This is a genomic window from Pseudomonas sp. Sample_22, from assembly GCF_004307635.1.
Taxonomy (GTDB): Bacteria; Pseudomonadota; Gammaproteobacteria; order Pseudomonadales; family Pseudomonadaceae; genus Aquipseudomonas.
Genome location: NZ_RCNY01000015.1, coordinates 1 through 57671 on the forward strand (window position 1 = coordinate 1; position 57671 = coordinate 57671).

General features: G+C 61.0%; 51 protein-coding genes (1 of these 51 running past the window's edge). 28 read left to right on the forward strand and 23 right to left on the reverse strand.

From position 1 onward, the window contains the following. The first annotated feature begins 340 nt into the window (after nt 1–340). From D8U73_RS02545 to D8U73_RS02555, 3 genes are all read left to right on the forward strand, one after another. Nucleotides 341–811, forward strand: a complete 471-nt coding sequence (locus D8U73_RS02545) for an arsenate reductase ArsC (protein WP_130903644.1) — start codon at nt 341–343, stop codon at nt 809–811. A gap of 12 nt (nt 812–823) precedes the next feature. Then, nucleotides 824–1525: an arsenical resistance protein ArsH gene (arsH, locus tag D8U73_RS02550; RefSeq protein ID WP_056853728.1), complete on the forward strand. Its 702-nt coding sequence runs from the start codon at nt 824–826 to the stop codon at nt 1523–1525. 156 nt (nt 1526–1681) lie between these two features. Next, a complete protein-coding gene (locus D8U73_RS02555; RefSeq protein WP_241668494.1) occupies nt 1682–1927 on the forward strand; it encodes a hypothetical protein in 246 nt (81 codons plus the stop codon). A 157-nt stretch (nt 1928–2084) separates the two neighbouring features. On the opposite strand, the gene D8U73_RS02560 is transcribed toward D8U73_RS02555, so the two are convergent. From D8U73_RS02560 to D8U73_RS02570, 3 genes are all read right to left on the reverse strand, one after another. Beyond that, nucleotides 2085–3944: an ABC transporter ATP-binding protein gene (locus D8U73_RS02560; RefSeq protein ID WP_056853730.1), complete on the reverse strand. Its 1860-nt coding sequence runs from the start codon at nt 3942–3944 to the stop codon at nt 2085–2087. A gap of 148 nt (nt 3945–4092) precedes the next feature. Further along, entirely contained in the window at nt 4093–4527 is a 435-nt protein-coding gene (locus D8U73_RS02565) for a GFA family protein (RefSeq protein WP_056853731.1), read from the reverse strand. A gap of 71 nt (nt 4528–4598) precedes the next feature. Continuing rightward, nucleotides 4599–5540 carry a carbon-nitrogen hydrolase family protein gene (locus tag D8U73_RS02570; RefSeq protein ID WP_130903645.1) on the reverse strand — a complete coding sequence of 314 codons (942 nt, stop codon included), beginning with the start codon at nt 5538–5540 and terminating at the stop codon, nt 4599–4601. 104 nt (nt 5541–5644) lie between these two features. Between D8U73_RS02570 and D8U73_RS02575 the strand changes: the two genes are divergently transcribed. Beyond that, nucleotides 5645–6346, forward strand: a complete 702-nt coding sequence (locus D8U73_RS02575) for a helix-turn-helix domain-containing protein (protein ID WP_056853733.1) — start codon at nt 5645–5647, stop codon at nt 6344–6346. 106 nt (nt 6347–6452) lie between these two features. On the opposite strand, the gene D8U73_RS02580 is transcribed toward D8U73_RS02575, so the two are convergent. Beyond that, a complete protein-coding gene (locus D8U73_RS02580; RefSeq protein WP_056853734.1) occupies nt 6453–7217 on the reverse strand; it encodes an SDR family oxidoreductase in 765 nt (254 codons plus the stop codon). A 233-nt stretch (nt 7218–7450) separates the two neighbouring features. Here D8U73_RS02580 and D8U73_RS02585 point away from each other — a divergent pair, with 233 nt between their 5' ends. Beyond that, nucleotides 7451–8395, forward strand: coding sequence for an AraC family transcriptional regulator (locus D8U73_RS02585; RefSeq protein WP_130903646.1), 945 nt, complete (start codon nt 7451–7453; stop codon nt 8393–8395). 20 nt (nt 8396–8415) lie between these two features. Here D8U73_RS02585 and D8U73_RS02590 read toward each other — a convergent pair whose 3' ends face one another. Next, nucleotides 8416–9324 (reverse strand): LysR family transcriptional regulator, encoded by a 909-nt coding sequence (locus tag D8U73_RS02590; RefSeq protein ID WP_130903647.1) that lies wholly within the window; start codon nt 9322–9324, stop codon nt 8416–8418. 134 nt (nt 9325–9458) lie between these two features. On the opposite strand from D8U73_RS02590, the gene D8U73_RS02595 reads away from it, so the two are divergent. The 3 genes from D8U73_RS02595 (at nt 9459) to D8U73_RS02605 (ending at nt 11774) form a co-directional block, all read left to right on the forward strand. Continuing rightward, on the forward strand, nt 9459–10028 hold the full coding sequence (locus tag D8U73_RS02595; protein ID WP_130903648.1) for an NAD(P)H-dependent oxidoreductase: 570 nt from the start codon (nt 9459–9461) through the stop codon (nt 10026–10028). A gap of 216 nt (nt 10029–10244) precedes the next feature. Next, entirely contained in the window at nt 10245–10808 is a 564-nt protein-coding gene (locus tag D8U73_RS02600; protein ID WP_056853738.1) for a GNAT family N-acetyltransferase, read from the forward strand. A gap of 54 nt (nt 10809–10862) precedes the next feature. Then, nucleotides 10863–11774, forward strand: coding sequence for a universal stress protein (locus D8U73_RS02605; protein ID WP_056853739.1), 912 nt, complete (start codon nt 10863–10865; stop codon nt 11772–11774). A 34-nt stretch (nt 11775–11808) separates the two neighbouring features. Here D8U73_RS02605 and D8U73_RS02610 read toward each other — a convergent pair whose 3' ends face one another. Both D8U73_RS02610 and D8U73_RS02615 read right to left on the reverse strand, forming a co-directional pair. Next, nucleotides 11809–12213 carry a DUF488 family protein gene (locus tag D8U73_RS02610; protein ID WP_130903649.1) on the reverse strand — a complete coding sequence of 135 codons (405 nt, stop codon included), beginning with the start codon at nt 12211–12213 and terminating at the stop codon, nt 11809–11811. Then, nucleotides 12210–13031, reverse strand: coding sequence for an AraC family transcriptional regulator (locus D8U73_RS02615; RefSeq protein WP_056853741.1), 822 nt, complete (start codon nt 13029–13031; stop codon nt 12210–12212). The genes D8U73_RS02610 and D8U73_RS02615 overlap by 4 nt, the downstream gene beginning before the upstream one ends. 131 nt (nt 13032–13162) lie before the next feature. Here D8U73_RS02615 and D8U73_RS02620 point away from each other — a divergent pair, with 131 nt between their 5' ends. Both D8U73_RS02620 and grxC read left to right on the forward strand, forming a co-directional pair. Continuing rightward, complete coding sequence (locus D8U73_RS02620) at nt 13163–13681, forward strand: carboxymuconolactone decarboxylase family protein (protein ID WP_056853742.1); 519 nt, start codon at nt 13163–13165, stop codon at nt 13679–13681. A gap of 25 nt (nt 13682–13706) precedes the next feature. Then, nucleotides 13707–13958, forward strand: a complete 252-nt coding sequence (grxC, locus tag D8U73_RS02625) for a glutaredoxin 3 (RefSeq protein WP_056853743.1) — start codon at nt 13707–13709, stop codon at nt 13956–13958. 126 nt (nt 13959–14084) lie between these two features. Here grxC and D8U73_RS02630 read toward each other — a convergent pair whose 3' ends face one another. After that, nucleotides 14085–15173, reverse strand: coding sequence for a polyamine ABC transporter substrate-binding protein (locus D8U73_RS02630; protein WP_130903650.1), 1089 nt, complete (start codon nt 15171–15173; stop codon nt 14085–14087). A 52-nt stretch (nt 15174–15225) separates the two neighbouring features. Then, the gene (locus tag D8U73_RS02635) at nt 15226–16527 is read right to left on the reverse strand and encodes an FAD-binding oxidoreductase (RefSeq protein WP_130903651.1); all 1302 of its coding nucleotides are present in this window, start codon (nt 16525–16527) and stop codon (nt 15226–15228) included. 156 nt (nt 16528–16683) lie between these two features. On the opposite strand from D8U73_RS02635, the gene D8U73_RS02640 reads away from it, so the two are divergent. Next, on the forward strand, nt 16684–17559 hold the full coding sequence (locus tag D8U73_RS02640; RefSeq protein ID WP_130903652.1) for a LysR substrate-binding domain-containing protein: 876 nt from the start codon (nt 16684–16686) through the stop codon (nt 17557–17559). A 93-nt stretch (nt 17560–17652) separates the two neighbouring features. Here the strand turns inward: D8U73_RS02640 and D8U73_RS02645 are convergent, their stop codons facing one another. From D8U73_RS02645 to D8U73_RS02655, 3 genes are read right to left on the reverse strand one after another with little or no spacing between them, the layout of a single operon-like run. Beyond that, the gene (locus D8U73_RS02645) at nt 17653–19161 is read right to left on the reverse strand and encodes a tripartite tricarboxylate transporter permease (RefSeq protein ID WP_056853744.1); all 1509 of its coding nucleotides are present in this window, start codon (nt 19159–19161) and stop codon (nt 17653–17655) included. A 24-nt stretch (nt 19162–19185) separates the two neighbouring features. Further along, nucleotides 19186–19668 (reverse strand): tripartite tricarboxylate transporter TctB family protein, encoded by a 483-nt coding sequence (locus D8U73_RS02650; RefSeq protein ID WP_130903653.1) that lies wholly within the window; start codon nt 19666–19668, stop codon nt 19186–19188. Between the two features lies 1 nt (nt 19669). Beyond that, complete coding sequence (locus tag D8U73_RS02655; RefSeq protein ID WP_130903654.1) at nt 19670–20635, reverse strand: tripartite tricarboxylate transporter substrate-binding protein; 966 nt, start codon at nt 20633–20635, stop codon at nt 19670–19672. A 204-nt stretch (nt 20636–20839) separates the two neighbouring features. Here D8U73_RS02655 and D8U73_RS02660 point away from each other — a divergent pair, with 204 nt between their 5' ends. The 3 genes from D8U73_RS02660 to D8U73_RS02670 all read left to right on the forward strand — a co-directional run bounded on the left by D8U73_RS02660 (nt 20840) and on the right by D8U73_RS02670 (nt 24164). Then, nucleotides 20840–21190 (forward strand): DUF6152 family protein, encoded by a 351-nt coding sequence (locus D8U73_RS02660; protein WP_130903655.1) that lies wholly within the window; start codon nt 20840–20842, stop codon nt 21188–21190. Continuing rightward, nucleotides 21190–21678, forward strand: coding sequence for a DUF6644 family protein (locus tag D8U73_RS02665; RefSeq protein WP_130903656.1), 489 nt, complete (start codon nt 21190–21192; stop codon nt 21676–21678). Before D8U73_RS02660 ends, D8U73_RS02665 begins: the two co-directional genes overlap by 1 nt. Nucleotides 21679–21782: 104 nt before the next feature. Then, nucleotides 21783–24164 (forward strand): DUF3772 domain-containing protein, encoded by a 2382-nt coding sequence (locus D8U73_RS02670; protein WP_130903657.1) that lies wholly within the window; start codon nt 21783–21785, stop codon nt 24162–24164. A 30-nt stretch (nt 24165–24194) separates the two neighbouring features. Here the strand turns inward: D8U73_RS02670 and D8U73_RS02675 are convergent, their stop codons facing one another. Together D8U73_RS02675 and D8U73_RS02680 are read right to left on the reverse strand one after the other, a co-directional pair. Next, entirely contained in the window at nt 24195–25685 is a 1491-nt protein-coding gene (locus tag D8U73_RS02675; RefSeq protein ID WP_130903658.1) for an aldehyde dehydrogenase family protein, read from the reverse strand. A 48-nt stretch (nt 25686–25733) separates the two neighbouring features. Then, on the reverse strand, nt 25734–26123 hold the full coding sequence (locus D8U73_RS02680; RefSeq protein WP_056853751.1) for a c-type cytochrome: 390 nt from the start codon (nt 26121–26123) through the stop codon (nt 25734–25736). A gap of 282 nt (nt 26124–26405) precedes the next feature. On the opposite strand from D8U73_RS02680, the gene D8U73_RS02685 reads away from it, so the two are divergent. Together D8U73_RS02685 and D8U73_RS02690 are read left to right on the forward strand one after the other, a co-directional pair. Then, nucleotides 26406–27728, forward strand: coding sequence for a hypothetical protein (locus D8U73_RS02685; protein WP_130903659.1), 1323 nt, complete (start codon nt 26406–26408; stop codon nt 27726–27728). A 166-nt stretch (nt 27729–27894) separates the two neighbouring features. After that, nucleotides 27895–30021 carry a methyl-accepting chemotaxis protein gene (locus D8U73_RS02690; protein WP_130903660.1) on the forward strand — a complete coding sequence of 709 codons (2127 nt, stop codon included), beginning with the start codon at nt 27895–27897 and terminating at the stop codon, nt 30019–30021. 247 nt (nt 30022–30268) lie between these two features. Here D8U73_RS02690 and D8U73_RS02695 read toward each other — a convergent pair whose 3' ends face one another. Continuing rightward, nucleotides 30269–31336, reverse strand: a complete 1068-nt coding sequence (locus D8U73_RS02695) for a sigma-54 dependent transcriptional regulator (protein WP_130903661.1) — start codon at nt 31334–31336, stop codon at nt 30269–30271. 407 nt (nt 31337–31743) lie between these two features. Here D8U73_RS02695 and D8U73_RS02705 point away from each other — a divergent pair, with 407 nt between their 5' ends. The 6 genes from D8U73_RS02705 to D8U73_RS02730 all read left to right on the forward strand — a co-directional run bounded on the left by D8U73_RS02705 (nt 31744) and on the right by D8U73_RS02730 (nt 40722). After that, a complete protein-coding gene (locus D8U73_RS02705; protein ID WP_130903662.1) occupies nt 31744–32817 on the forward strand; it encodes a PhnD/SsuA/transferrin family substrate-binding protein in 1074 nt (357 codons plus the stop codon). 14 nt (nt 32818–32831) lie between these two features. After that, entirely contained in the window at nt 32832–34055 is a 1224-nt protein-coding gene (locus tag D8U73_RS02710) for a lipase family protein (protein WP_130903663.1), read from the forward strand. Between the two features lie 15 nt (nt 34056–34070). After that, the gene (locus tag D8U73_RS02715) at nt 34071–35279 is read left to right on the forward strand and encodes an LLM class flavin-dependent oxidoreductase (protein WP_130903664.1); all 1209 of its coding nucleotides are present in this window, start codon (nt 34071–34073) and stop codon (nt 35277–35279) included. A gap of 4 nt (nt 35280–35283) precedes the next feature. Then, on the forward strand, nt 35284–36873 hold the full coding sequence (locus tag D8U73_RS02720) for an ABC transporter substrate-binding protein (RefSeq protein WP_130903665.1): 1590 nt from the start codon (nt 35284–35286) through the stop codon (nt 36871–36873). A gap of 151 nt (nt 36874–37024) precedes the next feature. Further along, entirely contained in the window at nt 37025–39607 is a 2583-nt protein-coding gene (locus D8U73_RS02725) for a TonB-dependent receptor plug domain-containing protein (protein ID WP_130903666.1), read from the forward strand. A 29-nt stretch (nt 39608–39636) separates the two neighbouring features. Then, nucleotides 39637–40722: an LLM class flavin-dependent oxidoreductase gene (locus D8U73_RS02730; RefSeq protein ID WP_130903667.1), complete on the forward strand. Its 1086-nt coding sequence runs from the start codon at nt 39637–39639 to the stop codon at nt 40720–40722. Nucleotides 40723–40857: 135 nt separating this feature from the next. Here the strand turns inward: D8U73_RS02730 and D8U73_RS02735 are convergent, their stop codons facing one another. The 8 genes from D8U73_RS02735 to D8U73_RS29110 form a co-directional block, all read right to left on the reverse strand. Continuing rightward, nucleotides 40858–42672, reverse strand: coding sequence for an ABC transporter ATP-binding protein (locus tag D8U73_RS02735; protein WP_130903668.1), 1815 nt, complete (start codon nt 42670–42672; stop codon nt 40858–40860). Continuing rightward, entirely contained in the window at nt 42669–43514 is an 846-nt protein-coding gene (locus tag D8U73_RS02740; RefSeq protein WP_130903669.1) for an ABC transporter permease, read from the reverse strand. The genes D8U73_RS02735 and D8U73_RS02740 overlap by 4 nt, the downstream gene beginning before the upstream one ends. Before the next feature lie 3 nt (nt 43515–43517). Next, nucleotides 43518–44585 (reverse strand): ABC transporter permease, encoded by a 1068-nt coding sequence (locus D8U73_RS02745; protein ID WP_130903670.1) that lies wholly within the window; start codon nt 44583–44585, stop codon nt 43518–43520. Further along, a complete protein-coding gene (locus tag D8U73_RS02750) occupies nt 44578–46149 on the reverse strand; it encodes an ABC transporter substrate-binding protein (RefSeq protein WP_130903671.1) in 1572 nt (523 codons plus the stop codon). Before D8U73_RS02750 ends, D8U73_RS02745 begins: the two co-directional genes overlap by 8 nt. A gap of 10 nt (nt 46150–46159) precedes the next feature. Then, nucleotides 46160–47359 (reverse strand): LLM class flavin-dependent oxidoreductase, encoded by a 1200-nt coding sequence (locus D8U73_RS02755; RefSeq protein WP_130903672.1) that lies wholly within the window; start codon nt 47357–47359, stop codon nt 46160–46162. 228 nt (nt 47360–47587) lie between these two features. Beyond that, the gene (locus tag D8U73_RS02760; RefSeq protein WP_130903673.1) at nt 47588–48322 is read right to left on the reverse strand and encodes a class II aldolase/adducin family protein; all 735 of its coding nucleotides are present in this window, start codon (nt 48320–48322) and stop codon (nt 47588–47590) included. A 15-nt stretch (nt 48323–48337) separates the two neighbouring features. Further along, a complete protein-coding gene (locus D8U73_RS02765) occupies nt 48338–49393 on the reverse strand; it encodes an ABC transporter substrate-binding protein (protein WP_130903674.1) in 1056 nt (351 codons plus the stop codon). Between the two features lie 98 nt (nt 49394–49491). Next, nucleotides 49492–49644, reverse strand: a complete 153-nt coding sequence (locus D8U73_RS29110; protein ID WP_177435504.1) for a hypothetical protein — start codon at nt 49642–49644, stop codon at nt 49492–49494. Nucleotides 49645–49844: 200 nt separating this feature from the next. Here D8U73_RS29110 and D8U73_RS02770 point away from each other — a divergent pair, with 200 nt between their 5' ends. From D8U73_RS02770 to D8U73_RS02795, 6 genes are all read left to right on the forward strand, one after another. Next, a complete protein-coding gene (locus tag D8U73_RS02770; RefSeq protein WP_130903675.1) occupies nt 49845–51113 on the forward strand; it encodes an acyl-CoA dehydrogenase family protein in 1269 nt (422 codons plus the stop codon). 208 nt (nt 51114–51321) lie between these two features. Continuing rightward, a complete protein-coding gene (locus D8U73_RS02775) occupies nt 51322–53103 on the forward strand; it encodes an ABC transporter ATP-binding protein (protein WP_130903676.1) in 1782 nt (593 codons plus the stop codon). Further along, nucleotides 53096–54964, forward strand: coding sequence for an ABC transporter ATP-binding protein (locus D8U73_RS02780; protein WP_130903677.1), 1869 nt, complete (start codon nt 53096–53098; stop codon nt 54962–54964). Before D8U73_RS02775 ends, D8U73_RS02780 begins: the two co-directional genes overlap by 8 nt. A 315-nt stretch (nt 54965–55279) precedes the next feature. Then, on the forward strand, nt 55280–56440 hold the full coding sequence (locus D8U73_RS02785; RefSeq protein ID WP_130903678.1) for an LLM class flavin-dependent oxidoreductase: 1161 nt from the start codon (nt 55280–55282) through the stop codon (nt 56438–56440). 20 nt (nt 56441–56460) lie between these two features. Then, entirely contained in the window at nt 56461–57513 is a 1053-nt protein-coding gene (locus D8U73_RS02790; RefSeq protein WP_130903679.1) for an ABC transporter substrate-binding protein, read from the forward strand. A gap of 36 nt (nt 57514–57549) precedes the next feature. Continuing rightward, nucleotides 57550–57671 carry the 5' end (the start) of an ABC transporter substrate-binding protein gene (locus D8U73_RS02795; RefSeq protein WP_130903680.1) on the forward strand. The gene runs 937 nt beyond the window's last position, so 122 of the gene's 1059 nt are visible here — the first part of the coding sequence; its start codon is at nt 57550–57552; its stop codon lies off the right edge, out of view.

Genomic DNA, 57671 nt, shown 5'->3' on the forward strand with positions numbered 1-57671 from the left:
ATCACTATCAGCAGACCAAAAACCTGCTGGTGAGCTACGACATCAATCCGCTGGGCTTCTTCTGATCCGGCGCGATATCGCGTAACGGCTATCGCGGGCCAGCCTTGCGTCTACGGGATTGCGCACTACCTGTAGAGCAAGGCTTGCCCGCGATGGCGTCTTCAATACCCTCCGACGCCCATGGATGAGTTGCCCGCACATACGGATATCCGTATATTTGACTTCCCGTATATGTCGGTACGACCTCAAAGTGCTGACACTTGCGATTCTGTTGATTACCCTCTCGGCGCGGACACGGCGCTTGAGCCTTCGATATCCGCAAATGCGGAGGGAGCAATCCATGCGAGTTCTGTTCATGTGCACGGCCAACAGCTGTCGCAGCATCCTTTCAGAAGCCATGTTCAATCACCTGGCACCGCAGGGTTTCGAAGCGGTAAGTTCCGGCAGCTTTCCCAAAGGCAAAGTACTGCCGCGTAGCCTGACCACGCTACAACAGTCCGCCATTTCCATCGAAGGATTGAGCAGCAAGGGCAATGATGCCTTTGAGGATAACCCACCGGATATCGTCATTACCGTTTGCGACAAGGCGGCAGGCGAAAGTTGCCCGGTGTATTTCGGCCCGGCGCTGAAGGCCCATTGGGGCCTGGAAGATCCTTCCGACGTAGTGGGTGACGAAGCGGCGGTGGACGCGGCTTTCCGCGCCACGCTTGCGCACATCGAGCAACGCTGCAGGGCGTTCCTCGCCCTGCCCTTCAATGAACTCAGCCGCGATCAACTCAAACGCGAACTGGACCGAATCGGCGCTCTCTGAGCAGGAAGAAACATGTCTGAGCAACTGCCTAACCTTGACCTCTCCCTGTTCGACGACGCAGGCATCACTTTTCGTCCGGGCGAACCCAAGCCACGCATCCTGTTGTTGTACGGGTCGACCCGCGAGCGCTCGTTCAGCCGTCTGCTGGTCGAAGAGGCCGCACGCCTGCTGGAACACTTTGGTGCGGAAACCCGCATCTTCAATCCTTCCGGTTTGCCGCTTCCCGACGATGCACCTGTGGATCATCCCAAGGTGCAGGAGTTGCGCGATCTGGTGTTGTGGTCGCAAGGTCAGGTCTGGTGTTCGCCGGAGCGGCATGGCGCGATGTCGGCTGTATTCAAGGCACAGATTGACTGGATTCCCCTTGCCCTCGGTGCCATTCGCCCGACTCAGGGCAAAACACTGGCGGTGATGCAAGTCTGCGGTGGTTCGCAGTCCTTCAACGCAGTCAACCAGCTGCGTGTGCTGGGACGCTGGATGCGCATGTTCACCATTCCCAATCAATCCTCGGTGCCGAAGGCTTTTATGGAATTCGACGAAGCCGGCCGAATGAAGCCCTCGGCGTTCTACGACCGCGTGGTCGACGTGATGGAAGAACTGGTGAAATTCACCCTGCTGCTGCGTGACCATCAGGGGTTTCTGGTGGATCGCTACTCCGAACGCAAGGAAAGCGCCGAACAGCTCATGGCCCGCGTGAACCAGCGTTCAATCTGAGGTCGTCAAGTTTATCGGTATCAGAGGCGCGCGCTTCGAACAGACAGGCGGCAATCGGCCGAAGCCGCCCGTGGATGGAGCGATGGTAAATGACGGCTAAGCTACCTTCTAGCGTCGGGTTTACAACTCGGGGGGGAGCCAATGAAACGCTGTGCAATGCTCATCGCGATCTGTTTGCTGGCCACGGCTTGTCAGAGCACAAATAATGGCGTCACCCGACTCGACAATTGTGTCTGCTACAAATCGTCCGAGGCACAACATCTGAAAGCATCGCAAATAGCCTGGAACGACCCAGAAACGCTGCAGGAACAGTTCTCGCACTGCATTTGTCGAGCGTTGATTGACCTGAAGGAGGTCGATGATCCCGGTAAGCTCTTCGTGCCTGGAACCGAAATAAAATGAATGTCGCTCGCCGGTAAGAGGCACCAGGGGCGTTGAGAGACGGGCAAGGCATCGACAGGCAAACACCGGGCATTGCTTCCACCGCTCGTCTTCGCCCTCCTCTGTCTGGCAATCGTCGTGCAGCTCTCCCTCTCGCCCGTTGCCTGCCCCTTCACACTCACGCCTGATCCATTGCCTCGACCACGCCCTTGTCCTCACCCAGGAACCCGCCACTCTGATGCTGCCAGAGCCGCGCATAGATGCCGTTCTTCGCGAGTAACTCGGTGTGGGTGCCCTGCTCGATGATGCGTCCGTCATCCATGACGATCAGGCGGTCCATGGCTGCAATGGTGGACAGCCGATGGGCGATGGCGATCACGGTTTTGCCCTGCATCATTTCATCGAGGCTTTCCTGAATGGCCACTTCGACTTCCGAGTCCAGCGCGCTGGTGGCCTCGTCAAGCAGCAGGATCGGGGCGTTCTTGAGCATCACCCGGGCAATCGCGACGCGTTGACGCTGGCCACCGGACAGCTTGATGCCGCGCTCACCCACCAGGGTGTCGTAGCCGGTATGGCCCTGCCGGTCGCTCAGTTGGCTGATGAACTCATCGGCCTGGGCATTGGCCGCGGCGGCACGGATTTGCGCGTCGGTCGCATCGGGACGACCGTATGCAATGTTGTCGCGAATGGAACGGTGCAGCAGCGAAGTGTCCTGGGTGACCATGCCGATGGAGCTGCGCAGGCTGTCTTGCGTCACGTGTGCAATGTTCTGGCCGTCGATGCGAATCTCCCCGCTGTCGACGTCATAGAAGCGCAGCAGCAAGTTGATAAGCGTGGATTTGCCGGCGCCAGAGCGGCCGACCAGGCCGATTTTTTCACCCGGACGAATGTTCAGGCTCAGGCCATCGAGCACCTGGCGCTCGCCATTGTAGTTGAAGCTCACTTTATCGAAGGTTACCGCGCCGCCTGAGGTTACCAGCACACCCGCATCCGGTGCATCCTTGACCTTGGGACCGCGGGTCAGCGTCGCCATGCCGTCCTGTACCGTGCCGATGCTCTCGAACAGCGAGGTCATTTGCCACATGATCCAGTTCGACATGCCATTGATCCGCAACGCCATTGCAGTGATTGCCGCCACGGCACCTGCGCCGACGTCACCCTGGTGCCACAGCCACAGGGCATAACCGCCGGCGGCCATGATCAGCCCCACCACCAATGCCTGGTTGACGATCTCGAACTGGCTGACCAGGCGCATCTGGCGAAAGCCGGTTTGCTTGAAATCCTCCATTGCCGCTCGAGCGAAGTGCGCTTCACGATTGGAATGAGAGAACAGTTTCACCGTAGTGATGTTCGTGTACGCATCCGAGATACGCCCGGTCATCATTGACCGCGCATTCGCCTGTTCCTGCCCGACTTTCCCCAGGCGAGGCACGAAGTACCACATGGCCAGGCCGAACAGCAGAGCCCAGGCAACGAATGGCAGCATGAGTTTCAGCGCGAAGCCACCGGCCAGTGCGATGATCGCAATGAAATACACCCCGATACCCGGGACGATTTCGATCAGGGTGAAGAGCACGTCTCGTACCGCTAGCGCGGTCTGCATCACCTTGGTGGTGACGCGGCCGGAAAACTCATCGGAAAAAAACGACAGGCTTTGCCGCAACATCAGGCGATGGAAGTCCCAGCGCAGCCGCAACGGCAAGTTAATTGCCAATATCTGGTGCTGCACCATGGTGCGCAACGCCACCAGCCCGACACTGGTGACCATGACAATACCCATGCCCCACAACACCCGACTTTCCTGCGCAGCCGCCTCACCGCCTGCCTGCCAGGTCGAGAGCAGGTCCACGACCTGGCCGAGGAAGGAAAACAGCCACGCTTCGTAAATCGATACACCGGCACCGAGCAGCGCCAGCGCAAGGATGTAACCACGCGCTCCCCGCGTACAGGCCCACAGGAAACGAGCCAGGCCGTCCGGTGGCGGTGGCACCTCGTCAGGCGGAAAGGGATCGAGCCTTCGTTCAAACACACGAAGCATGGTGTTCTCCAAAACAGTCAAGTTAAGGAGATTCTGCCATTGAACGGGCGCCTTGAGGGTTTGCAACGTCAAGGTATGGCGTTGTCGGCAGGTTGCCGCCGATGGCGAAAGGTGGAAATCGCGCGCCGGCACCCCGCCGCTGCCAGCCTCATTCGTCCACGCTGATGCCTGATCCTCCCAATTCACCAGGGACATCCTTAAGCTTCGGCACCCCATCCCTGATGCGCAGCGCGGCCTCTTGGTAGTGGACGTGAACACCTGGCGAAAACGCGAGATCCGGGATGACCGCGGCATACACATCGATGAGGCCCATCCCGGGGTGTTCGGTGAAGAGGTGTCCGCCGCAACGCCTGCACCATTTGCGATAACTCTGCGGTGTCTTGTTGAAGGTGCCAATGTCGTCAGCCCCCCGAGTGACTTGCACCGCCTCGGGTTTCCACAGCGTGAAGGCATTGACCGGCGCGGCTGACCACTGTCGACACGACTCGCAATGGCAATAGCCCATTGCCGCCGGCTCACCGCTGACGGTGAATTCGACAGCGCCGCAAAAACAACTGCCTTTGTAAGACCTTTGAATGCTCATGGAATGACTCCTTCATCAGTTAACGCACGTACAGCCGAAGTCGGGACGGATTGCCTGAGGGTTAGCCAGCTTCACTCGTCGACGAAGCGCACCGCCGTCGTCGGCGTGCGTCGCACTTGCAGATCGAAAATGTCGGGGCGCGCATAGTGCCCGCTGACGTCGAGCGCCCGCCGCGCTGGCGCCACGAGTGAGGTGTCGATGTCCGCATACAGAATGCCCGCCTCCCGGTGCAACGGACCGGCTGTGATCCGGCCTTGAGGGTTGACCACCACCGAGTCACCGTCGTTGATCCACTCATCCGGATCGGGAAACAGTTGCAGGCGACCTGGAAAATCATCGGGAATGTCGTTGCCGCGCAGCAAGCTGCCACTGCCGAGCACCCAGCAACGGCCTTCGAGTGCAATGTGCCGCATCGTGCTGATCCAGCCCTCGCCAGTGTCGTAGGTTGGCGCAACGTAGACTTCCACGCCTTGGGAATACAATGAATAGCGCGCCAGGGGCATGTAGTTTTCCCAGCAGATGAGCGTACCGATGCGACCGACGGGTGTATCGACGGTACGCAACCCTGACGCATCGCCGAAACCATGGACCATGCGCTCGGGGTTCGTTGGCATCAACTTGCGATGACGGTTGAGCACTTCGCCATGGGTTCCGATAACGACTACGCTGTTGTAAAGCGTGCCGCCTCCATTACGGCGTTCGCGTTCATTGATGCCGCATACGATTGTCACGGCGTGAGCAACAGCAGCCTCGCACAGTTCGTTCAGGTCACCGCTCGCGATATCAACCGCGTTGGCCAACAGGCGAGTATGCAACTGCCCCATTAGAGCCCCGTCTTTTCCCGCCGCCAGCCGCCAGATCCACGACGGGTAACCTGGAATGAATGATTCGGGCAAAACAATCAACGAGGCTCCCGACGCTGCAGCTTCGCGGACCGATTGCACGGCCTGGGCGATCGTCGCGCTACGATCGAGCAGCACCGGCGGCCGCTGAATGATGGCTATCTTGGTCATGACGTACTCCTGAAACCGTGGCTTTGGCAGGTTTCAGCGTGCACGTCGGGAAACCGCCCGGCTAGTTCAGAATCTGAAGCGTTGAAGTAGCGGAGGGACAGGCGATGGATGAAAGCTATGGTCAGTTCTGTACGGTCGCACGCGGTGCCGAGGCACTGTGCGAACGCTGGACGCCTTTGGTCGTGCGCGAGTTGCTATGCGGCAGCAAGCGCTTCAATGAACTGCACCGCGGCGTGCCACGCATGTCCACCAGCTTGCTGGCACAGCGGCTGCGCCACCTGGAAGATATCGGTGTCGTGCATCGCACGGCCGCAGGCAACGTCTGGGAATACAGCCTGACCGAGGCCGGCGAGGATTTGCGCCCCATCATCATGGCACTGGGCCATTGGGGGGCGCGCTGGATAGGCAGTCGCCTTCGCGATAACGAACTCGACGCGGGCTTGCTGATGTGGGACATACGTCGTTTTGCGCGCATCGAAATGTTCCCGCCCCGGTCGGTGGTCATTCACTTCCGGTTCCGCGACGCGCGGTCCGGTGAGCAAGCGTGGTGGCTGGTGGTTGAACAGGGTGTGGCAGATTTGTGCCGCGACGATCCGGGACGCGAACTCACGCTCGTCGTGGACTCCAGCGTACGAGCATTGACAGAGGTGTGGACCGGCGACCGCACGCCAAAAGAGGTTCTGCGGTCACAGGAATTGCGGGTAGACGGCGCCGTGCAAGACGCAGAAAACTTGTGGCGCTGGCTTGGCACGAGTGCGTTCGCAGGCACCCGGCGCGCTGCAATCCAGCCTTTGCAACAGCCTTAGAGAAACCACGCGTTTGCAGTTCGCTCCTGGCCGTTCTCAGCCGGACACCACCGGCAGAAAACGGCCCAGAAGCTGCTCTCTTTAACGCAAATGCCCGTTCAGCCGATCAACCAGCGGTGACGGTCATGCCGCCATCCGCCATGACCACCGAGCCAACAATGAAGCTTGCGCGGTCCGAGGCGAGAAATGCCACGACTTCGGCAATTTCTTCCGGCTGCGCGGCACGTCCGATGGGAGCGGCTTCACCGTGCTTGGCCAGGAAGCCAGGACCGTCCTCTACCACGTCGTTAAGAATGTTGGTGACAACGTCGCCGACGCCGATGGCATTGACGCGAATGCCATGCTCGATAGCCTCGAGCGCCAGCGTGCGGGTCAATTGGGCCAATGCGCCTTTGGACGCGGTGTAAGCGGCAATGGTCGGGAAGGCGAAATAGGAGGCATAAGAGGCGATATTGACTATCGCTCCCGATTTGTTGGGCATCATCGCCTTGACTGCTTCGCGGCAATGCAAAAAGGCCGCGGTTGCGTTGACTGCCTGGATGCGCTCCCAGTCTTCGCGGGTCATGTCGATGACCAGCTTGTTGATGATAATCCCGGCGTTGTTGACCAGAATGTCCAGTCGCCCGAACGTCTCGACGGCCAATCCGACGGCGCGCTCGGCAACCCCGTCTTTGCTGATGTCGGCTACCAGCGGCACCAACCCGGGACGAGCGAGTGCTTCGACGGCGGGATTGATGTCTTCAGCAATGACCTTGGCGCCACGCGCATGCAGCATCAGTGCGATAGCCTTGCCGATGCCACTGGCGGCGCCGGTGACCAGCGCGACTTTGCCTTCGACTTCGTTGGGAATACGGTGATTGATCTGAGTCATGGTGCTCTCCTGCTTGCAAGCCGGCGAGATATTCGGCGGCCTGGCGCCCGTGAGGCGCTGTAGTTATCGACGGCCTCACTGTCGCGCAATCGGGAGAATCGGGCTTTCGCAGGCTTGCCGTGGCTGTTGGAGTTTTGCGCCAACATCTGAATTTCTGAGGTAGCTTGCGCAATTGCCGATGGGTACCGAGGTTGCGTTACCCTGTTGATGCCAGCCCCTCAGCGCTTTTTTCAATGGAGCCTCGTGTGCGCCAGCCTGAACATGACGACGTGCCACCGATTGATACCCTTCGCATCGCGGCCGAATCGATGCCGCAGCATCTGCCGGGAACGCCGCAGGTGTTGCCGTTGCTCCCGCAGATGCAGGATGTGATGGTGCAGTTGTTCAGCCATCACAGCACCGTAGAGCCAATACTCGTGCCCGCCGTGGTCGAACCCCTGCTGGTATTGGTCCTGACAGGCTCGGCCAAGGTCGAGGAGCGATCCCTCGGTGGGGCTTGGAAAGCCGTCGAGGTGCAGGCTGGCGACTTTTTTCTTACCAATACAAATGAACCCTATGAGATGCGCTGGCAGACCCTGGGCTGCGACACCTTCGAAGTGATGCATCTTTATCTCGGCCTGCCCATGATTGAACAGGCGGCCCGTGATGTTCTGGGCGAGCACAGCGTTGCAGTGACGTTCCTGGATATCTCCGGTGCCCGGGATGAACGGATAAGTTTCATGCTCAATCAGTTACGCCTCGAGTTGATCGAGCAACGCAAACCCAGCCCGCTGTTCGTACACAGCCTGGCTCAGGCGCTGACCGTTCACCTGATACGGCGTTATCTCGATCCGCACAGTACGACCCGACGCAGCAATGCTCTGCAAGCGTACAAGCTGCGTCGCGTTATCGATGCAATGAACGAGCACCTGGCCGATGACTTCAGTCTTGCGCAATTGGCACGAATCGCTGACTTGAGCGACTACCACTTCAGCCGGATGTTCAAGCGTGCCACGGGGCTGTCGCCGTCGCAGTATTTCATCCGCCTGCGCATGAGTCGCGCGCGACATCTACTGCTCGAGACCGAGCGCAGCATCATTGATGTCGGGCTGGAAGTCGGTTATTCCAGCCCCAGCCATTTTTCCCAGGTTTTTCGTCGCGAAGTCGGCGTCACGCCCAGCGCCTACCGCCAAGCGTGAGGTGCCCTGGTCTTGTGCGATCAGTGGATTTTCAAGTTTGCCGCCAGAAAATCCATGAAGGCTCTGACACGTGTGGGCAACTTCCCTCCTTGCCCGACGTAAACCGCGTGCACTTCCGTCTTTGCGCTGGGCACGAAGTCCTCTAGCACCGAAAGAAGCCGGCCATCCGCCAGATCTTGCTCGACCTGGCAAAACCCAACGCGCGCGAGGCCGAGCCCAAGAATTGCCAGATCGCGAACTGCATTGCCGTCACTGGCCCGTGCATTGCCGGCGACGGCCACCGGAATGGGTTGGCCGTCTGCGCTGACGAAGCCCCACTCCATCATCGGTGGACTGAAGGTGAACCCCAGACAGGTGTGGTCCGCAAGATCGGCTGGCGTTTTCGGTATGCCGCGAGCTGCAAGATAGGCCGGTGATGCCACGACAAGGGCTCTCGTCTCGCCCAAGCGCCTGGCCACGAGATTGGAGCTTTTCAGCGGGCCGCTGCGGATGGCCACGTCAGCCCGTGCGCTGATCAGGTCGACAACCTCGTCACTGAGAAAAACCTCCACCGAGACTCCAGGGTGGAGCCGCAAAAATGTCTGCAACAGGGGCAGCAGATACAAACGCCCGATATCGACGTTGCAGTTGACCCGCACGGTTCCCTGCGGTTCGGAGCTCGCCGCGGCCTCCTGCTCGGCCTCATCGAGCGCCGCCAGGATAGTCACGCTGCGTTCATAGAACGCGGCCCCTTCAGGCGTGAGCAATTGCCGTCTTGTCGAGCGATTGAGCAAACGCGTGCCCAAGCGGTTTTCCAGCCTCGAGACCAGCTTGCTGACCGCTGACGGGGTCATCGCACAATGCTTGGCGGCCGCCGTATAACCGCCATCTTCAACGACCCTGACGAACACGTTCATTTCGGCGAAGCAGTTTATGTCCAACCGTCTCATATGAATTCACGTCACAAATTGTATGCCCCAGTACCGGCTATATCTGCCGCGCTGCCACTCATACTCTAATCCAGAGCCTGAAAGGCGCAGGAGAAATTCAGCAAAGACGTGCGGATTTACAGTGGGAGGTTGAGATGAACAGCGAGATGAAACTGATCGTGATTCATGGCGCCAAGGATGAGGAAGGTCTGGACGCTGCGCTGCTGAAATGGGTTTCTGATGTTTTGGCGCAACGTGCCGAGTTCGAGCCTTGGTTTATGGGACCTGCCGACCTCATGGCCAAACCTGACAAGGTGGCAGCTATACAGCGACAGGAAACTCTTCGCCATTTGGCCGATGCTGATGCATTTCTGTTCATCACATCGCAACTGTCCGATGTTTATCACTCCGGGATTAAAGCATTCATTGATCAGGTGTCGGTTCGCTGGCACGCAAGGCCAGTGGCATTCATTGGCTACGGCGGGGCATCGGGTGGACTTTGTGCGATCGATCACCTTCGCCAGGTGCTGTCCGCGCAGCACGCGGTACCTATCAGCAATTACGTGTCCTTCACTGATCCCTGGTCGCTGATCGATGAGGCCGGGCATGTACGACAGACTGATCAAGCCCGGCTGCCCATGGCTCGAATGCTGGTTCAGCTGAACTGGTGGGCAAGCACCCTGAAGGCTGCGAGGGAACAGATGCCGTATGTACTGGTGAGCTAAGCCCCTAAAAAACCTGAAGAAACGTCACTCGATGAGTGACGTCGCTGGTGACGTGAGTGCCGTCTATGTCGGTGCCTTGACGAAGCGGGAACCTCTACAGCCTTTGATCGAATGTTTGATCCAGATCAAATACCAGGGCAGGCAGCGGCGTAGAAAGGAATGAAACAGGCTTTTGCCGTGCCCGCCCTATAAGAACAACGCTGGAGGATTAACCCCATGCTTACCGTCAAAGACCACAATGACCGCGCCGCAGCCGCTTACGCCGCGGTGGACAGCCAGTACTGGATCGAAGCACTCAGGGATGGTCGCCACGTGCTGATCCGGCCACTGACGGAAAAGGACCGCGACCGCGAATATGCCTTCATCAAACGGCTGTCTCCGGAATCCCGGCACATGCGCTTTCTTGCGCAAATCAGTGAGCCCAGCGCCGCGATGCTCGATCAGTTGATGGACACCGACAACAAACAACGCGTGGCCTACATCGCCATGGTCCACGACAACGGTCGGCTGGTCGAGATCGGCATCAGCCGCTACGCCGCCACCAGCGAACAGGTGTGTGAATGCGCCGTCACGGTCGCCGATGAGTGGACCCACCTGGGGCTGGGCACTTTACTGATGGAACACTTGATCAAGGCCGCACGCCATAACGGCTTTCAGCAGATGTATTCGGTAGACGCCGCCAGCAATGCGCCAATGCGCGACCTGGCCAAGGCGTTGGGATTCGAGACATCCAACGATCCCGACGACAGTCGTCAGGTGATCCACCGACTTTACCTGTAAGAACCTGGAGTCATTTCGGCACACCACTGTTCGATGACCTACCGGAGTACAGTCATGGCTGATCAATCGCGTTTCATGCTGGTCGTCCCACCTCTGATGCACAACAGTCCCGCCTTTGACCGGGCTGCAGCATTGGCCAAAGCGTCGCAAGCAGCATTGCACATCGTGGCGTTCGATTACCTCGAAGGGCTGGCGACTGCCGGGATGGTTAATGAACAAGCGCTGGATCAGATGCGGCTGGGTTATGTCGAGCGTCATCGCCAGTGGCTTGAAGACCAGGCACGCCCCATGCGCAAGATCGGTGTGCACGTCACCACGGAAGTGGTCTGGGTAGAGCGGCCGTTGCAAGAGATCCTGATTCATCTCAAAGAGCAGCCGATGGCCGCCTTGATCAAAGCCCTGGAGCACGAATCGCTGCTGTCGCGCCTGATGTTTACCCCACTGGATATTCACCTGCTGCGCGAATGCCCGGTCCCCCTGCATTTTGTCAGCCATATGCATCACGCATTGCCGCGCAAAATTGTCGCTGCCGTAGACCCTTTTCACAGTGATGACCAATACAAGGGTTTCAACGACAGGATCTTGTGTGAGGCGTCCAAACTGGCCATCACCTGCAATGCGCAGCTCGACGTGGTTTACGCCCATGATCTTTCATCCATCAGTGCAGATGAATTCGGCTTCAGTAATGGCTCGGCGTTTTTTTCTTCGAGCAAAGCCAAGACATTGTTCGACTCACAAGCCGATGCCTTCCGCGAGCTTGCGCAGCGCAACGGTATTGAACCGGAATGTCAGCACATGATCCTGGGCGATCCGGCCAAGGTGCTTTGCAACTATGCGCAGGCCTATGAAACAGACGTGATCGTCATGGGACGCGCCGGTCACCGCGCCATGGAACGCTTGGTGGGCAGCACCATCGAACGCGTGCTGTACAAGATGCCGTGCAGCGTGTGGGTGGTTCAGGAATAAAATCCAGGTTGGATCAGCGGCCAATGCCGACGTCTCAATAACCCGGAAACTCGTCGCGATAGCACACCGGCGAGCTGGCCTCCTGGTATCGATCCAGCTCGTCCTCCAGCCATCGGGCGAGTACGACGGCGTGGTTTTCCAGCAGGTTTTGAGCGGCAAAAACCAGCGTGAGCGTGCCGGTTTGTGCATATCCCAGAAGCGCCCACCAGTGTTCCGGGCGAGCGATCAGTTGCTGGCGATAGGCCGCGCTGAATTGGCCGAAATCCACTTCACCGGCGGTAAATGCCTTGTGCAAATCAATCGAAGGCGCGACGTCGGGCAACCATTGGTCCAGCGGCAACGAATCCCTGGAGCAATGTCGCGGCCACTCTCGATCAACCAATATCCGTCGCCCGTCTTCGCCCCTGGCAGGTTCGCCTGCGCGTTTGCATTGGATCATGGCGTCTCCCCTCTCCATTCCCGGGGGCTGACACCGGTCTTGCGGCGAAACGCCCGGGCCAGTGCCGATGGGCTTTCGTAGCCAACCTCTTCGGCGATCAGGGCAATGGGCTTGCCCTCGCGCAAGCGTTTCTGCGCCAAGCTGATGCGCCAGCTCACCAGATAATCCACCGGAGCCTGGCCGACCACGCGCTTGAAATGTTCGGCGAAGCTGGCTCGCGACATGTTCGCCGCCACCGACAATTCGGCCACGCTCCAGGGCTTGCCCGGAAACTCATGCATAAGGTTCAAGGACCGCGCCAGGCGTGGATCGGCAAGGCCGGCCATCATGCCCGGCTGTTGATTGCGGCTGCTGAGGATGTGGCGCAACAACAGGATCACCACCAGTTCGAACAGTCGATCCATCACCGCTTCCCGACCGCAGGTGCCAGCGAAGGCTTCGTCGAACAACCATTGCAGGGTGCTGGCCAATGTGGGGATTTCATCGAGTTTCAGCACCAGGAAATCCGGCAGCGCGGCGGCCAGGGCATTGCCAGCCCCGCCATCGAAATCCAGGGATGCACACACCAACTGCGTGCCGAACGAATCGGGGGCGAACAAGCGGTGACGATAAGGTCGCGGGAAAAAGATCAGCGTTGGCTCGCGCAGGTGCAGCTCTCGTTCGTCTGCCAGTTTGAGCGATAACTCGCCCGCCTGAAGCAGATGCACATGGCCGCACGCCTGGCTGCCATCGAACGCCGTCGTGCCGCAAAACGTGCCGCTGTGAAAGGTGCCGGCGTTGACGCCGAAATGGTTGAGCAACGTGGAAAGGCGATCCATGGGAAGCTCCCGAAGCTGTTCTGGACGATCTGTCGCATATCGTCGACGATTTGCAGCCAATTGACCAGCATGAATCACTAGCATGGACTACGTACCCAGCGCATGTCGCGCTTCAATCCCGGAGAATCACCATGACTCGTATTGCCTCTGTCAGCCTCGAACAAGCTACCGACGCCACCCGCCCATTGCTGGAAGGCGTACAAAAGAAAATCGGCTTCCTGCCCAACGTCTTCAAGGTGCTGGCCCATGCGCCTGCCGTCCTTGCCTCGTACCTGCAAAACTCGGCGGCGCTGAGCAAAACCTCATTGAGCGCCACGGAAAAGGAAGCGATCTACCTCGCCACCTCGCAGGTCAACGGCTGTGATTATTGCCTGGCGGCGCACACCGTGTTTGCCGGCAAGGCCGGGCTCACCCAACAGGAGATCCGCAGTGCGCGAATCGGTCAGTTGGACGCTTACGCCCTGCTTGCCCAGCAGATTACCGAAAGCCGTGGCCAGCTCACCAGCGAACAGATCGCTTCTGCCAGAGCCGCAGGCATCAATGACGCGAAGATCATCGAAGTGGTCGCCCATGTGGCCTCGCAGACGCTGACCAACTACCTGAACAACGTCGCATTGACCGATATCGACTTTCCGGCCATCGACGCCTGATCAACCCATTGCGGAGATAACCAGCATGAACACCGTGACCCTTTACACCACCGACACCTGCCCATACTGCCGCAGCGCCAAATCACTGCTGGCCGGCAAAGGCGCGACGATGCAAGAGATCAATGTCCAGCGCGAACCGGGAAAGTTTGAAGAAATGCTCAGCCGAAGCGGCCGGCGCAGCGTGCCGCAGATTTTTATCGGCGACACGCACATCGGTGGTTTCGATGACCTGGCCAAGCTGGATCGCCAGGGAGGGTTGATGTCGATGCTGGCATGAACACACCCCCCTGTGGGAGCGAGCCTGCTCGCGATGGACGTTAACGATAATGCGCGCTGTCTGAATAAACGTATTGTCCTTGAGCCCATCGCGAGCAGGCTCGCTCCTACATTGAGCCGGGACCTGTCAGGTATTGGTTTTCAGTTTGGTCCACAGACGCGTGGTCAAACGGGCGATAGATGCCGGCAAATCTTCCACGGTAAATAACTTGTCCATCACCGCTTTGGACGGGTAGATCGCCAGGTCCTGCTTCACCGCCGGCACCACATCGGCGTCTGCTGCGCTGTTGGGGTTGGCGTAATGGATGCTGTTGCTGATGTTGGCGATCACTTGTGGCTGCAACAGGTAATTCATGTAGGTGTAGCCGTTTTTCTCGTGGGGTGCGCTTTTGGGCATCACCACCATGTCGAACCACAACGTGGAGCCTTCATCCGGGATCGAATAGGCAATGTTGATGCCGTTCTTGGCTTCCTTGGCACTCGCCGCCGCCTGGACGATATCGCCATTGAACCCGATCACCGCGCAGACGTTGCCGTTTGCCAGGTCGCTGATGTACTTGGAGGCATGGAAATACTGGACGTACGGACGAATCTTCAGCAACGCCTGTTCAGCTTTCTTGTAATCCGCCGGTTCGTGGCTGTGGGGTGGCAGGCCCAGGTAGTTGAGCGTGATCGGCAACACCTGCGTCGGATTATCGATGATCGCTACGCCACACTCACTGAGTTTCTTGATGTTGGCCTCTTCGAAAAACAGGCTCCAGGAACGGGTAACGTCGGTGTTGCCGAAGATCGCCTTGATCTTCTCGACGTTGTAGCCGATGCCGGCAGTGCCCCACATGTAGGGGTAGCCGTACTGGTTGCCGGGATCGTTGACCTCGAGTTTTTTCATCAACACAGGATCGAGGTTTTGCCAGCCGGGCAATTGGCTCTTGTCGAGCTTCTGGATCGCTCCAGCCTTGATCAGGCGTGACAGAAAATGGTTCGACGGGCTGACCACGTCATAACCGGTGTTGCCGGTCATCAACTTCGATTCCAGCACTTCGTTGCTGTCATGGATATCGTAAGTCGCCTTGATCCCGGTTTCCTTGGTGAAATTGGTCAGGGTGTCATCGGCGATGTAGCCGTTCCAGTTGGAAATGTTCAGGGTTTCGTCAGCGTAAGCGGCTGCACAGAACGTCGAGAGCAGAGCGGCCAGGGACAGTGTTTTGACGCGCATGTTCGATCACCTTGGTGTTGAAGTGCTTTTGTTGAGAGTGAAAGGCGGTGTTCTAGATTTCAGTTCTGGCCCGGGACGCCTCTATGCGCATACGCAGCATGGCACCGATGTCGAGAAATGGTTTGGGCGGCAGCCAGCCGGGCTGGGCACGCTGCATGACCGATTGCAGCAGCGGCGAACTGGCGCCGGACGCCAACTCTGCAAGCAAGCGTCCCCACAGCGTGCCGCGTGCGACACCGGAGCCATTGCACCCGGCCACGGCAAACACGCCCTCCTCGACTTTGGCGAAGTACGGCTGCCCGGAACGTGAAGCGCTGAGGTGGCCCGTCCAGGTGTACTGGATGTCCTGCTCGCCCAACATCGGAAAGCGTCGTTGCAAACCCAGCACATGGTGCTTGCGGCGGGTCGCCAGTTGCGCGAGAGACAAGTCCTGGCTGCGGTATTCCGCGGTGTTGCGGATCATCACGCGCCGATCCGGCGTCAGGCGCACCGTGGCACCCAATGGCCGGGTCGACAGCACGCCCCAAGGCTCCACGGTGCCAAGGGCTTGAAACTCTTCATCGCTGAGCGGCCGGGTGAGGCTGGCACTTAGCTCCATCGCGAAGGTGCCGCTGTCGCTGATGCCTGAACGAGGGATGAAAGCGTTCAGGCAGACCAGCACCTGTTTCGCCTCGACGCAGCCGTTGCTGCCGCTGGCCCGAATACGCCCGCTGCTCAGGCGTTGCAGCCCACTGATTTCGGTGTTTTCGAACAGCGTCACGGTTTCCGGCAAGGCATCGAGTAAACCCTTAACGTACTTCGCCGGTTGCAGCAACGCGTTGCCATTACCGCACCAGATCGCCGCCTGGTAATGCCGGGTTCCCAGCTTCTGAATCAGTTGATCACCGTGCAGAAATTGCGCGCTGGCACCCACGGCACGCAGCGTCTGCAACTTGGCCTCGACATCGGTCAACTTGCGCGGATCGTTGACGGCGAAAAAATAACCTGACTCACGGAAATCGCAGTCGATCGCGTGCCGGGCAATGCGTTTGCGCACCTCGTCGCTGGCGGCGCGGGAAATCGTTGTGTCGACCTGAAAATCGGCGAACCCCGAGTTGCCTTGCAACTCCGCCTTGGCTGGATGTTCGTGGGCCACCACAAACCCCGAGTTTCGCGCCGATGCCCCTTGCGCAGCGCGTTGTCTGTCGACCACCACAATGCGCGCCAGAGGATGCATTTCAGCCAGTGAATGTGCGGCGCACAGGCCGGTGATGCCAGCGCCGATGATCAGCCAGTCGGCGTGTTGCGTGCCATTCAAAGGCTCACGCCGCGGCGAATCCCCCGCTTGCGCAATCCAGCCACATCTATTTTCCATGCGTCACCTCGTTAACTGTCGGCTGCGGACCGTCCTGCACGACTTCATGCCATTAATGCATGAGTTGTTTCAGAAGAAGGTCGCTATGACTAGAATCTAAAGGGACTTGATCGCGACAACCAACGTTATTAAATCATTCAGGTATTCCCTAAACGCATGGATAACATTCGCCACGTTCCTTCGTTGCAAGGCTTGCAGGCTTTGGTTGAAGTCGCCGATTCCGGCAGCTTCACCAGTGCTGCGCAAACGCTGTGCCTGACCCAAAGCGCTGTAAGCCGGAAAATCCAGCAACTGGAAAGCCATTTCGGGGTGCCGATGTTCGTCAGGACCAGCCGCAGCCTTCGATTGACCGCCGAAGGCGAGCAGGTACTGGCTAGCGCCCGGCAAATACTCGAACAGCTCAAGACCCTGGAGGAACGGATCGCACCGCGCAAACGCCCGTTCCGTATCCGCCTGCATGTGTCACTGGCCGTGCGTTGGTTGCTGCCCAGGCTGAGTGATTTCTATCGCCACCATCCAGAGGTATCGCTGGCGATAGAGACCGTGGCCACGGAAGTCGTCGAGCCTGCCAGCGACAGCGACGCGTACATCCTTTACTTGCCCGAGCCGTCTGGCGCCGCGCAATGCCTGGCGCTGTTCGAGGAAGCGCTGGTGCCAGTGTGCGCCCCCGGCCTGGCGCTGAACTCGCAGGAGGATCTTGCGCGCTTCGCGTTGCTGCACCGTTCGAGCGACAAAAATGATTGGCGACTGTGGTTGTCAGCCAATGGCGGAGAGTCACTGGAGGACTTTCGGCATATCCCGTTCAACCTCGACGAACTGGCGCTGGACGCCGCAGCGCGAGGCCTGGGTGTGGCCATGACCGACCTGACCCTGGCGGGCGAATCGATTGAACGCGGCGTGCTGGTCATTCCGTTCGGGGAGCCGCTGAAGACTCGGGGAATCTACGCGCTGTGCCTGCAACCCTCCGCGGCGTCGCACCCAGCGTGCGCGCAGGTGATGCAGTGGTTCGCCGAGCAGACCGCAAAATTGTAGGAGCAAGCCTGCTCGCGATGACGTCGGCACATTCAGTATTGATGTAACTGACACACCGCCATCGCGGGCAAGCCCGCTCCTACATTCACAGCATCAATCGTCTTCGTGCAGCTTGATGCCACGTTTATGCAGCAGGTACGGCACCATCAGCACCAACAATGTCAGGGCCATGAAAAACGCCGAGATCGGCTGGGTGAAAAATATCGTCCAGTCGCCCTCGCTGATGGACAAGGCGTTGCGCAGTTGCTTTTCGGCCATTGGCCCCAGGAGCATGCCGACAATCACTGGCGCCACCGGGAAATCGAAGCGCCGCATCAGCACACCGGCCCAGCCGATAGCCAACATCAGCAGCAAGTCGAAAGACGAATGGCGCATGCCGTACACGCCGATGGTGGCGAAGACCAGAATCCCGGCGTTCAGGTACGGTCGGGGAATCTGCAGCAATTTGACCCACAGCCCCACCAGCGGCAGGTTCAGCACCAGCAGGATGACGTTGCCGATATACAGCGAAGCCACCAGGGTCCAGACCAGGTCGGCGGAGGTTTCAAACAGCATCGGCCCCGGTTGCAGGTTGTAGTTCTGGAACGCCGCCAACAGGATTGCCGCCGTCGCCGACGTGGGAATGCCCAGGGTCAGCAACGGCACCAGCGAGCCCGTGGCACTGGCGTTGTTGGCCGCTTCCGGGCCGGCCACACCTTCGATGGCGCCCTGGCCTTTGTTGGCGGAAAACTCTTTCGGGTACTTGCTGAGTTTGCGTTCGGTGGAATAGGACAGGAACGTCGGAATCTCCGCGCCACCGGCCGGAATCGAGCCGAACGGGAAGCCGATAAACGTGCCTCGCAGCCAGGCAGGCACCGAGCGTTTCCAGTCGGCGCGGGTCATCCACAACGACGTCAGGCGATGCCGCCCTTCTGCCTGTTCCGATTGATAAAGCAGGCTGTACAGGGCCTCGCCGACGGCAAACAAACCGACTGCCACCAGCACCACTTCAATGCCGTCGACCAACTCGGGAACGCCCAGGGTGTAGCGGGCAATACCCGAGGTTGAGTCGAGGCCGATCATGCCGATGGTCAATCCGATCCCCAGCGACGCAAAGCCGCGCAGCATCGACGCGCCGAGCACTGCCGACACCGTGGTGAACGACAGCACCAGGATCGCGAAATACTCGGCCGGGCCAAAATTCAGCGCCAGCCTGGCCACCAGCGGTGCGAACAGCGTCAGCAGGATCGTCGCGATCGTACCCGCGACGAATGAGCCGATCGCCGCGGTGGCCAGGGCCGGTCCCGCACGGCCATTGCGCGCCATGAGGTTGCCCTCCAGCGCCGTGACCATGGACGACGACTCACCGGGGGTATTGAGCAGAATCGAGGTGGTCGACCCGCCGAATTGCGCGCCGTAGTAAATCCCGGCAAACATGATCAGCGCACCGGTCGGATCGACCTTGGCGGTGATCGGCAGCAGCAACGCCACGGTCAGTGCCGGCCCGATCCCCGGCAGAACGCCAATGGCAGTGCCGAGCAAACAACCGACAAACCCCCACATCAGATTGATCGGCGTCAGCGCTGCGGAAAATCCCATGGCCAGGTTTGCAAGAATGTCCACGCGGTCGATCTCCTTTGGCCTGGATCAGATCCAGGCATTGACCAGCGGCGGCAGGGAAACCCCCAGCCCGGCGTTGAACAGCCAATAAATCGGTAGCGTCAGGGCGATGCCGATAGCCAGGTCGCGCAACGGATGACGACTGCCAAAACCCCGGGCCGCGCAGGCAAACAGCAACCCGGCAGCCAGCACGAAGCCGATGAGGTTGATCAGCAGCGCCACGCCCAGGAGTCCTCCGGTCACCCAGGCCGCGCCAAGCTTGCCACCCGCTATGCCGGGATTGCTGCCGTCGAGCTCGCGGAAACCACCGCTGAGCGCCTGATAACTGAGCAAAACGCCCACCGCACACAGAAACCCCGCGACCGCGTAGGGATAGACGTACGCCGGCAGAATGACGAAGCCCATCTCGGGCGGAAACCGAAAGGCCCCCACCGCCAACACGGCGCTGAGGACGATCAGGCCGATGCCGATCGCCAATTGCGTCGGCACGACTGCACGGGACGCGGCCATCTCAGAGCAGCCCGACCTTGACCAGCATCGCACGCAACCGAACGTGCTCTTCGTCGACGAATTTGCCGAAGTCATCACCGGTCAGCACGCTCTCGGTCCAGGCATTGGTGCGAATATTGTCTTGCCAGATTTTGCTTTTGCTGGCGGCCAGCACCGCGTCGGTCACCTCTTTACGCTGTTCGGGCGTGAGGTTCGCCGCGCCGTAGACACCGCGCCAGTTCCCGATGACCACGTCGTAGCCACTTTCCTTGAGGGTGGGCGCATCGATCTCCGGAACACGCTCGGGCGCACCGATGGCGAGCACGCGGATCTGGCCATTCTTGATGTACTGACCCAATTCGGCATAGCCCCCGGTCAGCACCTTGATTTGGCCGCCCAGGGTCTGGGCGACGATCTCACCGCCGCCGCCAGTGGCGATGTAATTCACTTTATTGACCGGAACATCCAGTTTGCCGGCCAGTTCGGCAATGCCGATGTGGTCGATGGAGCCTTTTGAGCCGCCACCCCAGGTCACGCTGGAAGGCTTGGCCTTGAAGTCCTTGATCAGGTCATCCAGGGTTTTGTAAGGCGATTCCTTGCGCACGGCGATCACGTTGTATTCGGTAAACAGCCGGGCAATCGGCGTGACGTCCTTCAAGGTGATCTGCGGTTTGTTCTGTTCGATGCCCGCGACCATGATCGCCCCGACCACCAGCAACGCATTCGGGTCGCCTTTGGTGCTGTTGGCAAACTGCGCCAACCCCAACGTACCGCCCGCGCCGCCCTTGTTCTCGAAGGTGACGGCTTTGGCAGCCTTGGCTTCTATCAGGGCTTTGCCCAGCACTCGGGCCGTCTGGTCATAGCCGCCGCCTACAGAACCTGGGGCCATGAACTTGACGGTATCCAGCGCCAGTGCGGGCGTTGTGAGCGCTACAGCCACAAGGCCCACAGCCAGGCGGTGACCGACGCGACGAAACAAAGCGGACATGGTGTCTCTCCCTTTAGCATTGTTGTTATGGGTGGTATCTGCGGATAAGCGTAGAACATGGTTCCGTCGAAGGCCTGCAGAGCCTGGCGAGCCCTGCGTCACAGCCTGAAACATTCTATTGGTCGGGGTATTCCAGCCACCGAAACAGGCCATCTATCCTGAAAAGCAGCTTCGCAAAACGATCTTCAACAGGAGAACCCTGTCATGCACATCATGCTCAAGGGCTTTAGCGCGTCTTTGCTGTTGGTGGCCACTGCGGCATTTGCCCATCACGGCTGGAGCGAATACGACTCCAGCAAACCCCTGCAACTGAGCGGCACCATTGAAGCGTCCGGTTACTCACACCCCCACGGCTTCGTGAACCTGAAAACCGCAGACAAGACCTGGAACGTGGTGCTGGCGCCGCCCTCGCGCATGGAAAACCGCGGCCTGACGAAAGAAATGCTGGCAGAGGGGAATCAGGCAACGGTCGTCGGTTATCAAAACCGCAACAAGCCCGATGAATTGCGCGCAGAACGCATCACGATCGGCGACAAAACCACCGAGTTGCGCTGATGGAAGCCAACCAGGGCTGGATGGACTGGCTGAATGATTCGTCGCTCGGCTCAGCCATGCGCGGTGACTTGTGGCTGTATCCGCTGGTGGAGGTGGTGCACATCCTCGGCTTCGCAATACTGGTCGGTTCGGTGGTGATGTTCGACCTGCGGGTGCTCGGCGTATCGCGCAACATTCAGGTGACCGCTCTCGCCCGCCATCTGCTGCCATGGTCCGTGGCGGCCCTGCTGTTGATCGTACCGGCTGGTTTGATGATGTTTTCCGCCCACCCTCACGACTTCGCCTCCAATGATATTTTCATCCTCAAGCTGTGCCTGATCGCCACGGCGGGGCTCAACGCCGTGCTGTTCCATGTCGGCGTGTACCGTTCCGTCACGGCGTGGAATACCGTCAACCCTGCGCCGGGCGTGGCCAAACTGCAGGCACTGTTTTCCATCGTTCTTTGGGTCAGCGTGATTCTCTGCGGCCGATTGCTGGCCTACACCTGAACCATCCGCTGCGTTCCAGAGGTGTCTTCGAGCAAAAAAGCCTCGATATCGTGGCTCATGACCTAACCTCATAGGCTGAGTAACACAACCAGTCGAGCACGCCGATGCGCCATGCTGTGAGCTTCGTGATTCTCATCGCTTTATTGTTCGGGTCGAACGTCGGGGTGCTGTCGGCGGCGCAACCGCTCGCGCCTCCTGTTGCCACTTCAACACCTGCGCTCGCCAGCGTCTCTGAAAGTGATCTGGACGCATTGATGGTCCAACTCGGCAACCTCAAACAGCAGGTATCCCTGGCCAGCAATTACAGTCAGCTGGAAGCTCCTCAGGATCTACTTCAGGCCCTTATCCGCGAGATTGATCGGCTCACGGCGCTGTTAATGCCCGAACAGGCCCAGTTGCAGGCGCAACTGGGGGTGTTGGGGCCGACGCCCCTGCCCGGTGCCGGGCTCGAGAAATCCGAAATCGCCAGTCAGAGAGCCGCCCTCACCGAGCAAAAAAATCAGGTCGACGCCCGTCTGAAAACCCTGGAAACCCTAAAAGCCAGCGCCGCCGAACTGTTGACTCAGATCGCCGCCATCCGCCGCAGCTTGCTGGAAACCGAGGTGACCCAGCAGACCCGCAGCGTGCTCAACCCCTGGTTCTGGTCGACATTGCTCAATCCGCCAGCGGAAGATCGGCAAAAGTTCAGCGCGTTCATCCAGCAGATCCGTGCCACGCTTGGCGCCACCTGGCAGCCGGGCGAGCGCCTGTTGACCTGCCTGCTGCTCGCCCTGGCCCTGGTTTTCTGGATCTCCGGTCGTAGGGTCGCCGAACGCGGGCTGACCTGGTTGTGCATTCATCGAATGCCAGAAGGTCGCCTGCGACGAAGCTCGCTGGCGTTGGCCTCGGTAATCGCCACGATCCTCTCTGCCTGGATTGCCCTGCAGTTGCTGTTTTTTACCGTCACCCGAGAGCTGCCCCTGACGCCACAACTCAGCGGGTTTTCCCAGGACTTTGAAAAAATCATCTATACCTGCGTGCTGATCACTGGCCTGAGCCGCGCGCTGCTGTCCACCGAACACCCTTCGTGGCGGCTGCCGGCTTTTGCCGACCCGCTCGCACTGGTGATCAAACCCTTTCCCTTGCGGTTGGCCGGTGCGCTGCTGGTGCTGGTGTCGCTGGCGCAGATCACCAATGCCACCGGCATGAGCTCGCAGGTGGTGATTTCTGTCAGGGGATTTGTTGCGCTGGTCATTTCGTTATTGATCGGTTCGCTGCTGCTGCGTGTCAGCAAAACGCGCCGGGCCATGGTCATGGCTGGCACCGCCCCCGAAGCCGGTCGCACTTTGGCGGGTTTGATCTATGCCTTTGCCAGCATCGCAATCGTGATTTCCTTACTGGCCTTGCTGATCGGCTATATCTCGCTGGCACGTTTCATCACTTACGAACTGGTCTGGTTTTTTATCATTTTCGCTGGCTTCTACTTGCTGATCCAGTTGGTGAAGGACGGCTGCGAGTACCTGTTTTCCCCCCGATACTCCACGGGAAAAGCGATCAAGCAATTACTGGGCATTGGCGATACGCGCCTGGAACAGATTTCCATCATCCTGTCCGGTGCCGGTCGCGCCACGCTCCTGCTGCTGGCGTTGATCACGCTGGTGGTGGGTGGGGTCGGGTCGACGCTCGGCCAACTGGCCACCAACATTCTGGCGATCCTCGGCGGCGACGGCTTGCGCAAACTGAACATCGTCCCTGCCAACCTCTTGCAAGCCCTGCTTGCGCTGATCATCGGCATTTACCTGATCCGTTCGCTGCGGCGCTGGCTGGACAACGAATTCCTGCCGAAAACCGAAATGGACCCCGGCATGTGTGCCTCGCTCAGTACCTTGTTCTCCAACATCGGCTACGCGTTGGTGATTTTGCTGATGTTGTCGTCGCTGGGGGTCAAATGGACCAATCTGGCCTGGATTGTCAGCGCCTTGTCGGTAGGCATTGGCTTCGGCTTGCAGGAGATCGTCAAGAATTTCGTCTCGGGCATCATCCTGCTGACCGAGCGCCCGGTGAAGGTCGGTGATCTGATCAGCATCAGCGGTGTCGAGGGCGACATCCGCCGCATCAACGTGCGGGCCACCGAAATACAGCTGGCCGACCGCTCGATCGTGATCGTGCCGAACTCGCAGTTGATCTCGCAAAACCTGCGCAACGTCACCCTGGGTGGCAGCGCTCAAGGGGTGGCGACCCTCGAACTGATGTTCCCGCTGGACATTGACCCGGAACAGGTACGCAACCTGCTGTATGACACCTACAACCAGCACGAAGCCATTCTGGAGAAACCGGCGCCGGTGGTGCGCTTCAGCCAGCTCAAGCCTGAGGGCATTACGTTGACCGTCACCGGTTATGTCAGCAGCCCGCGGATGGTTACCGCGATCAAGAGCGAGTTGCTGTTCGAGATTCTCAAGCGGCTGGGCGCCGCCGGGATTGAATTGGCGAAACCGCCGGCGGCGTGATTACCGTCACGCCACAGGCGGTTTTTTGCATCAATGGGCGATGCACACCGATTTAAGCTCGGTGTAGGCCTCGATCACCGCACGACCGAACTCACGGCCCATGCCCGACTGTTTGACCCCACCGAATGGCATCGCCGGGTCGAGCAACACATGGGCGTTGACCCACACCGTACCGGCTTCGATGCGTGGCACCAGGTTCATGGCTTTGCCCAGGTCATTGGTCCACAGGCTGGCGGCCAGACCGTAACGGTTGTCGTTGGCCAGCGCGATGACGGCGTCTTCATCGTCGAAGGGCATCACACCCAGCACCGGGCCGAATACTTCTTCGCGAGCCACGGCCATGCTGTGGTTGATGTCGGCCAAAATAGTCGGCTGCACGAAAAAGCCGTCGCCCTCCAGCAGCTCGCCACCGGTCACTACCCGAGCGCCTTCCTGCCGCGCCAGTTCGATGTGCTTGAGCACGCTCTGTTGCTGCTTGCGCGATACCAGCGGGTTGATGGCCGCGTCGCAGTTCATGCCGTCGCCAATCGGCATGGCCGATACTGCCGCCGCCAGCGCTTCCACGAATTTGTCGTGAATCGAGCGATGCACGTAGAAGCGCGAAGCCGCCGCACACACCTGGCCGTTGTTCAGCAGACCGCCGAGAATCGCGCCCTGCACGGCTTTTTCGATGTCGGCATCGGCAAGCACGATCATCGGGTTTTTACCACCCAGCTCCAGGGAGAAGCGCGTCATGTTTTCCATGCACGCCACACCGACGCTCTTGCCCACGGCGGTGGAACCGGTGAACGACACTTTGCTCACCAGCGGATGGGAGGTCAGCACGCCACCCACCGAGGCACCACCACCGGTGACGACGTTGAACACGCCCGCGGGAATCCCGGCTTCGAGGGCCAATTCCGCCAGGCGCATGGCGGTCAACGGCGTTTCCATCGCCGGTTTGATAATGACGGTGCAACCGGTGGCCAGCGCCGGCATCAGTTTCCAGGCAGCGATCAACAGCGGGAAATTCCACGGCACGATGCCAACCACAACGCCCACCGGCTCACGCTTGGTGAACGCGGTGAACCTGGCACCCGGTGGCAGCGGAATCGACACGTCGAAGGTCTGGCCTTCGATCTTGGTTGCCCAACCAGACATGTAGCGCATGAACTCCACGGTGGCGTTCAGATCCAGCGCGCGGGCCATGTTGATCGATTTGCCCTGGCTCAGGGTTTCCAGTTGCGCCAGCTCTTCGGCGTGCTCCTCCACCAGGCGGGTGAAGTTCAGCAGGATGCGTTCACGGTCGGCCGGACGCAGACTCGACCACACACCGGACTTGAACGCCTGGTGCGACGACTGCACGGCACGCTCGACGATTTCCAGCGGCGCATCGAGGGTTTCGCACAACGTCTGCCCGGTGGCCGGGTTGACCACGGCGATGCTGTCGCCTTCGGCAAACACCCATTGCCCGTCGATGAAGCAGCCATGACGGCGGTCGAGAAATGCAGCTACCTGCGGCAGGATTTCAACGTTGCTCATAAATCACCTTTCGTTGAGACGAATTGTTCAGGCGCAGATCCGGCCTGATTAATGTTGTTCTTTGAGGTAGCACACGACCGCTTGACGATCATCCGCCGAGGCCATGCCCATGTAGGGCATATAGGTGCCAGGCACATAAGCCTGGGGTTGGGTGATGAGTTGCTCGATGTTCTCGGCTTGCCAGTCGATGTTCTTGTTGCGCATGGCCTGCGAATAGTTGAAGCCTTCCAGTGAGCCGGATTTGCGCCCCACCACGCCAGCCAGGTTCGGCCCCATCATGCCGGTCGCGCCTTTGCTCACGGCGTGGCAAACCCCGCATTCATTGGCAAACACTTCGGCGCCGCGGCTTTGCACCGGTGCGCAATCGGCCGCCAGCGCGGCCTGGACCAGGGTCAATGAGAGCAAACCGATGAGGGGCAAACGCAGGGAGGTGAACATAAGAAAACGCCCTTGAAAATCCACGCGCCCGCCAACAGACGAGCGCCAACACTGAAGGCGCCGGGGCAACGGTGCTCCGGCAGGTTGTGAGGGATTGTCGGCGGTCGCCGGCACAGAGGTTTTGCCCTGCGTGCCAGTCGTGTTGGCGGTTCTGCCAAACCGCTCAATCTGGCACGCACGACCAACTAATTGGCAAACAGGCAAAAGGCTCGAAAAAAGTCGCGACTTAGTATCCGGGCAGACCGCAACCCTGCGCTCAAGAACAAGAACGGATGCCACACCATGCTCAAGTCCCCCTTGCTTCGACTCTCCACGCTCGCGCTGATGATCAGCGCCGGCCAGGCCGGAGCCTACGAACTCTACGCCGATGACGACAGTCACCTGAACGCCACGCTGGAAGCGGTATTCGGCGTTTTCCACAGTCAGGAAAACTACGCCCTGTCAGGTCGTCTCGACGAAGGTTCTTCGTCGTGGCGCGAGGGTTACATCAAGTACGGCCTGAGTTTCGACCAGGGTCTGGCCGGTGTCGGTACCGCTTATGGTGCGGCGAACATGCTCAGCTCCGGCACCTGGGGCGACGGCGATGCTGCCGGTTTCAGTGACGGCTCGGAACGCACCACCAGGTTCGAAGACGCCTATCTGGGCTGGCGTTCGGCTGAGCTGTTTGCGGTGCTGGGCGCCGACGGCATCGACTTGTCGTTCGGTCGTCAGAACATCGTCGTCGGCGACGGTTTCCTGATCAACGGCGACGCCCTGAACCTCGGCAAAGGCCTGGCCGAGGGTGAATTCAACCGTGGCGGCGCCTATTGGCTGGCGGCGCGCAAGGCCTTCGACGAAACCGCGGTGTTGCGCATCGGTGGCAAGGAAGGCTGGCGCGGTGACCTGATGTGGCTGAAATCCAACAACCGTGCCCAGGCGATGACTGAAATGTACGTCGGCACCCTGGAGCACGTGTCTGAAGCCGGCACCGTTGGCTTGACCTACATCGACACCACCGACATCGACGAACAGTACGCTTCCCCGGTGCAACTCGAACGCGATGGCATGAAGACCTACAGCCTGCGTGCAACCGGCAACGCCGGGGTCAAGGATCTGTTCCTGTCCGGCGAATACGCTAAGCAGGACAAACCGCACACCGCCACCGAGGACGCCTGGTACCTGGAAGCCGGCTGGACCTTTTCCGAAGCACCCTGGACGCCCTATGCCGGCTACCGTTACAGCCGTTTCTCGGAAGGCTACGACACGCTGTTCTACGGTTTCAGCCGCGGCTTCGGCACCTGGTTCCAGGGTGAAGTGGCGGGCAACTATGCCGGTCCGTTCAACACCAACTCACGCATCCAGCAACTCAAGTTCACCGTCTCGCCGCTGGAGAACCTGACCGTGGGCGCGATGTACTTCAATTTCGACACGATCGACCGCGATCTGGGTAACACCGATGGCCACGAAATCGACCTGTACGCCGAATGGCACCTCAACGACCACATCACGGTGATGCCGCTGGTAGGCCTGTTCCAGCCGGACAAGAGCGCCGACCAGGGTGGCACGCAGTTGGGCAACAACGACAAAAACCTCTACAGCCAGCTGATCTTTGCCACAACGTTTTAATTCCAGCTAACCCCTGTAGGAGCGAGCCTGCTCGCGAAAAACGTCAGGACAACTCGGTCATTCAGGCAGCCAGCGTCATCGTTGACGTCCATCGCGACGGTGCGACGATTCGACAGGCTCGCTCCTACAGGGGATCGGGTTCGCTTCACGGAAAAAGGTATTTCCCATGCACAAAAGATTTCTCACGATCCAGAGCAAGATCGCCCTGCTCGCTGGCCTCTGCCTGTTGTTGGTGGTGGGTTTGCTGATGGGGTTATCGCTCTACCAGACACACAAAAGCAGCCAGCAAGTGGCCGAGGCCAGCGGTGAAATGCTCGCCGACGCGGACAAGGAGCACATGCAGGCGCTGGGCAAAGTCCAGGCCATGCAGGTGCAACGCACCTTCATGCAAACCCACGAGTTCGGCCAGGGCTTGTCGCGGTATTTGCTGTACCTCAGGCAACTCCAGCATCAGGGGCAACTGAACGCCATACAACTACGCCAGGAGCTGAGCACTCAGCTTCATCAGGCCCTGATCGACAAGCCCGACCTGCTCGGGCTTTACGTCATTTTTGAAGCCGACGCGCTGGACGGCGCCGACGCCGGCTTCGCCAACCAGGCAGCGTTGGGCAGCAACGAAACCGGACGCTTTTCGTTGTACTGGGTACAAAGCAAACCCGGCGAACTGCAGGCGGTGATCGGCGACGAAGGCCTGCTGGCCAACACCGAGCCGGGGCCGAGCGGCGCGCCCTACAACGCCTTCTACACCTGCGCCCGTGACACGCGTCAGGCATGCGTACTGGAACCGTACTTCGACGAAGCCTCCGGCAGTCGCAAACTGGTGACCAGCGTCGCTTTCCCGCTGCTGGAAAACGGCAAAGTGATCGCCGTGGTCGGCCTCGACATCAACCTCGCCGCGCTGCAAAACAACAGTGAAGCCAGCGCCCAGGCACTGTTCGACGGCCATGGTCAGATCAGCATCGTCAGCCCCCGCGGCGTGATCTCCGCCAACAGCCAGGATGTCAGCCGCCTCGGCCATCCGATGGACAATGCCGAGGTAATGGACGCCTTGCGTCAGGGCCAGCCAAACGTGTTTGTCGACGCGCAACAGATCAAGGTGCTCGAACCGTTGCCACCCATTGCCGGCGCCGCGCCATGGGGTGTTTTGGTGGGCGTGCCGCAAGACGTATTGCTGGCTCCCGTGGCTACCCTGCAAAAGCAACTCGCAGCTCAGGGTGTGCAAAGCACTGCGCTGGAACTGCTGCTCGGCGGCGGTTCTGCACTGCTCGGCCTGCTGCTGATCTGGTACACCGCCCAGCGCATCACCCGGCCGTTGCAATTGTTGACACGGGTCATGGAAGACATTTCCCTCGGCGAAGGTGACCTGACGCGACGTCTGCAAGTGCAATCGCGGGATGAAATCGGCCAGTTGGCAGCGGCGTTCAACCGCTTCGTGGAGCGTATTCATCAGTCGATGCGTGAGGTGTCGGCCGCAGCCCTGGGCGTCAATCAAGGGGCGCAGCGAGTGCTGGAAGCTTCCCATTCATCGCTGAGCAATTTCGACGACCAATCCAGCCGCACCAGCAGTGTGGCCGCGGCGATCAATCAATTGGGCGCCGCTGCACAAGAGATCGCGCACAACGCCTCCGATGCCTCGCATCAATCTTGCGCCGCACGGCAACAAGCAGAGGATGGGCGCCAGGTGGTGCAACGCACGATCGAGGTGATGAATGAATTGTCGGGCAAGATCAAGGCCTCGTGCGCCAACATCGAGGTGCTCAACGACAAGACCGTGAACATCGGGCAGATCCTTGAAGTGATCAAGGGCATTTCCCAGCAGACCAACCTGCTGGCACTCAACGCCGCGATCGAAGCGGCACGGGCTGGTGAAGCGGGCCGTGGCTTTGCGGTGGTCGCCGATGAAGTGCGCAGCCTCGCCGGACGCACCCAGGCCTCGGCGCTGGAGATCCAGCAAATGATTGAAGAACTGCAAGTGGGCGCCCGCGACTCGGTCACCACCATGACCGAAAGCCAGCAACACAGCGAAGAAAGCGTCACCATCGCCAACCTCGCCGGCACGCGTCTGGGCAGCGTGACCCAACGGATCGGCGAGATCGACAACGTCAACCAGTCCGTCGCCGCCGCCACCGAAGAACAGACGGCGGTGGTCGAAGCGCTGAATGTCGATATCACACGGATCAACACATTGAATCAGCAAGGGGTGGAGAACCTGCAGGCGACGTTGCGTGCCTGTACCGAACTGGAGCAGCAGGCTGGGCGACTCAATCAATTGGTGGGAAGTTTCAGGATCTGACATTGACGGCGTCCGTTACATCGCCATCGCGGGCAAGCCTCGCTCCTACAAGGATTTCTGTGGGAGTGAGCCTGCTCCGGGCAGCTTGGCAACGATGGAGCCGGCACATCCAACATCATTGTCGCCTGTCACTCGCGCCAATCTGGCATCCACAACCAACCCCATGGCATACACCCAAACATACCGCGCCGAACCGTCAGGCGCGGCGATGTCGACTGCACGACCGCCATCGCCAGCAAACCGGCTCCTACATGGATTTGTTCAATTCACCGATCTTTTCCAACCGCGCCCGTACGATGTTGCGGCTGATGTTCAGCAGTCGTCCGGTCTGCAGTTGGTTGCCATGGCAGAAGCGGTAGGCGGCGCGGAAAATGGTCTCTTCGATATGCTCGTAGAGGTCTGGAATGTTCTGTTCGAACAGTGCGTTCAACGCGGCTTCCAGGTCGACAGGGCCGGCAATGGCATGGACCGGTTGAATCGCTTGCTCCTGTTCATGACGAATGCTCGATGAGCGCATGTCCACCAGGTGCAAGTCTGCCGGTGCGACCCGCTGATTGCGGCAAACCAGCAAAGCGTGGTGAATGGAATTCTCCAACTCACGAATGTTGCCCGGCCAACTGTGTTCCAGCAGTTTTCGCTCGGCCTCGATACTCAATGAAGCGCGGTTGTAGCCCAGGCGTTGGCAATGTTCCTCGAGGAAAAATTCGGCCAACGGCAGAATGTCACCCGGGCGTTCGCGCAGCGGTGGCAGGCGGATCGTGGCGACGTGCAAGCGGTAGAAAAGGTCCTCGCGAAAATGTCCCGCCACCACCGCGTCGGCCAGGTTGACGTTGGTCGCGGCCACCAGCCGCACATTGATCGGAATCGGTGTGCGCGAACCCAGGCGCACGACTTCCCGCTCCTGCAGCACCCGCAATAATTTGACCTGCATGTTCAGCGGCAGATCGCCGATTTCGTCGAGAAACAACGTGCCCCCATTGGCCGCTTCGAACCATCCGGCCTTGGTCGTGGTAGCGCCGGTGAACGCGCCTTTTTCATGGCCGAACAATTCACTTTCCACCAGGGTTTCGGCGAAGGCTCCGCAGTTCACCGCGACGAAAGGCTCACGCCCCCGCCGGCTCAGGTGATGAATGTGACGGGCAACCAACTCCTTGCCGGTTCCGGTTTCGCCGATGATCAATGTGTTGGCTTCACTGGGCGCCAGGCGCTCAATGCGAGTGAGCAACTCCTGGGAGCGCGGATCCTTGAATACCAGAACGGTGGCCCGCACCGATTTGGTCAATTCGCGAGCGTTTGGATGAGTGATCAGCGACATGGTGCATTCCTGGCAGTAAAAGCGCGCGTTCAATATTGCACAAAGATGTTTAGACTAAAAAATTATTAATTAGTATTTGTATATTCCTTAATCGAATACATCATTTAACTGCTCCTGACCTGTTGCTGGAGCAGCAATTGGCGGGCATCGGGCTGCTTGCAGATCAACAATCTCCATTGTCCACAGATGCCGCCCTCCCCTGAAAAGCCCCGCCACACAAGGCCTGCAGCCATGTTTTCACGCTGTGGCATGCAATCTGCTCTCTCCCTCCCGACAGCGATCCACCTGTAGGAGCCGGCTTGCTGGCGATGGCGTCCCCAAGGACGCCGCATGACTTGCAGTCCTCATCGCCAGCAAACCGGCTCCTACGAATTGGGATTCGCCAAATGCCATCAAGGGAGATTTCCATGAAACGTTTCTGGTGTAACAGCCTGGTCGGCTTGACCGGATTACTGCTCAGTGCCATCGCATTGGCCGAACAGGCACCGTCCACGGTGAAGATCGCCATCGTCGCGTTCACTCAAGGCGGTAAACCAGTGTTTGGCGGTATCGCCGGCCGCGTGATCGAGGACGGTTGGCTCGAACAGCAACTGAGCCAGCGCGGCGTCAAGCTGGAATGGATCGCCCTGCCCCACGCCGGCGCCGGTCCGCAGATCAATGAAGGCTTCAGCAATAACAGCATCGACTTCGCCGTGCGCGGCGACCTGCCTTCGGTGATTGCCGGTGCCGGTGGGGTGCCGGGCAAGCTGATCGTGCCCGGCGGCAGCGGCAACAACATCTATCTGGTGGTACCGGCCGGCTCCGAAGCCAAGGGCATCGAAGACCTCAAGGGCAAACGCCTGGCGCTGCATCGTGGTCGTCCCTGGGAGTTCGCCTTCAGCAACTTCCTCGCCAGCAAGGGCCTGAAGCTGGACGACTTCAAGATCGCCAACCTGAACCCGCAAGTCGGTGCAGCAGCCGTGTCGGCCGGCAAAGTCGACGCGGCGGTACTGCTCAGCGAAGCCTATGCCCTGGAAGACAAGGGCGTCGGCAAGATCATCTGGTCGACCAAACAGGGCGCCAACGATTGGCGGCTGGTCTCCGACCTGTGGGGCACCGACCGTTTTGTCGCGCAGTACCCGGACATCACCCAGTTGCTGGCCACGGCCTGGATCAAGGCTGCATGGTGGATTTCCCAGGAACAGAACAAAGATGCCTACTACCAGCTCTCCTCCCGCGCCGGTACCGCTGAAAGCGTGCTGCGCCGCGACGACCAGAACGACCCAGTGGCCTGGAAGGACCGCTGGGCGCCGAAAAGCGACCAGCAACTCAAGACCCACTATCAGGCGCTGACCGCCTACGCCCTGGCCAATCAGCTGATACGCGACAACTACGACATCACCCCATCACTGGCCACCGGTTTCACCAACCAGGCGCTGATCGATCTGCAACTCACCGACTACTGGCCGGCCCTGCGCGGCCAGGTCAGCACCAATCCATGAATAGGGAAATCCAGATGAAACTGCCGCAAAAATTCGTCTTCGGCCTGAGCGTCCTGGCGCTGTCCATGAGTGCCATGGCGGCCGGCGTGCACTCACCAAAACCCGACCCGCTGCAAGGTGATGGCCGTGTCTCGGCGTTCTACACCTGGCAGGAGGTGATTCCTGCCACACCGGGCAAACTGCTGCGCAGCGAACCGCTGGAAAAGACCTTGAGCCTGCCCAACGCCGCCAGTGCCCAACGGATTCTCTACAGCTCGACCGACGGTATCGACAACAAGACTCCGATCGTAGTCTCGGGCACGCTGTTCCTGCCCAAGGGCAAGGCGCCCGCCGGGGGGTGGCCGGTGGCAAGCTGGGGCCATGGCACGGTCGGCGTGGCAGATGTATGCGCGCCATCGTGGCAAGGCCGGTCCTATCGTGACGTGCAGTACCTCAGCCGCTGGCTCGATGAAGGCTATGCCATCGTCGCCACCGACTATCAGGGCCTCGGCGTGCCCGGTGGTCACCCGCTGCTGAACAATCGCATGGCTGCCTACGGCATTCTCGATGCGGCAAAAGCCGTGGTCGCCGGTGTGCCGGGGCTGGCCAACAAAGTACTGATCGTCGGGCAGTCCCAGGGTGGCGCCGGCGCGTTTGCCTCGGCGGCCTATGCGCCGACCTACGCACCCGACCTCGGCGTCAAGGGCAGTATCGGCACGGGTGTGATCTACACCGTCGGCGCGAAAAACGTCGGTGAACAGGACGTGAACAAAGTCGACGCGTCCCTCGCCTATGGCTTCTACACGCTGCTCGCCGCGCAGCAATACGACCCGACCATCAACCCCAGGGACTTCTACACCGACAAAGCGCTGCCGTTGTTCGAGCAGGCTCGCACCAGTTGCCTGGCGGCATTGGTCAGCGATGTGGTGGGTGTCGGCCTGACCCCGGCCAATGCCAAGAAGGACTACAAGGGCGACCAGCTCGCGGCGTGGCAGAAGCAGGTGTCTTACCCGACCCTGAAACTGTCCCAGCCGATTTTCATCGGCACCGGCGCAGAAGACAAAACCCCGGCCGCCTCGACCCAGGTCGCGCTGATGCAGGACGCCTGCAAGACCGGCTCGGTGGTCGAGGGTCACCTCTACAAAGGGCTGGGTCATAGCGAAACGGTCAACGCCTCGCTCAAGGACTCGGTGCCCTTCGCCTACAAAGTCATCAACGACCAGCCCATCACCCCGATCTGCAGCCCCAGCGTGCAGTAAGACGGAGCCCGCGACATGAGCATTGAATTTTTCACGCGCCTGCCCCTGCACGGCGAAACCCAATTCCTCCCCGGCGACCCGCGCAACCGTGGCGACTGGCACCGTGGCGGCCCGAGCACCGGCGCCGTCTCGGCGTTCAGCGTCGGTGATCACTTCACCTACATCGACTACCTCGGACAAATCGCCAAGGCCGCGGAAATCAACGGCTTCGGCGGTGCACTGATGGTCAACGCGCCCTCCGGCGAAGAGCCGTGGACAGTCTGCTCGCTACTGGCCCGGGAAACCCGCACGCTGAAATTCGTTACGGCGTTCCAGCCCTATCACTACACGCCGTGGGTGGCGGTGCAGCAAGCGGCGACCTACCAGCGCGCCACCGGCAACCGCCTGGTGTGGAACATCATCAACGGCGGTTCGGATGTGATTCAGCGCCAGGTCGGTGATTTCAGCGCCCATGATGAGCGCTACGAAAGGGCCATCGAGTTCATGGACGTGGTCAAGGGTTATTGGCACAACGAAAACTTCCACTACGACGGCAAATTCTACAAAGCCGACGGCGGCGGCCTGCGCGGGCCCTTGAAGAAAGCCGAAATGCCGCTGATATGCACCGCCGGCTCGTCAATTGCGGCGCGGGAGTTTGCCGCCAAACACGCCGATTTCTATCTGATGCGCGCCGAACACCCGGATGAAATAGCCGCGTTGATCGCCGACATTCGCGAGCGCGCATTGAAATGGGGGCGCACGGATATTCGCTTCGGGCTCTCAATCGACGTCATCACCCGCGAGACCGAAGAGCTGGCCCGCACGGAAGCCAAGCGCTTCTTCGACGAAGGCATTGCCAAGGGCGCGGTCAAGGCTGTGGCGGCCCATGCCGGGCTGCGCACCGCACGCAAACTCAGTTACGAAAACGAGTTCGCGCAAAAGGCCGAAACTCAGAGCTTCGACGATTTTTTCATCCACCCCAATGTCTGGACCGGTTTCGGCTATATCGGTATTCCGCCGGGCTGCGCATTGGTGGGCAGCCATGAAAATGTCGTGGCGCGCATCCGCGAGTACAACGCCATCGGCATCGATCTATTTTTCCTCGCCGGTTACCCGCACCTGGAAGAAGCCTATCGCTTGGGCGAACACATCCTCCCGCAGTTTCGCGGCGAGCGCACCGAACTGATCCGCCCGCCGCTGGCGCCCCTGGAATTGCGCTCGGCCAACGGCCCGGCCGGAGCCTGATGCCATGAGCGACGATCACTCATTATTCAGTCGCCGGGATTTTCTCGGCCACAGCGCACTGCTCGGCGGCGGATTGTTGCTTGGCAGTGGGCTGCTCGCCGGATGCGGCCCGGGTAGCGACAAACCCGTCGCCGCTGTCGCCAGCGGCAACGACCAGCCGCGTTATGGCGGACGCCTGCGCCTGGGGATTCTCGACGGCAACCAGAGCGGCAATCTCGACGCCCACAAACCGATCGGCAGCGGCATCGTTCGCGGCTTCGCCCTGTACAGCAAGCTGTGGGAATGGGACGAACAGATGCAGCCGCGCCTGGCCCTGGCCGAATTCGCTGAACCGAATGCCGACGCCAGCAGCTGGACGCTGCGCCTGCGTCCGGACCTGGAGTTTCACCATGGCAAGACCATCGATGCCGATGACCTGATTTTCTCGATCCGTCGCCTCACCGATCCGCAACTGGCATCGCCCTATGCCGCGCTGCTGCACTGGGTGGATCGCGACAACCTGGTCAAGCTCGATTCGCGCACCGTGCGCCTGAATTTTCGCGAAGGACGCAGTTACATGCCACTGGCGGAAACCTGGGTGAATTTCGGCGGCATCGTGCCGGTGGACTATCACCCGGTGACCAACCCGGTAGGCGCCGGTCCATACAAGCTGAAAAGCTTCACCCCGGGGCAGCGTTCACTGTTCACACGCTTCGCGAACTATTACAAGGAGGGCAAGCCCTATGCCGATGAGCTGGAAATCATCGACTTCAAGGACCAGGTTTCGCGCCTGGCCGCCCTGCGTTCCGGGCAGATCGACATGGCCAACGTGATGCCCACCGAACAGCTGGAAGTGCTGCAGCGCGACCCACGGCTCAAGGTGTTGAAGTCGGTGACCGGCAACTGGTTGTCGTTCGACATGAACCTCGCCAAGCCGCCGTTCAACGATCCACGGGTACGCGAGGCATTCCGTCTGCTGGCTGATCGGCAAGAGTTGGTACGCCGGGCGCTCAACGGTCAGGGCCGGGTCGCCAACGACCTGTATGCGCCGAGCGATCCGACCTTCAACCAAGGCCTCGGACCACGTGCCCACGACCCGCAGCGCGCGGCGCAATTGCTCAGGGAAGCCGGGCAGGAAAACCTCGAACTGGAACTGGTCACCACGCCTGGGCCGGGGCTGACCTCGGCATTGGTCCTGGCGGAACAGGCCAAACGTATCGGCGTGACCCTCAAGGTCAAGCAGGTCGACCTCGCCACTTTCCAGGGGCCGCTGCGCAACGACTGGACCTTGAGTACCGGCGGCAGCATCGGCGCACCGTTCCTGGCCAGTGCGATCCATACCGACGCACCGTTTGCCGTGTCGAACAAGACCCATTTCAACGATCCGCAGTTCAGCGAGCTGTTTCTGGCGGCGATGGCCCAACCCGACCTGGAAAAACGCAAGGCCCTCGTGCATCAGGTGCAGCAGATCCAGTACGAACGCGGGGGCCTGTTGATCTGGGGTTACGCCGATTTGCTCGACAGCGTGGCCAACCGCGTAGGCGGCGCGGCGGCCGAGCAATCGCTGTTCAGCACCTGGCGCTTTGAAAAGCTCTGGTTGAAAGACACCGCCTGACCGCACGGGCACCCCCCCTGTAGGAGCCGGCTTGCTGGCGATGGCGTCATAACAGACACAGCCGCCATTAAGGCCACCATCGCCATCGCGATCGCCAGCAAGCCGGCTCCTACAGGGCATTCAATGAATTTATCTATCGAGGCACATTTTCATGCCCTCTATCGGCTTCGTTCGTCCCGCTTCCGGCCACGCGCTGGCATTGGCCATCGCTTCCATCCTGTCAACGGCAACCTTCGCCGCCGACACGCAGCTGCAAACCGTCACTGTTCAAGCCAGCACCAGCGAATCCGACGATGACGCCCTACCCACCCGGCCACCGACGTCGGTCTACGGCGGCATCGAAACCAAGGTGCTCGACACCCCCCGCTCGATCACCGAGGTCAACGCCGAGCAACTGGCCAACGACCCGATCCGCAGTGCCGACGACCTGGTCAAATATGCACCGGGCATTACCCGCGGTGGCGGACAGAACGCCGGCATTGCGCCGCAGTTCCGTGCCCAGGGCTCCGAAGTGTTCCAGGACGGCCAGCGGGCTTACGGTGTACGGCACCCAGCCAACTTCAACGCCTTCGAGGGCGCCGATATCGTCGCCGGTCCATCCTCGGTGACCTACGGCTCGGTGTCGGGCAGTGGCGGCTACGTCAACTTTCTGAGCAAGAAGCCCAACTTCAATGAGTTCAAGACCCGGCTCAGCGGTGAATTGGGGACCTGGGTCCCTGATGGGGAATCGCGCGATTCCAACAAGTTCAGCGTCGACAACACCGGGCCCCTGAGCGACAGCCTTGCCTACCGCATCAGCATCACCAAGCAGCGCCAGGAGGACTTCTACGACAACGTCGACAACAACTTCGATGCGTTCTACGGCGCTCTCGCCTGGCGCAACGACAACATGCGTGTCGACTGGAACGCCAGTTACGATGATTACTACGACTACAACATCACCCACGGCTGGAACCGCGCCAATCAGGAGCTGGTGGACAGCGGCAAGTACTACGCCGGGCGGGCTACGCCGATCATCCAGAACGGCAACACGCTGTGGTCGCCGGTGTTGGCCTCCGGTGCCGCCGATGCGCCGACCCTGGGTTGGGTAAAACGCCAACGCAATGCGCAGGGGCAATACAGTGTCGTCAACGGCAGCTTCCAGACAGCATCCCCCAACACCCAAGGCAACCCCGGCAGCCTGCGCGGCTGGGTATATGACCCCTCGCTGGCGGGCAACGGCCTCACCTCGCTGTCGTCACAGACCGGCCAGCGCGACGAGGATGAAAACAGCTCACGGCGTTTCACCACACAACTGCGGGTCGAAGCCGATCTGACCCCGACCATCACCCTGGCCAACAGCACCTTCTACCAGCGGTCCCGAGACATGACCGATGCGGTCGGGTCTTTCCAGGTGCAGTCCAAGGACAATATTTTCGACAACCGCTTCGAGTTCCGCTCGCGCAACGAGGTGCAATTGGGCGGCTTGACCCTGCGCGACGACAGCAATAGCGGATTGATTTACCGCCGTGAATTCAACCAGTCGATAGCCGCAAACAACAGTTTCGGCTCGACCATCAACGCCTATGACCTTACCCAAGACCCGTCGGGCAAGAACCCCGGGAGCCTGCTGGGCCTGACGGGTTCGAACCCTGCCGGCGGTAATGGCGCATGGATCGGTCAGCCCGGCGTGGCGCAATTCTCCAACCGGTATGGCTGGCTGAACCTGCCGCCGATGTACCCGGCCGGCCATGGCTTGTACGCCGAGTCTGTCGCGCCGTACACCGCTGAAAGCACCTGGAGCACGCAAACGTTGTTCACTCAACACAACCTCAAGTTTGGCGAGCGCTTCGGCCTGAACATCGGCGCCAGCCGCAGCTGGATCGACGCCGAAATCGAAAACCCGTTCGTGCTCGCCGGCGGCAATCCACGCAAGGACAGCGACAACTACCGGTTGTTTGCCTTCCAGGTCAGCCCCTACGTCAAGCCGACCGAAAACAGTACGTTGTACTACACCTTCGACCGCTCACTGGCGGTCAACACCGGGTTCTTCTCCAATGGCCTGGGTTGGGGCAGCGGCGCCGGCGCCAACCTGCTCAACCCGCTGGCCTTCGAAAGCCTGAGCGTGCTGCACGAAGTCGGCTTGAAAGTGGAAGCAGTGCCCAACGAACTGTTCCTGACCCTGGCGGCGTTCAAGCAGGAGCGGGATCAGGCGCCGGACAGCAATAACAACATTGCCCGGCTGATGATCAAGGGTGTGGAATCGACCATTCGCTATCAGCCCAACGACCACCTGCGCAGCGCCCTGAACCTTTCCAGGCTGAGCGCCTACAACGAATTCACCTCCCAGACAGGCTTCGCCTCGGCCGGATTCATCCCCGACAACGGTACGATTTTCGGCGACAACAACAGCCTCAATCAGCGGCCCTCGGGGCGTTTCGACGCGGTGCAGATCCCCGAGTACACCGCCAGTGGCTATGTCGACTATCGCTTCGACTCAGGCTTTGGCGCCGAGCTGTCCGGCTGGTGGACCAGTAGCTGGTACCTGAACCTTAGCAAGACCGTGAAGATCCCCGACGAATACAACCTCGACCTCGCTGTGTATTACCGCCAGCCACAGTGGAGCACCACGTTGCGCGTGCTCAATCTGACCGACGAACTGAACTTCGTCAGTGGCCTGGCAGGTTCCACCAACACGTTCCTGCAACCCATGCCTGGCCGCACGTTGCTGGCCCAGGTGGATTACCAGTTCTAAACCCGTTCACAGCCATCAGGAGTATTGCCATGTCCATTGAATTCGTCGGCATGATTTTCCCCCGCCAGTGGTCCGAGACCCGAGGCATACGCAGTCCGGATTTCGATCTGGAGTTCATTCGTCACCATGCCCGCGCCCATGAACACTCAGGCTTCGACCGGGTGCTGATCGCCAGCGGCCCGGGCAGCGCCGACAGTTTGCAGATCGCCGCTTACGCCGCCGCGCATACCGAGCGACTGGGTTTCATGATTGCCCACCGCCCCGCGCTGACCTCGCCAACCGTCGCCGCTCGGGCGTTTGCGACGCTCGATCACACCACCGGGGGTGGCCGGATTCGCCTGCATGCCATCACCGGCATCACTGCCGAACCCCAGGAAGGCGACTTTCTGCTGGACAAGACCGAGCGCTACAAACGTACCGACGAATACCTGGAGATCGTGCGGCGCACCTGGACGGCTGACGAACCCTTCGACTTCGAGGGGCAGTATTTCAACATCAAGGGCGCCTTCTCTCCGGTCAAGCCCTTGCAACAACCGCACATTCCGATCTCCTTCGGCGGCTCGTCGGACATTGCCTATCAAATCGCGGTGAAACACGCCGACCTGTATGCGTTGTGGGGTGAGCCGTTGACTGGCGTGGCCGAGCAGATTGGCAAGCTGCGCGAGGCTGCCAGCGCGGCGGGCGTGACGGCGCCGCGGGTCAGTTTGTCGGTGCGCTTGATTCTGGGGGCAACGGAGGAATTGGCGTGGCAGCGGGCGCAGCAGATCCTTGAACAGATCAAGGCCAACCCGCAATTTGCAGCGGGCAGCCCCTGGCAAAAACGCATCAAGGGCACCGGTTCAGAACGCTTGCTCGCCGCCGCAGCCTTGGGCGATCGACACGACCGCGCACTCTGGATGCCCACCGCCACCGCCGTCGGCGCCTACGGCGACACCACCGCGCTGGTCGGCACCCCGGAAACCGTGGCCCAAGCGTTGCTCGACTACGTCGACCTAGGCGTGACCACTTTCCTCAACCGTGGCTACGACCCGCTTTACGACACCGTGGATTACGGTCGCTGGATCATCCCGGCGGTACGTGAAGAAGTGCGCCGGCGCCAGGCGCGTGTGGCGTAAGCACATCGCAACATTCACCGACGCCATCGCCAGCAAGTCGGCTCCTACAAGGTCGACACGACACGCACCTGTAGGAGCCGGCTTGCTGGCGATGGCGGCATAATATTCACCACCGAATCGCTGACTCACCTGCGCTTACAAAGCACCATCCGCCAACGTTGGCGAATTCTCCAGCAGCGTGCGTGTATACGCCGCCTGTGGTTGATCCAGCACGGCATCCACCCGTCCCTGCTCCACCACACGGCCCAATTTCAACACCAACACCCGGTCGGCAATCGCCCGAACCACGCCCAGGTCATGGGTGACGAACAGCAGCGTCAGCCCTTCACTTTGCAATTGCCTCAACAACGCCAGGATCGAAGCTTGTACCGACACGTCCAGTGCCGAGGTGATTTCGTCGCAGATCAGCAGTTTGGGTTCAGACACCAGCGCCCGGGCGATCGCCACGCGCTGGCGCTCGCCACCGGACAGGCTATGGGGGTACAGGTCTGCCACCGAGACCGGCAGCGAGACTCGTTTGAGTACAGCATGCACGCGCTCCCGGGCGGCGGAGCCCTTGATGCCGAAGAAGTGTTGCAGAGGCGCGCTCAACGTTTGCAACACAGTGTGGCGCGGGTTCAACGCACGGTACGGGTTCTGGAAGATGTACTGGATCTGATGCCGTTGCGCCGCCTCACGCTTGCGTACCGACAGGCTCAACACAGCGCCCGCGTACTGCAACGAGCCCTCGGCATTTTCGCCCAGGCCAGCAATGGCACGCGCCAGGCTGGTCTTGCCCGAGCCCGACTCGCCTACCAGTGCCAGGCATTCGCCGGCGGCCACGCGCAGGGAAACGTCGAACAACACTTGACGGTCGTAAGCCACGTTCAGGTCCTTGATCTCCAGCAGCGGCATGCGCTCCGGCGCGTCGACGGGCGTCAGCGCAGGTGTCGGTGCAAGCGCCTGCAAGGCCTGCCGATGCGGGTCCAGGCAGGCCACCCGCTGGTGCAACGTCAGGTCTTGCAGTTGCGGTTCACGCACCGAACAGGCCGCCACGCGACGAGCACAGCGCGGCGCAAAGGCACACCCGGCTGAGCGCTGCCCGGGCGCCGGCGCATGCCCGGCAATCGCCTGCAAATCGCGACGCAATGCGACATCCGGAATCGCCGCCAGCAAGCCGCGGGTATACGGGTGCGCCGGTTGGCTGAACAACGTCGCGCGCTGCGCGACTTCGACGATGCGCCCGGCGTACATCACCATCACGCGGTCCACCAGGTCCTTGATCACCGCCAGATCATGGGATACATACACCGCCGCCACGCCCAGGCTTTTACACAGGCGGCGCAGCGTCGCGAGGATATGCGCCTGAGTGGTGACGTCCAGTGCCGTGGTCGGCTCATCCAGGACAATTAATGCCGGGCGCAGTACAAAGGCCAACGCCAGCATCACCCGTTGCTGCTGCCCACCTGACAGTTGATGGGGAAAGCGCCGCAGAAACTCGGGGTCATCGGGCAGTCCGACATCGCGCAAGGTCTCGAAAATACGCTGCTGTTGTGTCGGCCGATCCAGTTCAACCTGATGGGCTGCCAGGGTTTCGCGCAACAGGATACCGATACGCAGCGCCGGATTCAGCGCCGTCGCCGGGTCTTGGGCCACATAGCCGATCAGGCTACCACGTGCCCGGCGCAAGGCTTCACCCTGCAGGGTCAGCAGCGATTGCCCGGCCACCTCGACCTCGCCACCGACAATCCGCGTGCCCCGTCGTGCATGGGCCAGCAAGGCCGTGGCCAGGGTGGTCTTACCCGACCCCGATTCGCCGACCAAACCCAGAATTTCCCCAGCGTCAAGGCTGAAGGACACACCGGACAGCACATCCACCTGTCCGGACAACTCGACCCGCAAATCCCGCACCCGCAACACCTGCGCGTTTAGCACAGGGGCGCGGGATTCGATTCCGGCAATGGCGTTCATGGCTGTTTCTCTCCGATCCGTGAACTGCTACGGCCGATGCCTTCGGCCAGGATATTGGTGCCATAGGCGAAGATGCCGATCAGAATCGCCGGGGCCAGGACGGCCCAGGGTTGCACCAGCAGACCGGCCTGGTTTTCGTTGATCATCAGTCCCCAATCAGCGGTCGGTGGGGCTACCCCATAACCGAGAAAACTCAACCCCGAGAGCATGCCCACCCCCCAGGTCAGCATGTTGCCGAAGTGCACCAGCAGCGGCGTGAGGATGTTCGGCAGGATTTCCCTGAACAGAATCCGTCGCCGCGAATAGCCCATCATCTGTGCGGCCTCGACGAATTCCTGCCCCGCCACCGCCACCGCGCTGCCACGGGCCAGGCGAATCACCCCGGGCGTGAAGGCGATGGCCACGGTCAACACGATCAACCAGGGCGCGCGGCCGAGCATCGAGACGATCAACAGCACCAGAATCAAGTCCGGAAAGGCCAGCGAAACGTCCGCCAGCCAGGTAATCAGTTGATCCAGCCTGCGCCTGGAAAACCCCGCCAACAGGCCCAGGGCACTGCCCGTCAACAGCGCGATCGAGGCCGCGGCCACAGACATCCACAGAATCGACACGCCACCACTGAGCACGCGCGACAACACATCATGCCCAAGGAAGTCATACCCCAACAGTGCCGCGCCCACGGGCGCGCCGTACACCGAACCGAGCATTTCCGTGGGGCTGTGCGGCGCCAGCCAGGGGCCCGACAGGGCAAAGACCACCACCAGCAGCGTGATCAATGCGCCCTTGCGGGTTTGCGGTTGCGCCAGCCACAGGCGCCAGCGCGAATGTCGCGAGTCAGTCATGCATCACCTCTCAAGGGGCTTTGATGGGGAACGTCGCCACCAGGGCTGAATGCCCCGGCGGTTACGCCGGATCATGGTCACTCGGCGGGCGGTGCGCAGTTTCGGTGTCAGCAGCACGGTCAGCAGATCGGCCAGCAGATTGATCAGCACCACGCCAAGCGTGATCAGCAGCACGATGGCCTGGACCATCGGCAGGTCACGCATCTGGATCGCCGAATTGAGTGAGGTGCCGATGCCCGGATAGCTGAAAATCACCTCGGCCAACAGCGCCCCGCCGATCAGTGTGCGCAGGGTCAGGGCCACGCCCTGGATCGCCGGAACCAGCGCGTTGGGCAAGGTGTGGCGCCAGACGATGCGCCACTCGGCAATGCCCCGCAGTCTGGCGGCGACCACGTAATCCGACTCCAGCGCTTCGATCATCGACGCCCGCACCATGCGCGTCAGGTAGGGCAGCGCCGACAGGCTCAGGGCCAGCACCGGCAGCACCAGAAACTGCAATTGGCGCAGCAGCGAGGTGTCCGGATCGAGAATCGACACCGCCGGCAATATCTCCATGTGCGGCATCGAAAACAGCAGCACCAGGCCGATGGCCAACAGAAAACCCGGCGTGGCCTTGAGGAAAATCAACAATGACAGGCACCAGCGATCGACGCGGCTGTCACGGCGCAAGGCCAGGGTCACACCGAGCAACAGCGCCGCCGGCACCACCACGGCAATCACCCCGGCCAACAGCGCCAGGGTGTAGCCGAAGCGACCGGACAGGATGCTGCCGACCGGCGCATTGGAGTCCAGCGATACACCCAGCTCGCCGCTCAACGCATGGCCGAGCCAGCGCAGGTATTGCTCGAGAATCGGCCGGTCAAGGCCCAACTGCCGCTGCAAGGTGAGGATGCTTTCCAGCGGTGCGTCGGGACCGAGGATCACCCGCGCCGGGTCCGAGGGCAACGCTTGGGTCGCAATGAACACCACCAGGCTGATCACCCAAGCGGTGAGCAGGCCGTAGCCCAGACGTCCGATGAACCAGGACAACCAGGCCGGTGTGCGCGAAGTCTTGCAGGTGGACTCAGGCATGGTTCACCCACATCTCGTCGAAGCGCCACGAGGCGAATGTGGTCTGTTCCGGTTGCAAGCCACCGACGCGCACCGACGCGGCATCGAGCACATCATTGAAGCCCCAGATCAGCAAACCGCCACGTTCGTGCTGAATGGTCTGCGCCTCATGGACCAACGCCTTGCGCCGTTGCAGGTCAGGCTGCGCCAGCGCCTGGCGGTACAGCGCACTGAAGCGCTCATCGTGAAAATTGCTGCGGTTGTAGATGGCCTGCGGTGCGTCGTTGTGCAGCGCCGTCGCAAGGAAACCCCGGGCGGGCGTGGAGCCCGGGGACAGCAGCCAGTTCTCCCGTTGCGGACCGTTGAATGCCGAGCCATCGACTTGCGTGACCTTGATCTCTACCCCGGCCTTCCTGGCTTGCTGGGCCAACACCAGCGCAGCATTCACGCCGGGGCCGGGAGTAGTCGTCAGTTCCACCCGCAGATCGTCCTGACCGGCCTGACGCAACAGCGAACGCGCCTGCTCCAGATCGTACGGACGCTGGGCGATGTCGTGGTTGTACGTCGGATCATGGGGCGAATACAGATCGTTGGCGATTCGCCCAAAACCATTGAGACCTCGGTTGACCAGTTCATGACGATCAGCCAGTAGACGAAACGCCTGGCGCACACGCGGATCCTGAAACGGCGCCTTGGCCAGATTGAGGTTGAACCCGGTGAACGAGGTACTGGGCGACGCATACAACTTGAGTCGCGAATCGGCCTTGAGCAAGGCACTGTGCTCAGCCTGCACGCCACTGGCGACGTCGATCTGCCCGGCACGCAACGCTGCAGCGCGAGACACCTGGTCCTTGAACTCGATGATTTCCAGCTCATCGGCATAGGGCTGGCCAGGCTTGTAGTAATTGGCGAAGCGCTCGTACAGCGAGCGCTGGCCGGGGATGAAACTCTTGAGTTTGAAAGGGCCCGCGCCCACCGGATTGCTGACCGGGTCGTAGTCTGTGGGCACGATGCCGCCGAAGCTGATCAGGGTTTCATCCAGCGGAAAAAAGCTCTGGCCCTGCTTGAAACGGATTTCGATAGTGCGCTCATCGAGTTTGCGCAGCGCATTGCGATCGATCGCGCCCACCAGGCCGGCGAACGGCGACGCCAGTTTCGGGTCGGTCAGGCGCAGGATCGAGAACAGAATATCGTCGGCGCCAATACTCTTGCCGTGGTGAAACTCCAGCCCCGGTTTGATGCGGATGGTCCAGGCACTGGCATCGGCATTGGGCTCGGCGAATTCGGCCAGGGCCAGTCGCGTGCTGACGTCGGCGTTCCACTCCCAGAACTTGCTGTAGAGCGCCCAACCACGAATGATCCCACCGCCCACCGGCTTGTGCGCGTCAAGGTTGCCCGACTGGTCGCCGTCGATGATGCCAACCCGCAAACGCCCACCGTGCACCGGCGTGCCGGCCACAGCCGCTATACCACTGTCGACGGCGTCACCGTCGCAACCGCTGAGCAGACTGCCGCCGAGAATCAGGCCACCACCGACCGTCAGGCCATTGCCGAGAAAACTGCGGCGGGAAAATCCCTCATTCATGACTGACTCCTCAAGCCCGTTCGGCTGCATTGGCCCGTTGCGGCAGCGGCGTATCGGCGCGCAGGCGCGGAACATCGAAACCGTGATCCAGATCGAGCAACGGAAACAGCAGGTCCGCGACCCGATGCGCCTCATCGATCAGCGGGAAACCAGAGAGAATGAATGCCGAGGTGCCTTGGGCTTCGTATTCACGAATGCGCTCGGCGACCTGCTCGGCACTGCCCACCAGATACGTGCCGGCTGCCGGGCCGAGGATGTTGAAACCGAACAGGCTCGGGCCGAGCCAGACGTTGGGGTAGATCTCCAAATCCCGGGCGCTGGGCAAGCGACCACTACGAATGGTTTCGACGTTGCGTTGGATCTGCGGGTCGTCGCTGTGGAAACTGTCCAGGGTTTCGCCCGGGGGCAGTTGTCGCTCAATAGCCGCGCGGGCGGTTTGAAGTGAGGTGCGCTGCAAGAGTTTTTCGGCGTGGGCCCATGCCTCTTCCTCAGTTTCGCGGACGATGATCTGCAAGCGGGTGCCGAAGGTCAGCTCGCGACCGATCTTCGCCGCCTCCGCCGCCACTTTGCGAAACTTCTCGCCGAGTTTTGGCGGGGTGTTGGCGAAGCTCAGGTAGACATCGAGCAACTGTACTGAATGGGCAACGCCCGGCCCCGAAGTGCCGGCACCCCACAACGGGATGCCGGGTTTCTGCTGCGGCGGATGCCAACCGCCCAACGGGTGCCGGGCAGCTGCTGGCGCGCGCGGTGCTAGTTTGACGTATTGGCCGTCATACCCCGAGGTATCGCCAGCGTAGAAGCTCTGGAAGGCGCGCCAGTATTCAAGACTGAAGTCATAGCGCTCATCATGGGGGTAATGCACGCCAAGGGTCGCCAGGCCCGCGTCGTTGCCGTTGACCACGTTGAACAACAGGCGACCATTGGAGAACTGATCGAAAGTCAGCGCCCATTTGGCCAATACCGCTGGCGACAACTCACCGGGGTGTTGCGCCACCAGAAAGCGCAGGCGTTGCGTGGCATCGATCAACGCGGCGGAAACGGCCAGGCTCTCATTGGGACTGGAACCCAGCAAAGACCCGTAATACCCCAGGCGATCGCTGGCCACGGCCAGTTGTTTCAAATGCTCGAAATCGGTTTTCCAGCGTCCTTCCGGCTCCCATGGATAAGGGCCGTCGGGGGTGGTGAGGTACCAGAGAATTTTTACCGCCATGGGCATTTTCCTTGTTTATGCCATCACTTGCAGGAGCCGGCTTGCTGGCAATCGGCCCGCAAGCCTTGCGCCGATTACACGGACGCCATCGCCAGCAAGCCGGCTCCTACAGAAATTGAAACGCACGCCCCCTGTAGGAGCTGGCTTGCTAGCGATCGGCCCGCAAGCCTTGCGCCGATTACACCGCCGCCATCGCCGGCAAGCCGGCTCCTACGGGCGATGGGGTCATCAAGCGGTGCGCCGGTCGATGGCGGGCACCAGGCCCAGTTCGGTGGCTTGTTCGTACAGGCCGCTCATTTTCCATTGCTGGGTCAGAACGCCCGGACCATAAGGACGGGAACCGCCCAGGGCATCGGCGAGCAATTGCAGTTGGGCGCCCTCTTCCAGCAACACAATGAACTCGGCAGTGGCGCGCAACCCTTGCTTGCCCCACACGGTGGAGCCGCCGTTGGCTTCCAGAATCGCCAGGTTGAAGGGGTTCTCGGCAATCTTGTCGAGAATGAAATCGACCTCCGGCTGACGTCGGTCGATGTACACCGGCAGCTCACGGGCCAGTTGATAACGCTGCACCGGCACGTAATGGAACGGCAGGGTGCGATGGGTTTGCGCCCAGGCGCCGAGGTACGGCGAGTGCACATGGGACACCGTGGTGATGTCCGCATGCTGCTGGAACAGTTTGGTGTAGCGACCCAAACCGCCCTTGCCTTTGCCGTAAATCACCTGGCCGGCAAAATCGGTGACCGTGGCCTGCAGCGGTTTGCGGTAATTCCATGGGCCGCCGTAGTTGACCGACACCAGCAACTCTTCGCCGGGCACGCGCTCGATGAAGCCCACCGTGCCATTGGCGGTGATGGTGTTGGTTTCACGGAACACGGTGAAGGCCTCTTCGGCCTCGATCAGCACCTTGTCGATAAAGTTCTTCAGTTCTTCACTGATCAATTGTTCGTTGACGAGTACGGTCATGGCGGTTCTCCGGTATCAGGCGCGGCGCTTGGCCAACAGTTCATGGGCGGCTTGCAATGGGCGCGGGTCGACCCAGTCGGCGATGGAAAAATCGCGTTCGAGGAAGCCGTGCAGGTAAAGAAAGTCTTTCTGGACATCGAGAAATTCCAGACGCTGGGCAGACAGGTCCGGCGCCAGCGTGGTGTGGAATTCACCGCGATAGGCCTCGGCGACCCCGGCGCTGCCTGCGCGGGTTTCCTCTTCGAGAATGGCGTTCAGGGCCTCGCGGTTGTTGGCTGCCCAATCGGCGGCACTGAGGGTTTGCGCGAGGAAACGCACCACCAGGTCGAAATGATTGTCGAGCAGGCTTTGGTGGACGGTGATTGGGCGCGGCGTACCGTTGTTGATGCGATAGCGCGGTTCGGCGATCAGGTCCAGGTCGATCCCAACCACAAGGCCGAGACGACGCGCGGCATCGGCAGCAGAAGCGCCTTTGACATACACCGCATCCACCTCGCCACGCACCAGGTAATCGAGGCCGGACCACAGACGCTGCAAACCCTCCTGCGGGTTGGCCGCACGCTCCTGATCCTGCAGCGCGACTTCCACCAGTTCGACGTCGTCGAACCCCAGTCCGGCCAGGCTGAGTGCGCCTTTGTAACCGTGCAGGCTCATGGCCCGGGCGATGCTCCCCGGCCGAGTTTCACCCCAGGCCGGCAGCGCCAGGCGCTTGCCTTTGAGATCTTGCGGGTGACTGATGCCGGAATCCGGACGAACCAGGATGGTTTGCCACTCCTCGATCCAGGTCAGGCCGATCAAACGGCTCGGGGCGCCGGCCGCACGGGCGGCAAGGGCCGGTACGTTGCCACCTTCGCGAAACAGCCCTGGCAGTTCGTGATCGTAGTGGTGATGGCCCAGTTGCCGGGCTTCCTGCAAGGTCGAAACCGGCAGGCCGTCGGCGGCGAATTCTTCGCCGAGCCAGCCGAGTTTGTAGGCGATTCCGGAAGCGGTCGGCACCGGGCAACGGGTGAACCAGATCTGCTCCAGTTCAGTCTGGGCATCGGGTCGGGTCTGTTTGGCAGCAAGCGTCATGGGCAGCTCCATCTGGTTGGCAAGTCAGTCGCGACGACTGTTGCCAGAGCCATTGCAGTGCCCGTGCCAAAAGCTCACAGCCCCGGTTTCAAAGGCGTTCAGGCCTGCTCCGGCAAATAAGAGCCGGTCAACTGCTGGCCTGCCAGCAGCATTGCGCGTCGGCTGCTGCTGTTCGAGCAGTCGCCGCCGCCGCGTTGCTTATGCAGCAACACCCCGCTGCTGCGAACCACGCCAAACCCAGCGCCAGACACGCTCTCAGGCCCTTGGCGCAGAACTTGCTCAAGGCCCTCTCAATGCCCAAACACCACAACAACCCTGTAGGAGCCGGCTCGCCAGCGATCGGTCCGCAAACCCTGCGTTAAACACACCGACGCCATCGCCAGCAAGCCGGCTCCTACAGAGGATTTGCGTGTTTTCGGGCTTCATCCATTCAATGATCAGAGGGACAGCAATGAGTAAGGTCGAACACACCCCCACCGGGCAACTGGTCGCAGAACAGGCACCTATCCGGCTGCTGCAAAGCGATGCCCAAGCCATCGCCGTGGCCCGGGAAATCGCTCTGGAGATCGCCGAAATAGCCGCCGATTCCAGCCAGAACGGCCAGCTTCCCCGGCGCCAGGCACAACTGTTGTCCGAAAGCGGGCTGACAGCCATCGGCGTCCCGAAGGCGTTTGGCGGTCTTGGCGCTTCGGTGGAAACCATCGTCGAAACCGTGCGCCTCATTTCAGTCGCCGACGGCGGTGTCGGGCAGTTGCTGCAAATCCACAACGTCATGCTGCGCGGGATTTTCACCGGCTACTCCGATGAGATTCGCGACCGGCTGATCCGCGATGTCCTGGCCGGCAAGCGCTTTGGCAATGCCTTGGCGGAAGTCGGCGGCAAAAACAAATTCGCGCTCAAGACCCGGGTCGAGCGACGCGCCGATGGCAAGCTGATCCTCAATGGCAGCAAGTTCTACTCCACTGGTTCCTACCTGGCCGAATGGATTTCCCTGACGGCTGCCAGCGACGACGGTGGCGCCGGTGTGCTGCTCAATCGCAACACCCCGGGCTTGACCCTCGTGGACGACTGGGAAGCGTTCGGGCAGAAAAACTCGGTAAGCGGAACGGTGATTTTCGACAACATCGAACTCGATGAAAGTTTCGTCTCGCAGCGCAAAGGCCCGATGAAACGTACGGGCCTGACCTTCCCGCAGATTCTTCACGCCGCCATCGACACCGGCATCGCCGAAGGCGCACTCGGCGCGGCGGTGGACTACCTCAATCACAATGCCCGACCGTGGGTCGAGAGTGGCGTCGATCACGCCAACCAGGAGCCGCACATCATCAAGCAGATCGGCGAATACGCCGTGGCCTTGCGTGGCGCGCAATCCTTGCTGCGAGATGCCGCGCGGGTGTTCGACCAGCACGAACTCGACCCGGACAATAAATCGCTGCAGGACGAACTGATTCTCTCGGTGGCCACTGCCCGCGCCCATTCGGATGCGGCATCGCTGAAGATCTCCAGCGATATTTTTTCGCTGCTTGGCGCCAGTTCATCCCTGAGTAAATGGAACCTCGACCGCTTCTGGCGCAATGCCCGCGTCCATACCACCCATGACCCGATCCGCTGGCGTCTGCATCACGTTGGAAACTACTACCTGAACGGGGTGGATCCGGGCGAATACACAGCGATCCTTAATGCCAGGGAAAAACAGGGCGCTGCCAGCCCGGAGCGATGATTTGACGACCTGATCGCCAGCGAGCCGGCTCCTACCAGATCGGGACCGCAAGATGCATCGGGTTCATGCGGTTGAACCGTAGGAGCCGGCTTGCTGGCGATGGCGGCCGCAAGAGCGACGCAAAGTCTGATGGCCTGATCGCCAGCAAGCCGGCTCCTACAGGTCCATGTTTCGGCGGCTTCATTGGCATAACTCCAAGAGTATTTACATGATCGAAAAACACCCCCTCTTGCGTAGCCTGGCGATTTACCGGGAAATGCCCTGGCGATTCGCTCTGGTGGCGGCGCTGTTTATTGCGGTGAACCTCGGGCTGGTCTGGCAGCAATGGCTGATCGGGCACGCCGTGAATGACGTCAGCGCCGGGCGTGCCGTGGTGCGACAAGCCGATGCCAGCCTCGACGCCAGCCTTGGCTGGTACTGGCTGTGGCTGATGCTAACCGTGGCCCTGGCGCGCGGGGTCTTGCAATATGCCGCGAGCGTGCTGTCACTGGTGCTGAGCCAGGAACTGTTGACGCGCCTGCGCGAACGCATCCTGCAACAGGTCCAGACGCTGCACCTGGGTTATCACTGGCAGCACGGTATGGGCGAAATGATCACCCGCACCACCCGCGATGCCGACAAGGTTCGCGACGCCCTGATCAGTTTCTGGCGACAGGTCGTGGAAACGCCACTGGTGGTCCTGGCGACCGTTGGCCTGCTCAGTTGGTATAACCCGTTGCTCGGACTGGTGCCGTTGTTGCTCACAGTGTTCGGCCTGTGGGTTTTCGTGCACCAGACCGAGCAACTGGTCAGCCTCGATCGCGCGGTAGGCGCCGCCTACGATCGGGTCAACCAGGAACTCAGTGAAGGCATCGCAGGCGTGCGGGTGATCAAGTCGTTTGGCTTGGAACACAGCCGAATCCAGCGCTTCGCCACGCAAGTGGCGGTGTTTGCCAACCACGCCCGCCAGGCGCTGGCCTACTCCAGTTCGCGCATACCGCTGCCCCAGGCGATTGTCGCCCTCGGTCACGTGTGGATTCTGATATACGGCGCTCATCTGGTCGCCAACGGGCAACTGGATATTGGCGAACTGGTCAGCTCACTGTTGATCGCCACGACCCTGGTGTTTCGAATCGAGGGGATTGGCCGCGTCATGCAGACATTTGCCGATGCCCGCTCGAGCGCCGAGCGCATCTGGCAACTGCTGGACGAACCGGCGGCGATCCGCAGCGGCCGTTCCAGGCTGCCTGACACGCCGCTGGGATTGAAGCTGGAACAGGTGAATGTCAGCGCACCCGGGGGCGGCCTGGATATTCTCCACGACTGCTCGCTGACCTTGCAGCCAGGTGAAATCGTTGCTCTGGTCGGCGCCACCGGCACCGGCAAAAGCCTGCTGGCCAGCCTGTTGCCGCGCCTGAGCGATGTCAATGCGGGGCAGGTGTTGCTGGGCTCGGACAGCGCCGGCTGGCAAGACATCCGGCAACTGGACCTCGACGAACTGAGGCGCCGGGTCCATGTGGTGCCCCAGGAAAGCTTCCTGTTTTCCGACACCCTGGCGGCGAACCTGCGCCTGACCGCAGCGGATGCCACTGATGAACAATTGCGACGGGGTTTACGCCTGGCCGCTGCCGAAGATGTGTTGGCGCGCCTGCCCCAAGGGCTCGCCACGCCGCTGGGGGATCGCGGCGTGACGCTGTCGGGCGGCCAGCGCCAGCGACTTAGCCTGGCCCGGGCACTGCTCGGTGAGCCGGACATTCTGTGTCTGGACGATGCCACCAGCGCACTGGATGCCATCAGCGAACGCCAGGTGCTGAACAACATCCGCCAACTGCGCCGCGAACAGGGCCGCGCCACCACCCTGCTGGTGATCTCCAGCAAGCTCTCGACCATTCTCTTGGCAGACCGCGTGCTGATGCTCCAGGGCGGCAGAATCACCGCCGCTGGCACCCACGCCGAACTGCTGCAAACCCATCCGGAATACCGCGACCTGCTAGGGATCGATCATGGCTAACCCAATCGCCGGCAAAGCCCTGAGCGACATTGAAATCGAAGAAATGCTCGCCAAAAAGGCCCTCGACCGCAGCATGTTCAGCCGACTGTTGCCGCTGCTCAAACCGGTTCACCAACACATCGGCGGCGTCATCGGCATTGAACTGCTGCTGGTATTCACGGTGTTCCTGCGCCCCTGGTTTGTCCGGGAATTGCTCGACCGCGGGCTGATTCAGCAGAACGATCACTGGTTGCTCGATGAACGCCTGGTACTGTGGCTCGGTCTGGGTTTGGCGCTCAGCTGGCTCGGACGCTTCATGCTGGCCGGCGTCTCGCAGTACGTCGCGGGCAACGCGGCGATCCGGGTGCTCAACGACTTGCGTGTGCGGGTGTTTGCCCATGTGCAGAGCTTGAGCGTCAGCTATTTCGACCGGACCAAGGCCGGGCGGATCATTTCTCGAGCCGACCGCGATGTCGACGCCCTGGAACCGCTGCTGATCCAGGGCCCGCCAGAGCTGCTGGGCGCCCTGCTGCGCTGCGGGCTGGCATCGGTGATGCTGTGGCGGATCGATCCGCGGTTCTTTTTCAGCCTCGCGGCCACCGTCCCGTTGCTGGTATTGGCGACGTGGAGTTTCAAGCGGATATCCCAGCGTAACTGGGCGAAGGTCGCCGAGAACCGCAGCCGTTTTACCGCGCATCTGGTGGAGAGCGTCAGTGGTGCCCGCATGTTGCAGCAGTGTACTCAGCAAACGCCGAACCTGCGGCGCTATCGCGGTCTTCTGGATGACTTCAATCAGGCGTTGATCCGCGGCAGTCTGCGGTCCGGTTGGTTCGCACCGTTCACCGCACTGCTCAGCTCGGCCGGCATGGCCGTGCTGTTGCTGGTGGGCGCCTATGGCCTGGCGCAGGCGGACGTGACCGTTGGCCAGATCGCGGAAAGCCTGTTTTATGTGTTCCTGTTTCTCGGGCCGTTGCAAGAGCTGTCGGACCTGTTCGAGCGTTATGCCACCGGCTCGGCATCGGCACAGAGAATTTTTCTGATGCTCGACACCCGCCCTGACATCAACGACAGCAACGCACCGCAAACCGTGGGGCGGGCCAATGGCGAGGTGAGTTTCGAACGCGTCGGTTTTGCCTACGACCCGAGTGCTGCATCGCCGGTAATCGATGAGCTGGACTTGCATATCCCTGCCGGCGAGGTGCTGGCGATCGTCGGGCCGTCAGGGCATGGCAAGAGCACCCTGGTGCAGTTGCTGACGCGCTTCTTCGAAGTGCAGTCCGGAGCGGTGAAACTGGACGGCATCGACATTCGCGACCTCACCCAGCATGAGCTGCGGCGTAACGTCGGCGTTGTCCTGCAGGACAACGTGCTGTTCAGCGGCAGCATCCTCGACAACCTGCGCCTGGCGGCGCCCCATGCCGACGACGCAACCCTGATCGCGGCCGCCCGGGAGTTGGGCGCGGACGAGGTGCTGGAGCGCCTGCCGCACCAGTACCAGACCGAAGTCGGGCCGCTGGGCGGGCACTTGAGCCACGGCCAGCGGCAACTGGTGTGCCTGGTGCGTGCGTACCTCGCGGACCCGGCCGTACTGGTGCTGGACGAGGCGACTTCGGCCGTCGACATCCACACTGAGCGCCGCATACAGCGGGCGTTTCGCCGACTCTGCGAAGGCCGCACCGCCATCATCATCGCCCACCGCCTGGCGACCATCCGCGATGCCGACCGCATCGCAGTGATTCGCCAGGGTCGCCTGGTCGAACAAGGTCCGCATCGTCAATTGATCGAACAGGGCGGCGCCTATGCCGCGCTGTACCAGACTTACCTGCGCAGCGCCGAGACTGGCTCGTCCATCGAAGAAATCATCGCCACCGCACCAGCGTGATCCGGCGCACGCCATCGCCCTGTAGGAGCCGGCTTGCTGGCGATGGCGTCGGTTTAACCGACGCAAGGCTTGCGGTTGATCGCCAGCAAGCCGGCTCCTACAGAATTGGGTGCCTGTTGCACGCTGAGCAGCCATTGCTGACCGACTGCTGCTACAGAAGCACACCTCGCCGCCGCCCCTTGCACATCCCCTCGAAACACCCGGCCCTGTTGACTCGAACGGCGCGCGCCGAGCATGGCATGTCCGTTGCAACCACCCTGACAAGACGTCCTCGCACCTGCGCGACGCAACGCGTACTTGAATCAGGAGCATCCCATGAGCACTGAATTTTTCTGGCGCCTGCCACTGGGCACCGATGGTCCGCAACTGACCACCGATAAACACAATCGCGGCAACCCCGACTACCGCCCGGGCAACATTGCACCGGGGCGTTTGCCCAACGGCGAGCCCGACGACTTCACCTACATCGACTACATCGCCCAAGTGGCGAAAGCCGCCGAACTGGCCGGGTTCGAAGGTGCCCTGCTGCCCACCGGACCGGAGCCGTGGATTGCGGCCGCGGCCCTGGCTCGGGAAACCCGACGGATCAAATTCCTGATCGCGTTCCAGGCCACCTGGACCTTGCCGGCCTACGCCGCACAACAGGCAGCGATCCTGCAGAACCTCAGCCGCGGTCGCCTGGAGTGGAACATCATTACCGGCGGCAACCCGGCCAGTCAGCGCGCCAACGGGGACTTCCTCGAACACGACCTGCGCTACAAACGTACCGGCGAATTCCTCGACATCATCCAGGGCCTTTGGCAAAACGAGCGCTTCTCCTATGAGGGCGATATCTACCAACTGGAAAACGGCGCCCTGCCCCACGGTCTGCACAACGAGCGTAAGCCCGGCGTGTACTTTTCCGGCTTCTCCGACGCCGCGCTGGATGTGGCGGCCAAACACGCCGACGTCTATCTGAACTGGGCCGAGCCCATCGACAAGCTCAAGCCGCACATCGAGCGCGTGCGTGAACTGGCGGACAAGCAGGGTCGCAGCGTGCGCTTCGGCCTGCGGGTCGACCTGTTCGCCCGGGAAACCGAAGAGCTGGCATGGAAAGACTTGCGCCGCCAGTTCGACAAACTCGAAGGCAAGAGCAGCGTGGTCGCCAAGGGCTTCACCAGCGGCTCCGATTCGGTGGGTGGCGCACGGCAGACCGCGTATCACCAAAACATCGATCGGTTCGACGACCTGGTCATCGGCCCTAACCTGTGGGCCGGTTTCGCCAAGGCCAAACCAGGACCGACCGTGGGGCTGGTGGGCAGTCACGAAAACATCGCCGAACGCTTGGTGGAGTACCGCGACGCGGGTTTCTCGACCTTCATCCTCGCTGGCAATCCGCACCTGGAAGAAGCCCTGCGCATCGGCCAGGAAGTCTTGCCGCTGGTGCACCAACGCCCTGTGGCGACACCGGCAACTCACCTCAAGGCCAGCGCTTGAGCGCTGCGGGAGACGCATTGATGACACAACCCCTCGACACGCTTTGGTACACCCGTTGTCCCGTCCCCACCGGCCTGGGCATCGCAGTGCAAAAAGGCTGGCTGCAAGAAACCGTCGGCACTCTGGGCACACAGGTCCAGTCACTGCGCGAGTCCAACGACAAAGTGGTGCGCGAATCGCATTTCGATCATACCCTGCGCAATTCCGTGCGCCACGGCGGCAACATCCCGGCCATCTGGGCCCGGGCCCAGGGTCGAGAAACCCGAGTGATAGGCCTGTCCTGGGCTGACGAAGTACAACTGATCCTGACCCGTACCGACAGCGGCATCAAAACCGTGAAAGACCTCAAGGGCCGGCGCTTCGGTCTGCCGGACTGGGCCGGCGCGCAAATCGACTTCACCCGCGCCCAGGCCCTGCGTGGCCTGGAAAACGCCCTGAAACTCGAAGGCCTGCAGGTCGGTGATGTGCAGCTGGTGAACTTCCGTTATGAAGGCACTTTCAGCGACCCGCAAGTCCGTACCGTCAACGGCACGCCAATCAGCACGCAGCGGATCGAGGGCCGCAATCTGGAACTGGTCGGCCTGTTGCGCGGCGAGGTCGATGCGATTTTCCTCAAGGGCGCCAGTGCAGCCCGGCAAGCCCATGAATTCGGCCTGCACACGGTGATCGACACCGGTGCCCATCCCGACCCGTTGATTCGCAGCAACAACGGCACGCCGCGCACACTGGCGGTGGACCTGCACCTGCTGGAGAACCACTTCGATGTCGCCAGCGGCATCCTCGATTCTGTGCTGCGAGCCGAGCACTGGGCCCACACCCACCCGGAAGAAACCCACCGCTACCTGGCCCGCGAAACCAACTGCAGCGAGTACTGGGTCAGCGCCGCCTATGGCGAAGACGCGCACCTGCGCCTGCGCACCGAACTCGATGAACAGGCGATCGAAGCCTTGCAGGATTTCACTCACTTCCTGCATCGCTGGCGCTTCATTGCCAACAGTTTTGATGTGCGTGACTGGATCGATCATCGGCCGCTGCAAGGGTTACTGGACACCAATACTGCACTGGCAGGCTAACCCGCCAGATCTCAAGGATTCGAACTGAAGGCCACTATGAGCAAACCACTCGATACGCTTTGGTACACCCACAGCCCGGTGCCCACCGGGCTTGGCATCGCGGTGCAGTCCGGGCGACTGGCACAAGCTTTTCTGCCGTTCGGCACCAACATTCAATC

Excerpts from the sequence above, each read along its gene's own strand:
- D8U73_RS02650 (WP_130903653.1), bottom strand. The coding sequence starts at position 19,668 with ATGGCCGCGTCCCGTGCAGTCGTGCCGACGCAATTGGCGATCGGCATC.
- D8U73_RS02555 (WP_241668494.1), top strand. The coding sequence starts at position 1,682 with ATGCTCATCGCGATCTGTTTGCTGGCCACGGCTTGTCAGAGCACAAAT.
- D8U73_RS02680 (WP_056853751.1), bottom strand. The coding sequence starts at position 26,123 with ATGTTCACCTCCCTGCGTTTGCCCCTCATCGGTTTGCTCTCATTGACC.
- D8U73_RS02595 (WP_130903648.1), top strand. The coding sequence starts at position 9,459 with ATGAACAGCGAGATGAAACTGATCGTGATTCATGGCGCCAAGGATGAG.
- D8U73_RS02695 (WP_130903661.1), bottom strand. The coding sequence starts at position 31,336 with ATGTCGCTGATCACTCATCCAAACGCTCGCGAATTGACCAAATCGGTG.
- grxC (WP_056853743.1), top strand. The coding sequence starts at position 13,707 with ATGAACACCGTGACCCTTTACACCACCGACACCTGCCCATACTGCCGC.
- D8U73_RS02770 (WP_130903675.1), top strand. The coding sequence starts at position 49,845 with ATGAGTAAGGTCGAACACACCCCCACCGGGCAACTGGTCGCAGAACAG.
- D8U73_RS02655 (WP_130903654.1), bottom strand. The coding sequence starts at position 20,635 with ATGTCCGCTTTGTTTCGTCGCGTCGGTCACCGCCTGGCTGTGGGCCTT.
- D8U73_RS02745 (WP_130903670.1), bottom strand. The coding sequence starts at position 44,585 with ATGCCTGAGTCCACCTGCAAGACTTCGCGCACACCGGCCTGGTTGTCC.
- D8U73_RS02735 (WP_130903668.1), bottom strand. The coding sequence starts at position 42,672 with ATGAACGCCATTGCCGGAATCGAATCCCGCGCCCCTGTGCTAAACGCG.
- D8U73_RS02565 (WP_056853731.1), bottom strand. The coding sequence starts at position 4,527 with ATGAGCATTCAAAGGTCTTACAAAGGCAGTTGTTTTTGCGGCGCTGTC.
- D8U73_RS02585 (WP_130903646.1), top strand. The coding sequence starts at position 7,451 with ATGGAGCCTCGTGTGCGCCAGCCTGAACATGACGACGTGCCACCGATT.
- D8U73_RS02560 (WP_056853730.1), bottom strand. The coding sequence starts at position 3,944 with ATGCTTCGTGTGTTTGAACGAAGGCTCGATCCCTTTCCGCCTGACGAG.
- D8U73_RS02775 (WP_130903676.1), top strand. The coding sequence starts at position 51,322 with ATGATCGAAAAACACCCCCTCTTGCGTAGCCTGGCGATTTACCGGGAA.
- D8U73_RS02750 (WP_130903671.1), bottom strand. The coding sequence starts at position 46,149 with ATGAATGAGGGATTTTCCCGCCGCAGTTTTCTCGGCAATGGCCTGACG.
- D8U73_RS02640 (WP_130903652.1), top strand. The coding sequence starts at position 16,684 with ATGGATAACATTCGCCACGTTCCTTCGTTGCAAGGCTTGCAGGCTTTG.
- D8U73_RS02600 (WP_056853738.1), top strand. The coding sequence starts at position 10,245 with ATGCTTACCGTCAAAGACCACAATGACCGCGCCGCAGCCGCTTACGCC.
- D8U73_RS02615 (WP_056853741.1), bottom strand. The coding sequence starts at position 13,031 with ATGGATCGCCTTTCCACGTTGCTCAACCATTTCGGCGTCAACGCCGGC.
- D8U73_RS02720 (WP_130903665.1), top strand. The coding sequence starts at position 35,284 with ATGAGCGACGATCACTCATTATTCAGTCGCCGGGATTTTCTCGGCCAC.
- D8U73_RS02765 (WP_130903674.1), bottom strand. The coding sequence starts at position 49,393 with ATGACGCTTGCTGCCAAACAGACCCGACCCGATGCCCAGACTGAACTG.
- D8U73_RS02545 (WP_130903644.1), top strand. The coding sequence starts at position 341 with ATGCGAGTTCTGTTCATGTGCACGGCCAACAGCTGTCGCAGCATCCTT.
- D8U73_RS02715 (WP_130903664.1), top strand. The coding sequence starts at position 34,071 with ATGAGCATTGAATTTTTCACGCGCCTGCCCCTGCACGGCGAAACCCAA.
- D8U73_RS02620 (WP_056853742.1), top strand. The coding sequence starts at position 13,163 with ATGACTCGTATTGCCTCTGTCAGCCTCGAACAAGCTACCGACGCCACC.
- D8U73_RS02635 (WP_130903651.1), bottom strand. The coding sequence starts at position 16,527 with ATGGAAAATAGATGTGGCTGGATTGCGCAAGCGGGGGATTCGCCGCGG.
- D8U73_RS02685 (WP_130903659.1), top strand. The coding sequence starts at position 26,406 with ATGCTCAAGTCCCCCTTGCTTCGACTCTCCACGCTCGCGCTGATGATC.
- D8U73_RS02740 (WP_130903669.1), bottom strand. The coding sequence starts at position 43,514 with ATGACTGACTCGCGACATTCGCGCTGGCGCCTGTGGCTGGCGCAACCG.
- D8U73_RS02710 (WP_130903663.1), top strand. The coding sequence starts at position 32,832 with ATGAAACTGCCGCAAAAATTCGTCTTCGGCCTGAGCGTCCTGGCGCTG.
- arsH (WP_056853728.1), top strand. The coding sequence starts at position 824 with ATGTCTGAGCAACTGCCTAACCTTGACCTCTCCCTGTTCGACGACGCA.
- D8U73_RS02630 (WP_130903650.1), bottom strand. The coding sequence starts at position 15,173 with ATGCGCGTCAAAACACTGTCCCTGGCCGCTCTGCTCTCGACGTTCTGT.
- D8U73_RS02705 (WP_130903662.1), top strand. The coding sequence starts at position 31,744 with ATGAAACGTTTCTGGTGTAACAGCCTGGTCGGCTTGACCGGATTACTG.
- D8U73_RS02725 (WP_130903666.1), top strand. The coding sequence starts at position 37,025 with ATGCCCTCTATCGGCTTCGTTCGTCCCGCTTCCGGCCACGCGCTGGCA.
- D8U73_RS02675 (WP_130903658.1), bottom strand. The coding sequence starts at position 25,685 with ATGAGCAACGTTGAAATCCTGCCGCAGGTAGCTGCATTTCTCGACCGC.
- D8U73_RS02730 (WP_130903667.1), top strand. The coding sequence starts at position 39,637 with ATGTCCATTGAATTCGTCGGCATGATTTTCCCCCGCCAGTGGTCCGAG.
- D8U73_RS02570 (WP_130903645.1), bottom strand. The coding sequence starts at position 5,540 with ATGACCAAGATAGCCATCATTCAGCGGCCGCCGGTGCTGCTCGATCGT.
- D8U73_RS02590 (WP_130903647.1), bottom strand. The coding sequence starts at position 9,324 with ATGAGACGGTTGGACATAAACTGCTTCGCCGAAATGAACGTGTTCGTC.
- D8U73_RS02690 (WP_130903660.1), top strand. The coding sequence starts at position 27,895 with ATGCACAAAAGATTTCTCACGATCCAGAGCAAGATCGCCCTGCTCGCT.
- D8U73_RS02785 (WP_130903678.1), top strand. The coding sequence starts at position 55,280 with ATGAGCACTGAATTTTTCTGGCGCCTGCCACTGGGCACCGATGGTCCG.
- D8U73_RS02580 (WP_056853734.1), bottom strand. The coding sequence starts at position 7,217 with ATGACTCAGATCAATCACCGTATTCCCAACGAAGTCGAAGGCAAAGTC.
- D8U73_RS02665 (WP_130903656.1), top strand. The coding sequence starts at position 21,190 with ATGGAAGCCAACCAGGGCTGGATGGACTGGCTGAATGATTCGTCGCTC.
- D8U73_RS02605 (WP_056853739.1), top strand. The coding sequence starts at position 10,863 with ATGGCTGATCAATCGCGTTTCATGCTGGTCGTCCCACCTCTGATGCAC.
- D8U73_RS02790 (WP_130903679.1), top strand. The coding sequence starts at position 56,461 with ATGACACAACCCCTCGACACGCTTTGGTACACCCGTTGTCCCGTCCCC.
- D8U73_RS02575 (WP_056853733.1), top strand. The coding sequence starts at position 5,645 with ATGGATGAAAGCTATGGTCAGTTCTGTACGGTCGCACGCGGTGCCGAG.
- D8U73_RS02610 (WP_130903649.1), bottom strand. The coding sequence starts at position 12,213 with ATGATCCAATGCAAACGCGCAGGCGAACCTGCCAGGGGCGAAGACGGG.
- D8U73_RS02760 (WP_130903673.1), bottom strand. The coding sequence starts at position 48,322 with ATGACCGTACTCGTCAACGAACAATTGATCAGTGAAGAACTGAAGAAC.
- D8U73_RS02670 (WP_130903657.1), top strand. The coding sequence starts at position 21,783 with ATGCGCCATGCTGTGAGCTTCGTGATTCTCATCGCTTTATTGTTCGGG.
- D8U73_RS02660 (WP_130903655.1), top strand. The coding sequence starts at position 20,840 with ATGCACATCATGCTCAAGGGCTTTAGCGCGTCTTTGCTGTTGGTGGCC.
- D8U73_RS02780 (WP_130903677.1), top strand. The coding sequence starts at position 53,096 with ATGGCTAACCCAATCGCCGGCAAAGCCCTGAGCGACATTGAAATCGAA.
- D8U73_RS02755 (WP_130903672.1), bottom strand. The coding sequence starts at position 47,359 with ATGGCGGTAAAAATTCTCTGGTACCTCACCACCCCCGACGGCCCTTAT.